Below are 55967 nucleotides of genomic sequence, written 5' to 3' on the forward strand. Positions count from 1 at the left end.
TCGCCGCCCGGAAAAAGCGCTCGTTCCGCTTTGCCGGGAAACGGGCGTGAAGCTCATCTGCTACGGCACGGTGGCGGGAGGCTTCCTGAGCGAAAAATGGCTCGGCGTCCCGCAGCCCGACATCACGAAGCTTGAAAACCGCTCGCTCGTCAAATATCTCCTCGTCATTGAGGATACGCTCGGCTGGGATGGCTACCAGGAGCTTCTCAGAATCCTTTCCCGCATGAAGGAGGAAACCGGCCTCTCGATCGCCGCGCTCTCGACCCTCTACATTCTCGGCGAACCGCAGGTCGCGGCGGCCGTGGTCGGCACCCGGAGCTCAAGACACGTCGCCGATACGCTCACACTCGCCGGACGCGAGCTTTCCGCGGACGCCCGCAGCGAACTCGACCAGTTCGTGCGGAAGTTCCCGCAGATCGCCGGCGACTGCTTCGACGCCGAGCGCGAGCCGGGCGGCAAGCACCGCAACATCATGCGCATGAACCTGATGGACAGCGTTACCGGGAAGTAATCGCCGGCGTTCTTTATCCGAAGAGCCATCACGCAAAAAGCCCGCAGTTCGAAAGCTGCGGGCTTTTTGCTGTTTTGCGGGATGAAGGGCGAACGACCGGTTACTTCCGTTCCGTCGTAATCGTCACCACCAGACCGCGGTCGCCCACTTCGACGGGCTGAGGCATTTCGCCTTCGAGATCTCCAGCCTGGGGCATGAAGTTCCCGGTCTTCGAAATGCGGGCGCCGACGATGACCGTCTTGGTGCTAGCGAGCGTCTCAGCGCCCATCGCCATGCGCATGGTTTCGTTGAGTTCGAAGTTGTAGGGAAGATCCTTCACCTTCACCTTCGTGAACGCAACGGGCATCTTGCTGCCGGTGGCCGGACGCGCATAGATGAAGACCGTATCTTCGGGCGAGGCAAGCGCCTTCATCTTGTCGTCGAGGATCACCGTGCCGGCAACGGCATGAAGCTGCGAGGGAGAAGCCGTGGCGGGAGCGGTCTTCGAGAGCTCATTGGCGGGCGAGGCTTCCTCAGCCTTCGCGCCGTCCGCGGCGTTTCTCTGGGAAGCAGTCGGCGAAACGGCCGAGATCGAGTCGTTCACGCCGCCCAGGCGCTTCGCTTCATTGATGTTCGCCTGAATCTGCTCGCGATCGGGGAAGTCGCTAGGAACAGACTTGAGGAGCCGCTCCCAGTAGTCCGCAGCCTGAGCATAGTGTTCGCGGTCCCAGGCGTGAATGGCGAGGAGCGCGAGCGCCTTCCACTGCGTCGGGTCAATCGAAAGAGCCTTCTGCAGGACCTTTTCGACATCAGGCGTAATGACCTTCCCGTTCGCAGCAGCCATCATGTCGGCCATGTCGGCCAGAATGTCGGCGTTGTTCGGCACGAGGGCATTCAGGCGCTTGAAGGCTTCCACCGATTCGTCGAAGCGGTTCATCGAGGCCGCGGTGCGCGCGAGCATGAACCAGCCGTTGGCGTTCCGGGGATCCTTCTCGAGGTTGGCCTTCAGGTCGTCGAGCATCTTCTGCATGTCGCGCTGCGAGTGACCGCGGCTGCCCGGCTGCTGAGCCTCCATCATGGCGATGAACTGCGGGTCCATCGCGGTATAGCGGCCGAGCGCGTAGTAGCCGAGAACCGTTGCGCACGGAATCACGACAAAGAGAATGACGGCGAGAATGCGGGGCATGCGGGAGGACTTGCCGGAGCGCACCTCCTCCTCATGCTTCGTTTCCTCGAGCACGCGGCGCTCAAGTTCGAGGCGCGATTCCTCGTATTCGTCCTGATCAATATGACCGGCAGCCTTCTCGGCTTCGAGGTCCTGAGACTGCTGCTGCAGAATCGCGAGAACCTGCGCGCGGCGGTCTGAGTCGGAGCGCGAGCGCCCGCCGAACCAAAGGGGAAGGCACACTGCAGCGACGGCGATGAGCGCCATCACGGTACAGAGAATGATGAATGTCGTCACTTCCCTTACTCCTTGCTGCCGCGAAGCAGTTCATCGGCAAGCGCCTTTTCCTGAGCGGAAAGGGGCTTCGTCGCCTCATTCACGAGGCGCTTTCTGCGGCGCAGATTGATGTAGAAGGCGATGATGCCCACGAGGAAGAGGCAGACGGGCCCGAGCCAGAGAATCGCCGTGGAGAGCTTGAAGGGCGGCCTGTAGAGCACGAAGTCGCCGTAGCGTTCGACCATGTAGTCGACGATTTCCTGGTTGGTCTTGCCGGCCTTCACCTGCTCGATCACCTGATTGCGGAGGTCCACCGCAAGCTCGGCGTTCGAGTCGGCAATCGACTGGTTCTGGCAAACGAGGCAGCGGAGCTGCTCGGACACTTCAACGACGCGCTTGTGCGCAACCGGGTCGAAGGCCGTGGGAGCGGCTTCGCGCGCTTCCGCCGTTCCCTCAATCACGGGGCCGGCAAGCAGGAGCGCGCAGAGGAGCGGAGCCAAAAGGTTCTTCATCATTTTTCGGCCTCCAGCTGATCCAGAAGGGGCTTGACCTGCTGATGCCAGAGGTCGTCGAGGATCGGATAGCTCACCTTGGCGCGGATGACGCCCTTCTTGTCGATCACGAAGGTTTCCGGCACGCCCGTAACGCCGAGATCGATGCCGATCTTGTTCTTCTCTTCGAAGATCACGACGTCGTAGGGATTGCCCGTGTCTTCAAGAACCTGACGGCCGGCGCCGACGGAGTCCTTGTAGAGGAAGCCCACGATCGGGGTCTTGAGGCCCGTGCGCTTCAGACCCACGAGATAGGGGTGCTCCTCCTTGCAGGGAAGGCACCAGCTCGCCCAGACGTTGAGCATCCAGACCTTGCCCTTCATGTCTTCGGTTTTGAACTTGACCGCGGGATCATAAAGGGTCGACATCTCGAAAGCCGGAAGCGGCTTATTGATGAGGACCGACGGGAGCATGCGCGGATCAAGATAGAGGCCCTTGAAGAGGAACCCCGCAAGAACCACAAAGATCGCGAAAGGAATGAGGAATTTTGCTTTCATCATTTGCGTAATCTCCCTTTTGATCAGGCTGCCTGAATGGCGGGCTTGCCGGCGCTCTCAGCCTTTTCCTTGCGGCGGCGGTAGCGGCGGTCGGAGGCAGCAATCAGGCCGCCGATGCTCATGAAGATGCAGCCGAACCAGATCCAGGTGACGTAGGGCTTCGAATAGACGCGGACAACCCAGCCGCCGTCAGAACTCGGCACGCCGAGGCTCACGTAGACGTCGCCCGTGATCGAATGGCGGATGGCGGCTTCCGTCATCGGCATCGAATTGGAGCTGAAGTACTTGCGCTTTTCAGGATAGAGGTGCTGCAGTTCCTTGCCGTCCCTGAGGAGCGTGAAGTCGCCGCGGTCGGCCGTGAAGTTGGCGCCGCGGGCGCTCGAGACGCCGTTGAAGACGAAGGTGTAGCCGGCAACCGAGACCGTGTCGCCCTCGAACATGCGCACGTCGCGTTCAGCCTGATAGCCCTTCACGAGCGCCACGCCGATGATGAAGACGGCAACGCCGAAGTGAGCGAGAAGCATGCCCCAGTAGGCGCGCGGCTGACGCAGGAGCCGTCCGAGGAAGCCCGTTCCTTCAGGCGCAAAGCGAAGCGCTCCGCGCAGATCCTCGATTTCGCCGAGAACCACGAAGGCAGCGAGCGCGCACCCCGTGAAGACCCAGTTGCTCCAGGCGCCCATGAGGAGCGGAATGGCCGCACCGATGATGATGGCGCCGATGAAGCACCAGGCAAGACGGCGGGCGAGCTGAACCGGGTTGGCATCCTTCCAGCGCGCGAGCGGGCCGACCGCCATGAGGAAGACCATCGGAAGCATCAGGGGACCGAAGACGGCGTCAAAGTACGGAGGCCCGACCGAGATCTTGCCGGCATTGAGCGCATCGAGGAAGAGCGGATAGAGAGTGCCGAGGAGCACGGCGCCCATCGCGACAACGAGCAGAACGTTGTTGACGAGGAGCATCGACTCGCGCGAAATCATCGCGAAGTTCCCGCCAAGCCCCACCGACGGCGCGCGCCATGCGAAGAGGAGGAAGGAAAGGCCAATCACGACGATGAGGAAGGCGAGGATGAAGAGGCCGCGTTCCGGATCGGTTGCGAAGGCATGGACCGACGTGAGGACGCCCGAGCGGACGAGGAAGGTGCCGAGAAGCGAAAGCGAGAAGGTGAGGATCGCGAGAAGCACCGTCCAGATGCGGAAGCACCCGCGCTTTTCCGTGACAGCGAGCGAGTGAATCAGCGCCGTGCCGGTAAGCCAGGGCATGAAGGACGAATTCTCAACCGGATCCCAGAACCACCAGCCGCCCCAGCCGAGTTCGTAGTAGGCCCAGTAGGAGCCGAGCGCAATGCCGAGCGTGAGGAGAATCCACGCGGCCGTGGTCCAGGGGCGCATCCAGCGGGCCCAGGCCGCGTCAAGGCGTCCTGAAAGGAGCGCCGCGATGGCAAAGGCGAAGGGAACGGAGAATCCGACGTAGCCGAGATAGAGAAGCGGCGGATGGAAGACCATCCCGGGGTCCTGCAGGAGCGGATTCAGGTCCGCGCCTTCAGCGGGCGCCGGGAAGATGCGCAGGAACGGGTTCGACGTGAAGAGCATGAAGAGGAGGAACCCCATGCCGACCAAACCCATGACGCCCGTCACGCGGGCCACCATGTCTTCAGGAAGGCGCTTTGCCGAGAAGGCAACCGCGGCGCCCCACCAGCCGAGCGTCACTGTCCAGAAGAGGATCGAGCCCTCGTGCGAACCCCAGCTTGCAGCCACCTTGTAGTACCAGGGCAGCATCGAGTTGGAGTTGTTGGCGACGTTGAGGACCGTAAAGTCCGAAAGATAGAAGGAATATGCAAGGCAGGCAAAGGCAATCGTGCCGAAGAGCGCGTTTGCAGCTGCAGCGGGCCTCGCTACGGCCATGAGCGCGCCGTTCCCGCGGGCGGCGCCGATAAGCGGCAGCACGCCCTGCACGATGCTGAGCGCAAGGCACAGGATCAATGCGAAGTGTCCGATCTCAGGAATCACTTGTATTCTCCGTTGATGAAAATCCGTTTGGGGAGAATTCCTCCTGGAACCCTTCCCGCCCGGGTGGTGAGCCTCTCTTCTTCAGGTTCTGCCGCCTGAGGCGCATCCGCCCCGGGACCGCGAACGAATCGCTGGTCTGACGGGGCGCAGATGCGTACTTAAGCGCAGAGCATCATTACGAAGAAAAGCCTTTGGGGGATTTTCTGATGACGTGCTTCAGCGCCGTCTTCCGAGCGACTGGAGCTGAAGCATTTGCGTCTTCTGAAAACTTGGCCCCCTGATTCTTTTTTAGGGTTTTTCAGTGCATTACGGGTGATTGGCCGGCATCGGATCGCCGCGCGCAATCGCCGCGTCGTGCGCAGCCTTGTCGTGAGCCTTCTTCACGCCGGCCTTGTGAGCGTCCTCAAGGGCCTTGGCGGCTTCAGGCGGCATGTAGTTTTCGTCATGCTTGGCGAGCACCTCGCTCGCGACGAAAATGCCCTGTTCGTTCAATTTGCCCTGAGCAACCACGCCCTGGTTTTCCGCAAAAAGGTCGGGAAGAATGCCCGTGTACTGCACGTTCACGCTCTTTGCCGTATCCGTAATCCGGAAGTTCACCGTAACGCCGTCCTTTTCGCGCGCAACCGAACCGCCCTCAACCACGCCGCCCAAGCGGAACGTGCGTCCGACCGGCGCTTCCTTCGCCGCTACCTGAGTGGGCGAGAAGAAGAAAACGAGGTTTTCATTGAAGGCCTGCAGCGCCATGAAGATGCCGGCGGCGAGAACCACCACGGCAGCGCCGATCAGTGCGAGCTTCTTGGTCTTTGAATTCATGCTGATCTCCTTTACTTGCTCGGGGGTCTCTTATTTTTCAAGCGTGATTTCCGCCGCGCGCGCTTCGCGCATGATCCGGCGGCAGATGGCGCGGCGGCGCGTGATGAGCGACCAGAGCTCGTAGATCACGCCGGCCGTGAAGGCGCCGTATGCGCACCAGACGTAGTAGCCGTGTCCATTCATGTGAATGAAATCGGCAAAGGAATTCCAGTTGCTCATAGCTTTCCCTCCAGAGCCGCCTTCTGCGCCCAGTCGCTGCGGCGTTCGCGTTCAAGAATCATGGTGCGGGCGCGGGAGAGCACAACGGCAACGCCGTAGATGGTGCCGGCCGCAAGCATGATGAAAATGGTGTAGAGCATCACGTCGGCAATCGAGGAGCCGCGCGAGGTGATCGAAGCGCCCTGGTGAAGGGTATTCCACCAGCGCACGGAGAAATAGATGATCGGCACGTTGACGGCGCCCACAATCGAAATCACCGATGCTGCCTGGTCGGCGCGGCGCTTGTCGTCAATCGCGGCATGCAGCGCAATGAAGCCGAGGTAGAGGAAGAAGAGAATCAGCATCGACGTGAGGCGCGCATCCCAGACCCAGTAGGTGCCCCAGGTCGGACGCCCCCAGAAGGCGCCCGAAAAGAGCGCGATGAAGCCCATGAGCGCACCGGTGGGCGCCATGGCCTGAGCCAGGATGAAGGCGAGCCGCGACTGCTTGAGGAGCCCCACGATGCTGCAGACCGCCATCAGGAGGTAGAGCGACATCGAGAGCCAGGCGGCCGGGATGTGGATGAAGATGATGCGGTACGAATTTCCCTGACGGGCTTCAATCGGGCACACGAAGAACCCGAGGTAGAAACCGATGATGAAGAGCACGAGCGCCGCGCCCATGCACCATGGGATGAAGCGTCCTGCCTTGCGGTAGAAGCCTTCTAATGTTGCTTCACTTGCCATTTGACCTTTATCTCCTGCGACTGGGGAAATTCTTTGGGGATGGGATTGTTGTCTCTCACAAACTTACTGCTCTGCAATCCGGAGCGCGGCGGCGACCGCCATCGGGGCGAGCGCAAGCGAGAAGAGCGCGAGGCCGCCCACGATCATGAAGTGCGACGAGGGCGAGAGGCTCATCGAAACCGCCTGCGCGGCGCCGGCGCCGAAAATCAGAACAGGAATATAGAGCGGAAGAACGAGAAGCGACGTGAGGACGCCTCCGGCGCGAAGCCCGAGCGTGAGCGCCGCGCCAACGCCGCCCACGAGCGAGAGGACCGGGGTGCCGAGAAGGAGGCTGCCGACCATGACGACCGTCACGTCGAGCTCAAGGTCGAACATGACGCCGAAAATCGTGGCGAAGATCGTCATCGGAACGCCCGTGACGAGCCAGTGGGCCGCCACCTTGGCAATGACGATGACGGGAAGGGGCTCGGCAGCGACGAGCATCTGCTCGAGCGTGCCGTCCTCATGGTCCGTCGCGAACATTCTCGGGAGCGAGAGGAGCGCAGCAAGAAGCGCCGCCACCCAGACAACGCCGGGGGCAATGGCGCGAAGGATGTTGGTTTCAGCGCCGACCCCGAGCGGAACGAGGGTCACGACGACGGCAAAGAAGAAGATCACCTGAGCGAGATCAGACTTTCTGCGCAGCGACAGCGTGAGGTCGCGGCGAAGAATCGTGAGGAAGAGATTAAGCATGATTCATTCCTCCCGCGTTCAGGCCCTGGCATTCATGGCGTTTTCCGCTTCCGCGGCAGCCGCATCGTCCATGGCGCGCTCAACGGCGGAACGGCGGCGGGGCGCCCAGCGTTCGGGCTCGACAATGTGGAGCTGCGACTTGTCGACGGGCACTTCCTGGTGCGTGACGAGCATCACGACGCCGCCTTCGCGCACGTGCTTCGAAATGAGGTCCGAGAGACGGGCAACAGCCTTCACGTCGAGCGCGGTAAAGGGTTCGTCGAGCACCCAGAGGACGACGGATTCGGAGAGCCAGAGGCGCGCGAGCGCAACGCGCCTGCGCTGCCCCTGCGAGAGCTGCCCGGCCGGAACATCCTCGTATTCAGCGAGACCCACTGCAGCGAGCGCCCTGCGGGCATCCTCGCGCGTCGCCTTGAGCGACGCCACGCGCGCATTGATGAGGACGTTCTCAATGACGGAAAGATCGTCCTTCACGCCATTTCTGTGGCCGATGTAGCAGAGCTCGCGCCAGAAATCCTGAGCCGCCTTGAGAATCGGCGTGCCGCGCCAGAGGATCTCGCCCTCGACGGGGCGCATGAGTCCGGTCATCAGCCTGAGGAGCGTCGTCTTGCCGGCGCCGTTGCTGCCGGCAATGCGCACGAGCGAACCGGCTTCAACAGCAAACGACATCCCCTGAAAGAGCGTGCGTTCGCCGCGTTCACAGGTGAGGCCGCGGACTTCAAGAATGGGCTGGGTCATGGATCCTCTGTCGGCCGGAAACCCTGGTCCGGGCTTCCGGCGATTCGAAAGAAAGTTTTCATTCCGGGAAGATCCGTTTGGGGCAAGTCGCCTCCGCGGACCTCTTCGGGATTATTGCGAGGCAGTTTAGGGAGAGTAAATTAAGAAAGGCTTACAGATCGATACACTCTCCATTGCATCTTATCTATTGAAATCATTGAGAAATTTTTGTGTCTTTCGGGGACTTTCCCGAAGCTTTTCTTAAGTACGGGGAGCGGGCCTTTTATAATGTTCCGCTCCACGTTCATCATGCCGATCGGACGGGATCTCCTGAGATCCCCGTTCTGCGGCCGCCACGTATTCAAAAAATGCGCACTTTCCTTCGCTCCGCTCTTCTTCTCTCGCTTTCTGCCGGCATCCTTTCCGGGTGCGCCGCTGTTAATGAAGAGCACCAGAACTTTGCCAACCGCAAGATTGATATCGTTCCGGTCGTCGGGAGCATCTGGCGCATTACCGCATCGTTTCCAGGCTACGAATCCTCCACCGGCATTGCCGACTACATTTACGAGCGCGCTCAGGCCTTCTGCGGCGAACGCGGCATGGGCATGATGCCTCAGACGGGGTCGAGCTCCGCTGCCGGCGCCGACGGCACGCCCGCCGAGGCCTGGCTTGAGTTCCGCTGCTCCGCTCCCGAAAAGGTTGACCGCGAATACCAGCCGATCAAGCTCCACTTCGATCTTGAGGACGAAGACGAAAAGAAGAAGCGCTGATCCGTTTTCCTGCAACAGCTGATGTCTTCTGAAGATCTGCCGCTTCCGGAGAAGCCCGCGGACGAAGGCGATTCCGCCTCCGTCCCGGAACCCGTCTTCGACGCCGCGGCCGAAGTCCGCACGCTTCCGCATCTCCCGGGGTGCTACCGCTATTTTGCGAAGGACGGCTCGTGCCTCTATGTCGGCAAGGCGCGCGACCTCAGGAACCGCGTTTCGTCCTACTTCAGGCGCACGGGGCTTTCGCCCCGCATTGCGCTGATGGTGGCGAAGATTGCGCGCCTCGAAACGACAGTGACCCGTTCGGAAGCCGAAGCGCTTCTGCTCGAAAACAACCTCATCAAAACGCTTCATCCGCGCTACAACATCCGTCTGCGCGACGATGCGAGCTACCCCTACATCCGGATCGGCGGCGAGGAGTTCCCGAGGCTCTCCTACTACCGCGGGGGCGTCGACCGCAAATCCCGCTTCTTCGGTCCCTACCCGAGCTCAAGCGCCGCACGCACGGCCATCGAAATGCTGCAGAAGGCGTTTCTCCTTCGCACCTGCGAGGAGTCGGGCTTCAGGAACCGCCAGAGGCCGTGCCTTCTCGGGCAGATCGGCCGATGCTCGGCCCCCTGCTGCGGCCGCATTTCGGTGGAAGACTACCGGGCGGACTGCCGGCGCGCCGAGGATTTCCTTCTCGGGCATTCCCGCGAAGTTTTGGACGAGCTCGAAAAGCGCATGTGGGCGGCTTCTGAGGCCTGGGAATTTGAAGAGGCGGCGAAATTGCGCGACCGCATTGCCTCGCTTACCCAGATGCGCCACCAGCAGGCGATTGAAACCACGGGCGGCGACATCGACGCCGACATTGCGGCTGCGGCCGTGCGCGACGGCGCAGCCGCCATCAACCTCGCCATGGTGCGGGGCGGCCGGCACCTCGGCGACCGGGCGATCTTCCCGAAAATCGGCACGCGCGAAGACGGCGCCTTCCCCTCGAAGGGAGAGCTGATCGAAGCCTTCGTGAGCCAGCATTATGCGGATCTGCCGATCCCGGCGCTTCTCATCATCGAGCCCGATCCTTCGGATCCGGAACTCCCGAAGCGCCTCTCGGAGCTTCTCTCCGAACTCGCGCACCGCCGCGTTCCCGTCGTGACGGAACCGCAGGAAACGCGCCGCCGGTGGCTGGAAATGTGCGTTCAGGGCGCAGAGATCGCCCTCATGAGGCACCTTCAGGAAGAAGGCACCCAGCTCGCGCGCCTCAAGGAGCTTATTGAAATCCTCGGGCCCGGGTTCGACCCCCCGAGCGGCGATCCGATGGATTTTTCCGCCGAATGCTTCGATATTTCGCATACCCAGGGCGAAGCGACCCAGGCTTCCTGCGTCGTCTTCCGCGAGGGCCGCATGCAGAGTTCGCTCTACCGGCGCTTCAACATTACCGGCATCGAACCCGGCGACGACTACGGCGCCATGAAGCAGGCGCTCGAGCGGCGCTATGCGCCCGTCGCCCGCGGAGAGGCCGAGCTCCCGACCCTCGTTCTCATCGACGGCGGCAAGGGGCAGGTAGAAATGGCGCGCGAGGTTTTTGCGGAATTCGGACTTGACCCGTCCGTCATCGTGGGCGTCGCCAAGGGCGAAGGACGAAAGACGGGTCTCGAGACCCTCGTCTTCCCGCTTATCGACGGCGAGCGTCGCGAACCGCTCACACTGGGCCTCATGTCAAAAGCACTAATGCTAACGGCGGAAATCCGCGACGAAGCCCATCGATTCGCCATTACCGGCATGCGTGCCAAAAGAGCAAAGACGCGCAATGCCTCGAAACTTGAGGATTTCGAGGGTATCGGCCCGAAGCGCCGCGCTAAACTACTTTCGCATTTCGGCGGCATGAAGCAGCTCAAGAACGCTTCGGCCGAGGACATCGCGCAGGTGCCGGGCATATCCCGCGCGCTCGCATCCAAAATCTACGCACAACTGCATCTGCAGCCGATTGACGCCGGCGGAGAGACCGCCTCCTAAATTTTTCTTGCCCGATGAAGCTCAAGCCCCCTTTCAAACTCAACGTGCCGATGGTGCTCACCTGGATCCGAATAGCACTCATCCCGGTCGTAATCGGAATCTTCTATCTCCCGGACTCCCTCGTTCCGGTTCATCTGCAGAACATCATCGCCTGCGTGGTCTTCGTCGTCGCCGCCGTCACGGACGCGCTCGACGGCTTCCTTGCCCGCCGCTACGAGGGCTGGGCCACGCGCATGGGGGCCTTCCTCGATCCCATTGCCGACAAGCTTCTCGTTGCGGCGGCTCTCGTTGCCCTCGTGGGGCTTGACCGCTGCGACATGGCGATCGCCATGATCATCATCGGCCGCGAAATCACCGTAACCGGCATCCGCGAATGGATGGCCAAGATCGGCGAATCAGGCCGCGTCAAGGTGAACTGGTACGGCAAATTCAAAACCATCGCGCAGATGACGGCCATTCCGTGCCTTCTCTGGTTTGATCCGTTCCTCGGCATTCCCGTCGCGCTCATCGGCGAATGGCTCATCATCATCGCCGCCGTACTCACCATTTATTCGATGTACGTTTACCTGCGCGCCGCCGCGCCCTTCTTTGAGGAAGCCCGCGCCCAGCGCGCCGCACTGAGAGCACAGAAGGCTCAGGCGCAGAGCCAGGGATCCTAGCTTGAAAAAAGCGCATTCCTGATCCACCGTTTTCCATTCAAGAGCGGCGCGCACTCTGGTTACTCCGAAGTGCCGTCGCTTTTTCGTTTCATGAGCGAACAGCAGCACAATCCTCTTTCGGACGAAAAGAAATCCTCTTTTTCGGATGAAGCACCCGGCCCGTCCGGGTCCTCTGCCGGGAACCTCAATCTGCTTGAGGCTCCTGCAAGGCCCGTGCACCTGCCGCCGCCGGGAAAGCCCGCGCTCCTTCCTCCCCCAGCGGAGGAAGAGCCCGCCGCCCCGATGCCTCAGGAAGCAGTCTCCCCTCAGAAAGTACCCGTAAAGGCCGAGAAAGAGGCCGGAATCGCGAACGAACCTCTACCGGCGCCCGCTGCAGCCGAAGAAAGCCGGAAGGCTCCCGAAGCGCCGCAGGCCGCCCCGGAAGCGTCCATTCCTCACGCTTCATTCGCCGGGCTCCTCGGCACGCTCGGGGGCCTCTCCCTCTCTGCTGCGCTCCTTCTTTTTGCAGCGGCCCACTTTCTCGGCTGGAGCCCCGCTGTCAGGCTTTCCTTTTTCGGAGGTCTTGCAGGCGCCGCTTTCCTGCCGCTTCTCCTCCTGCGGAATTCCGGGAAGCTCACCCGAGACATCTCCGCATCAGCGGGCGGCCTTCTTCTGGGACTTCTTCTCGTCGTCATCGGCCAGACCTGGCAGACGGGAGAGGGCGCGGCTTCCCTCATGCTCGCCTGGTCGGGGCTCCTCCTCCCGTGGCTTCTCTGCGTGAGGCGCCCCGTCATCTTCGCGCTCTGGTTCGTCGTCACGCTCACGGGGACTTATCTCCAGGGCTGGCAGATGGCGGAAAGCTTCAGGCTTCTCGAGAAGCTCCTCCCGGCAGCATTTCTCTCCTTTACTGCCGCGCTCGTCTTTTCCGTCATTCAATGGAAATCCGGCAGTTCCGCCATTCGCGCGGCCGGAATTCTCCCTGCAGCGTCCGCAGTGCTCCTTCTCGGCATTCTTCCGGCGCTCGATATTGAATATGGAACTTCCTCCGCCCCTTCGCTTCTCTCACTCGCCTACTTCATCGGAGCCCTGATTTTTTCGGCCGCCGCTTTCTTTTCGAAGCGCCCCGAACTGCGCTCCTTCGCGCTTCTCACGCTCCTCTCCTGGGCGAACGGATTCGCGGTTCGCTTTGCGCGGAGCGCTCATATTGCAAGCGACGAAGGGCTCCTTTACATATTGACGCTCCTGAACGGTCTCGTCTTTCTCGGCTGGATCCTTTTGCGCGCCAGACGAACACGCCTCCGGACGGTAGACGCCGGCGACTCTCCGATTTTTCTCGACTGGATCTGTCGCCGGATTCCTCAGACGGCCGGAGCCCTCATGGGCGCCGCGGCCGCGCTCCTTCTCGCCGCAACCATCTTCGCGCTCTTTTCGCTCTCCGGGACCGCTGCGGGAAGCATTCTCCTTGCCTCCGGCGCCCTCATTGAAATCGCGAGAAGAATTCAAAACTTCCGGCAGAAGACAGTCCCGAACCCCATGCAGTTTTCCGCTCTGCGGACGATTTCCTTTGCTCTTGCGGCTGCCGGCTGGGTCGTCCTTAGCGGAAGCCTTTCGAGCGCATCCGCCGCATGGATTCTCATTGCGCTCGCGCTCATTGGGGCGGTGCTTTTCCGATCCCGCATTGCGCTCGTTGCCGCTTTTCTGGTCGGAGCGCTCGTGCCCGACTTTCAGAATCCCTGGTTCGTGCACATCCCGACTGCGGCTTCCGCTGCCTGCGCGCTCATCATTGCCGTTCTGCTTTTCGCGCGTGAAAAGAGCCCGCTGCAGCGCGAAGCCCTCTGGTGGCTTCCGGCGCTTCTCCTCGCTCAGTGGCTTCTCCCTATTGCCGTTCAAACGAGCATCATCAACAGGGAAGCGCTCCCCCCTGAAGTCTCGCAATGGATTGGAGCGGCCGCGCTTCTCCTCACGGCTGCCGCTGCTCTTCTCAGAGAGAAGAAAAATGCTCTTCGCACGGTGCTCGTTTTTGCGGGAGCCGCTCTGGCAGGCGCCGCATTTTCCGCGAGCGCATCGCTTCTCCTCTGCCTTGCCGCTGCCGCAGCCTGCGCCAGAAAGCGCAGGCTTCAGCCCGGACTTCTTTTCCTCATTCTCTGCCTCGCTCTTCTCGAATGCGTCCGCGTCTACTGGCAAAGCCCCGAGAGCGGCGTCAACCTGCTCCTCAAAGGCGCCGTGATGCAGGGAACTGCGGGCGCGGGACTCCTCATTTCCTGCCTTGCGCTCACGCTTCAGCCTGAAAGGTCTGCAGCTCTGCGCGCTCAGCTTCAGCTGAAGCTTCTCCCGCTTCTCATCCTCATCCTGACGTGCGGAGCGCTCTTCTCCTCTATTGCGGCACGAACGGAAATCGCGGAGGCCGGCACCCGGTACGCCGCGGAACTGATTCCATCAGACCCGAGGGACATCGTGATGGGCGACTTCATGACGCTCAATTACGCGGCTGACGGCCGCGAGGCGCTCGAAGCCTATCGGAAGGAAGCTTCAACCCGGGATAGCGACGCGGATTCAGACGATCCGGTTCATTTCTGCGCTGCCGGGCAGGAAGGCGTTCTCACGATTCTCTCGGCTGCCGGGGATGGTGAAGCCTGTCCTGCGGGAACGACGCTCCGGCTTCCTGCCGACCGGAATTCAAGTTGGCGCATGACGCCGAAGCTTCCGCACCGCTGGTTCTTCCCCTCGGGCGATGCTCTGCGCTTTGAAGCTGCCCGCTTCGCTGAGCTCAGATGTCTCAGGGACCGCTGCCTCATCACGGGGCTCCTCGACGCTCAGAAAAATCCGATTTTGCCTTCCCAGAATTCTTCCGGACAGGAGGCGCCATGACTCAGTTTGAATCCACCGACATCTTCTGCCGCGTCATCGACAATTTCGGCGACGCAGGCGTCTGCTGGCGTCTTGCCCGGCGTTTTCTCGCGCTCGGCGTAAAGCGCATCCGCTTCATTACGGACCACCCGGAAGTGCTCGCAAAGCTCGCGCCGGATGCGGAGAAGCTTGCCCGGGTCATTCCCTGGGACTCCTTTGCGCTCGAGGCGGGGAAGCCTGACTTCGAGCCAGCGGACCTCGTGATTGAAACCTTCGGCTGCCGTCTCCCCGAAAGCTACGACGAGGCGCTTGCGGAAAAGCGCGCGCGTGCGATTGCCGCAGGACTCAAGCCCCCCTTCTACTTCAATCTCGACTACCTCTCCGCCGAAGACTGGGTGGAGGAGAGCCACAACATTACGGGGCTTCACCCGCGGCTCGACCTCCCGAAGCTCTGGTTCTTTCCGGGCTTTACGGAACGAACGGGCGGCCTCCTGATTGAGGACGACTATGAGGCGGCGCGGCAGAGCTTCATGCCCGGAAAGAAGGACTTCCTCGCATCTCTTAATGCAGACCCTGAGCGCGCAGCGCTTTTTGTCTTCTGCTACCCCGTGAACCGCGTTGAAACCCTGGCCGAAGGCCTCGCTCTTTCCGACAAACCCTGGAACGTTCTCATTGCTCCGGGAGAAGCGGGCGACAGGCTCGAAGGGCTTCTCAAAACGATCGGCGCTGAGGGGAATCGCATCCGCGCCGTGCGTACGCCCTTTCTTCCCCAGACCGAATTCGATCGTCTGCTCTGGGCGAGCGATGCCGGGATCATTCGCGGCGAAGACAGCTTTGTTCGCGCACAGCTTGCCGGACTTCCCTTCCTCTGGTCGACCTATCCCACCGAGGACCATGCACATCGCGTGAAGCTCGACGCCTGGCTCGACAAGTTCGTACCCGTACTGCCCGAATCGCTTGCTGATCGATATCGGAAAACGAGCGTCGAATGGCTCGAGGGCGAGCTTTCGCCCGAAGGCTTCAGGGATTTTTTAGAGTTTGCACCAACGCTCCGGCCTTCGCTCCTTGAGTGGCAGAAGAAGCTCCTGAGCCGCGGAGATCTCGCCCGGCACATGCTTCAACGCGCCCAAAGCGCGCTCTAAGGTGAATCTCCGGCGAGGCACTAAACGCATATCCCGTCAATTTGATAGAATTACGTGCTTAAAGTTTTTTCGTCCTTGCGCACTTACAGGCAGAAAGCGTCGGGGACTCGCTCGCAAACTCTGCATTAGAGGAATTTTTCTCAAATGAAAACCGCACAGGAACTGCGCGTCGGCAATGTCTTCATGGTCGGCAAGGATCCGATGGTCGTCGTTAAGGCTGAATACTCCAAGGGCGGCCGCGGCGCCTCCACCGTCAAGATGAAGATGAAGAATCTTCTGACGAACGCCACCACTGAAACCGTCTTCCGCGCCGACGACAAGTTCGAAGATCTCGTCCTTGACCGCAAGGAAGTGAACTACTCCTACTTCGCTGATCCGCACTATGTCTGGATGGACGGCGAATACAACCAGTACGAAGTCGACGCCGACGTGATGGCTGAAGCCCTCAAGTACCTTGAGGACAACATGCCCGCCGAATGCGTCTTCTACGAAGGCCGTCCGATCTCCATCGAACTCCCGACGATCCTCGTTCGCGAAGTCGTCTACACGGAACCCGCCGTCAAGGGCGATACGTCTGGCAAGGTCATGAAGCCCGCCAAGCTCGCCACCGGCTATGAGCTCCAGGTTCCGGCCTTCGTCAACACCGGCGACAAGATCGAAATCGATACCCGCACGGGCGAGTATCGCAACCGCGTCAAGTAATTTGACTGGTTGGGGAAGCACCTCGTCTTAAAGGCACCTTCCTTTGATCTGAAGCCCGATGTCTGAAAGAATTCAGCATCGGGCTTTTGCTTTCCTGGTCGGTTTGAAAAGTTCGTTGAAAACCTCTGGACTGCAACGTTGAGATTCCATCATCATCTCTCAGAACACGTGATGACTCATTCCGGTAGTGGTTACACAACAAAAAGTACATCCCAACATTTGTTAGAACAAAGTATTTATTATTTTTAATTCACTCAATGGAGGATTGATCTCATGGCCTTGCCCAACAACAATATTGCCTACGCCATTAAGTACGAAGGATTGTCGTATGGAATGCACGAGATCGATCTTGCCTCCCTTGGCGAATCGTTACAGGGATTTGCCAAAATCCTTGCTACTACAGGTCATTTCATCTCGACGGGACAGTACGTTAAACAGTACAGTGCTCAAGCTGTTCGTGTCACCACAAAGGCAGAACTCCAGCAAGGGAGCATCGAAATCTGGACAACGCTTCAGATACTCACAGAAAATCCTCTCTTTTCTGGTTCAGGTGGCGTACTGCTGGGCGTATTGATACAGTGGTTGTTCACTCGTAAGGACAAGCGTGAAATGGAACATTTAGCTGCTGCTCTGGATAAAGCGCTTGAACAGAACAAAGAGCTTGCCGAAAACTCTCAAAAAATGAACGCTCAGCTTCTGGATACAATCAACCGAATGGCTGATGGCCTTTCGGCAGCTGCGCGTCAGGCACTTGCACCTGTTGGCAAGTCGTGCAAGAGTATTTCAGTTTTAAATTCCGAACAAAAGATCATCAGCACCGCTAATGAAGAAACAAAATCGGGAATGACCGAAATTGAAAACACCTTCATTCCCACTAAAGAGTACGAAGGAAAGCTATCAGAACTCGACAAGGTTACCGGCGCCTGCAAGCTTACAATCGCCACTGGAGAACGTCTGCCAGGAGTGATCTCGGATCCAGCACTCACGTTGACCAGCAATGTTTACACAAAGGCATTTTATGAGGATTCGACCATCACCCTCATTGCAAAAGCGCAAATTGATAAAGATGGCAACATTGCCAAACTTTTCATTAGTGATGCCTCATTAAATGAAGACCTTGACGAATCCGCAGAAACGATCAGTGGCAAAAGTTAAAGCGCTACTTAATAGTGCAACAGCCCCGTCGTCATGAGTCAAAGCCCCTCAATTGCTGAGTGAAACAAATTTGAATCTTTTCTGATCAACTGATTTAGTCCGCATCAGCACTAATAACCGCCAGGAATTCCATGGATATCGTCAAGGACAATAAAATGTACATGCAGATCGCGCAGATTGCTGCTGAACGCAGCTATGCCAAGCGCCTGCGCGTAGGCTGCGTCATTGTGAAGAACCATTCCATCATTTCCTTCGGCTGGAACGGCATGCCGACCGGATACGACAACTGTTGCGAAATGGAAGTCGACGGCAAGCTCGTCACCCGTCCGGAAGTGCAGCATGCAGAGCTCAACGCCATTGCGAAGCTCGCCGAAAACGGATACTCCTCAAAGGGCGCGGCAATCTTCATTACGCATAGTCCCTGCATCCACTGTGCGCTCCTCATTCAGAAATGCGGCATTTCTCAGGTCTACTATCACGAGCTCTACCGGAGCCGCGAAGGGCTCGAATTTCTCGAACGCGCCGGCATCGAAGTTCACCAGCTGTGACTATTCCCGTCCAATCCTTGGGAGTGGACGGGAGTTAAGCGGAAATCCTTCGATCATCTCAAGAGATTTATCAACTTAGGAAAGCAGTAGACATCTAATGTGTTTGTCTCAACGAAGAGGCAGTTTTGTATATGCAAAATGCGTTGTACCCAGAAAAGTGGCACTTAGTGTACACAAAGCGTTTTGTATCTAGCAAAGTATGGTTTAGTTGAGACAAGGCCTTTTATCTCTACTGAAAAAAACGGAATCCCCTTTTTCTTCGGGAGATTCCGTTTTTTGTAGGGACCGTCAGAGCGGGCCTCCGTGAGCTGAAGCGACCTGAGCCTCGTCAGCCGAGGTGGCGCAGCACCATGTTTTCGAAAACATTGACGCCGAGCTTCAGAAGCGAATCATCGAAATGCATGGTCGCCGCATGGAGACCCGGCGTCGCGCCGACGCCGACGCCGAAGTAGGCGGCCTTCATCTGCGGGCGATGGAGCTTATAGAAGTGGAAGTCCTCGCCGCCGCCTCCGCAGTCGTGAGCGAGATTCTCTTCGCCCGCGGTCTGGCGGATCGCATCCGCGACCTCAGCCGTAAAGTCGTCGTCGTACCAGCAGGCCGGGCAGACGACATTGCGGATGAGCTTCCCCTTCGCACCGTAGGCTGCCGCGGTGCCGTTCACAACTTCTTCCATGCGCTTCAGAAGCGCGTCCATCAGGTCGTTCGTCTGCGCGCGCACGTCGAACGTAATGCGGGCCTTATCGGGAACAGTGTTGGTTGCCCCGGCGTCGGCATGAATCTGCGTGGCTTTCGACGACCACGACATCTTCGGATCAAGCCAGATCGCCTGGACGCCCTCGATCACGGCGCAGGAGACGTCGATCGCGTTGACGCCGAGATGGGGGCGCGAGGCATGCGCGCCGCGGCCCTCGATCTCAACGAAAACAGTGGTCGAAGCCGTATGGCGCACTGCCGGACAGATTTTCCCTGCGGGCACGTCCTGAATCGGACGAATATGAGCGCCGAGAATCATGTCCACGTCGTCGATGACGCCCGCCTTGATCATGGCGGGAGCGCCGTCGAGCGTTTCCTCTGCCGGCTGGAAGAGGAGCTTCAGCGTTCCGCGGCGGACCTTGTCCTTCAGGCGGCTCGCGGCTGCAAGGAGCATCGCCGTGTGGCCGTCGTGGCCGCAGGCATGAATGCAGCAGGGCTTGCCGTCGATTACGAAGGGAAGCGCATCCATATCCGCGCGGAGCATCATCACGGGACCGGGTTCCTTGCCGCGGATGATGCCGAGAACCCCGGTCGTTCCGCCCACATTGCGATGGGTCTCAATCCCGAGCGCTTCAAGCTTCTCTGCAACATAAGCGGCGGTCTTCTCTTCATGGAGCGCAAGTTCAGGCATCTCATGAAGTTCGCGGCGAAGCGCCTGGGGGTCATAAATCTCTGCCATAGGGAATACTCTGAAAGTAATAGCCGATGCACCTCAGGCGCATCATTCTCAAGCGGGAACGAGTGACTGCATAATCTCTCCTTCCCCGCGCCGCGGCGTTTCCCGCCTGCGGTCCGGTTTTCTTTATACGCTTTTTTTCCCGGTCAGATAAATGCCGAACGCTTCTACTCCCGCGGCGCGAGACAGAATGTCGCGCTTGAAAGACATCCCGAGACTTCGCGAGGAAGCGGAAACCATCCGCGTCATGACGGGCGAATACTGCGCGCACTTTCACGGCACGGACGGAAAGAACCTCTGTCCTGCCTGCAGGGAATTCCTTGCCTACGCCCTGAAGCGCCTCGCCTGCTGTCCCTACGGCGGCGAAAAGCCCGTCTGCGGCAAATGCAAAATCCACTGCTACAAGCCCGCTGAGCGCGAAACGGCAAGGCGCGTCATGCGCTGGGCAGGTCCCCGCCTCATGTGGACGCACCCGAAGATGGCCTTCATCCACCTGCTGGACCTGAGACGCGAAGCCCCGGAAAAGCCCCGCAACAAGGCGGCCAAACCCTGACCATCTCCTTTTTCGCCATGTTCCTGCTGATTCTTCCGATTCTCTCCCATGCGCTCATGACGGCGCACCTTCTCTTCAACGGCTTCGGCATCTGGTCCTTCGCGCCGCTCCTCGCGCTGATACCGCTCTTCATCCGGCGCCCCGCAATGATCTGGATAGAGAGCCTGCTCCTCATCCTCTGGGGCATTGAATGGCTTCGCGCGGACTATGCGCTCGTCATGCGCCGCATGGCCTGGGGCGATCCCTGGCTTACTGCCGCCCTCATTCTCGGCGGGGTCGCCTTCTTTTCCTTCCTCTCGGCCTTCGTCTTCAAGGCGCCCCGCCTTCAGCGCTTCTACAGAAAATAACCTTATTTTTCAATAAATAAGCGAAAGGTCTATCGTTTCTACCAAAGCCGGCTAATTGTCGACCAACTGTAACAATTTGTATCTTCGGTTTGACTCTAAGGACATCTATCTATAAAGTCTCGACAATTTGTGCTGAGGAAACGCAGTCATGCGTGCCCGGCTAACTCGTGAGGTTTTCTCCAATCAAAATCCCCCACTGGAAGGAGACAAGTCAATGTCCACGACTGACAACGCCCCTCTGACGATCCGCGACATGATCGAGCCCGCGATCAAGGCCGCCGGCGGCTGGGTCAACACCCATGCGCACGCCGACCGCGCCTACACCCTTTCGCCCGACGTGCTTGAGATGCGCCGCACCTGCACGCTGCAGCAGAAATGGGACGCCCTCGACCGTCTGAAGCGCGAATCGACGGAAGAAGATTTCTACCGCCGCTTCTCCATCTTCTTCGAAAATCAGATCGCTCAGGGCGTTACGGCGCTTGCGACCTTCGTCGACATTGACCCGCAGTCCGAAGACCGCGCCATCAAGGCCGGCATCCGCGCCCGCGAACACTACAAGGACCAGCTCACGGTCAAGTTCGCCAACCAGACGCTCAAGGGCGTGATCCATCCGGAAGCCCGCAAGTGGTTCGACATCGGCGCCGAACTCGTGGACATCATCGGCGCGCTTCCGAAGCGCGATGAACGCGACTACGGCAAGGGCGACGAAGCCTTCGACATCATCCTCTCGACGGCGAAGCGCCTCAACAAGATGGTCCACGTCCACGTCGACCAGTTCAACGAATCCCTCGAATACGAAACCGAACAGCTCTGTGAAAAGACGATCGAGCACGGCATGGAAGGCCGCGTCGTCGCCATTCACGGCATCTCGATCGGCGCGCACTCGAAGGCTTACCGTCAGCGCCTCTACGCCCTCATGAAGAAGGCGGGCGTCATGATGATCGCCTGCCCGACCGCCTGGATCGACACGCCGCGCTCCGAAGAGCTCGTTCCGATGCACAACTCCATGACCCCGGTCGACGAACTCGTTCCCGCCGGCATCACGGTCGCGCTCGGCACCGACAATGTCTGCGACGCCATGGTTCCCTGGAACGCCGGCGACATGTGGCACGAAATGACGACCCTCGCCACGGGCTGCCGCTTCGACTACTTCGATGAACTCGTGAAGATCGCTACGGTGAACGGCCGCAAAGTGATCGGCATCGAATAACACCCATCGCGACCTGGAGCCATAAAGAAAATGTACGTTTCACCCATCGCCAATGACATTCTCGCCGGCCACCTGATCAACTACGGTGCCGTTTCCTTCATGACGGATGCGCCGATGCGCCTCAAGTCGGGCCTCGTCACGCCGATCTACGTCGACAACCGCTCGCTCACGGGCCATCCGGACGCCTGGCGCGACATCATTGAGACCACGTGCTCTCGCATCGCGCAGCTCGGCCTCAAGTTCGACATCATCGCGGGCGTTGAAGGCGCGGGCGTCTCGCATGCCGCTGCTCTGGCCTATCGTCTCGGCAAGCCCTCGATCTTCGTGCGTCAGCGCGCGAAGACCTACGGCGACCACAGCCGCGTTGAAGGCACTTCCGTGAAGGGCAAGCGCGTCCTCATCATCGAAGACCACATCTCCACGGGCCTCTCGCTCCTCTCCGCCGTCGAAGGCCTCAAGGCCGAGGGCGCGATCGTCGAGGACTGCCTCGCCATCACGAGCTTCGGCATCGACGAAACGACGAAGCTCTTCGAGAAGGAAAACGTCACCTGCCACGAACTCCTCGACTTCACGCTCGTGCTCGAGAAGGCCGTGGAAATGGGCAAGATCGACTCTGAGAAGAAGCTCCTCCTCATCGACTGGCTGGCCAATCCCTGGACCTGGGCGGCCCGCAACGGCCTCACCCCGACGGGTAATGAAAACTGATAGAGACGCTTTCTAGCGTTCTTCTTTCTGTACCGCTGCCTGATTCCTCACGGAATCGGCGGCGGTTTTCTTTTGCGCATTCTTCAGGCTTAAAGTCGCAAAATGACTTTTCCGCACGCATTGGATGCGCTCCCGGCGCGTTAAAATTTTCTGTTGAGCCTCCTTCCCCTCAGGCATCGCTTTTTAACCCCTGAAAATTCATGAAGTACCTCATCGTTGACGACCACGCCCTCATTACGGGCGCACTTTCGCTGATGCTTGAAGACCGCGATCCGGAGGCGGAAGTCCACACTGCCGCTACTGCCCGCGAGGCGCTTGATCTCGTGAATCGCGAGGGCGATGCCGATCTCCTGATCCTTGACCTCTCGATGCCCGACGTCACCGGCACCGAACTCATGGAAGAGATCGTCCGCATGCAGCCGATGCTCAAAATTCTGGTGGTTTCGGGGCTTGCCGACCAGGAAAGCATCATGCGCGTGCTTCAGCTTGGGGCCGCTGGCTTCGTCCCGAAGTCGCTCGACACCGAAATGCTCGGAAACGCCATTGATTTCGTTCTCAAGGGCGGCGTCTTCATTCCGTCGAAGCTCCTCACGGAATCGCAGAGGGTCGGGTTCTTCACCCGCACGGCGGCGCACCTCAAGTCGAGCGCCGAAGAGCCCGTGCACCTCACCGAACGCCAGAAGGACGTACTTGCGCTTCTCGCACAGGGCGCTCCCATCAAGCGCATCTGCCGCGAACTTGATCTTTCCGAAGGCACCGTGAAGACCCATGTTGCGGCGATCTACCGCGCCTTCGGGGCTTCGAACCGCACCGAGGCGCTCCTCGCCGCGAGGCGCGCCGGGTTCGACATCGACCTTTGACCCCTCAAATCACGGGCGGCTCCCCGGCTGAAGAGCCCTCCTGAGAGCTCTCGCTCCGTGCGAGCGAAATCGCAGCGGGCTCCACTCTTGCCGCCGCTCGCGCAATGGCGGCATTCAAAGCCACGTCTGATGCGGGCTTCTGGAGGATCACGGGCATTTCCTTCGGCAGGGGCTTCCCCGACTGCTTTCTCTCGCGGAAATCCGCTTCAATCAGGTCTCTCGCGACCGCCGTGAGGAGTACCGTCGGGATTTCCGCGCCGAGTCCGGCTTCCAAAAGACCTGCTGCAGCGAGCCCCGTTACCTCGCCGTCGCCTAAGTTGTAGTCGGATAGAAGAATGAGCCTCCCTTTCCGGGCGCGCGCTTCCTTCACGCGTTCGAGGAGGTCTTCGCTCCACGCTTCCGCGGCAATCACTTCCGCTCCCCAGCTCGCGAGCTTCGCGGAAAGTGCTTCCTTGACGAAGGGATTGTCCTCGAGGAGGAACGCAGCGCCCTCGAGGCGCTCAACCAATTCGCTCGGCGGCGTTTCCTTCTCAAGGTACTTCACCTGCTCGCTCTCGTCGAGATTGAGTCCGAGCCTGAAAACGCTTCCGCGCCCCGGGTGCGAACCGATCGTGAGGTCGATGCCGAGCTGCCGGCAGATGCCCTTCACAATGGAAAGACCCAGCCCGAAGCCGTCGCCGGGATTGCGCTTTCCTGCGGCGCCCCGGTAGAAGGTTTCAAAAATCCGCTTCTTTTCCTCCGCCGTGAGCCCTGGGCCCGCATCGTAGACGCCGAGCGTGACGCGCGAGCGCCCGATCCGGCGGGCGGCGACCACCACTTCAGCGCCGGGCTTCTCGGTATAGCGGATGGCGTTCGTGATGAGGTTCTGGAGCGCCCTGCGCAGCATAAGTCTGTCCGTGGTGACGGTGGCGGGTATCGGCCGGACGCGGAGTTTGAGCCCCTTCTTTCTCGCCACGGGCCCGAATTCGCGCTCGATGTCGAAAAAGAGCTCGGGGATGGAAATCGCTTCCGGATGAAGCTCAAGCCGCCCGAATTCCATGCGCGTCACTTCAAGAACCTGTTCAACCAGCGTGGAAATGGAACTCGAGGTTCGCGTGATCTGTTCGATCACGGGCGCCGTCTGGGGCGTTGCCCGGCGCTTCAGAATATCGAGAAAGATCCCCATCGCCTGCAGGGGCTGCCTCAGATCATGGTTGGCGGCGGCAAAGAACTGCGCCCGGCGTTCGCTTTCCTGCTGCGTTTTCCTGCGCGCGGCTTCTGAGCGCGAAACCTCAACCTTGAGGCGCTGCACGAGCCGCTCGTTCTGGTCGTCGTTCAGAATGGCCGAGAGCATCATCTCGTTGAGCCTGCGCCCGGAATAGAGCACGAACCCCGTGACGACAAGAAGAATGAGCGCCATGATGGTCTGCGAGATGCCGTACTGGGCGGCGACGGAAACCGTCACGGGCGCAAGCGAGAGGAGCGTGAAGGCGGTGAGCGACGGCATCCAGCAGGAATAGACGGGCCAGCTCGCGAACGTGACGGCGACGATCACCGCCACCACCACGACCTGATAGATCCCCGACTGCGGGAGCATCAGGGCCGCGCCCGCGCCGCCCCAGATCAGTCCCGCGCTCGATGCGAGCATCGTCCAGCGGCGGATCCAGAGCCTCACGCGCTCGGCTTTCCTCGGATCGCGCCAGAAGGAGCGCACGAAGACGAGCGAAATCCAGAGTTCAAGAAGCCCGAAGACCGCCCAGATGATGAGCGCTGATCTCGGCGCGTCGGTCGACCAGAAAGCCGCGGCGATGCCCGCCATGCCGATGAACTGCGCGGCAAGCGCGACCGGATAGAGCTTGAGCGACGTGAGAAAAAGCTTCACGAGCGTGCGCGCGGTAATGCTCCGCGACGTCGGCAGGCTCATGAAGGCCTTCAGAAACCCGAATATGGAGCGGCGCGACGAGAAGGTCATGACGGCATTCTCCAGGTGAGCCTCGCGCGCCTGCCGTCGAGCGAAAGGGTTGCGGGAAGCCCCACAGGGAGCGTCGCCTTTCTGTCGATATGCCCGAACGGAAGCCCAGTCACCATCGGAATAGAGCCCGGCAGCCGCGAACGGATGTAGCCGAGCGTGCGTGCAAGCGTCTGGTCGCCCTCAAAGCGCACGGCGTCGTCCGCATTCGTGAAGGCGCCGAAGAGTATTGCCCTCTGTCGATGAAGGACCCCGGACTCAAGGAGCGAAAGGAGCATCCGTTCAACGCGGTACGCCGCTTCCCCCACGTCTTCCAGAAAAAGAATGCCGCTTCCCGTTTCCTCAAACGGAAACCACCGGGTTCCGAGAAGGCTCTCGATCAGGCAGAGATTTCCGCCCCAGAGCGTGCCCGTCCGTTCAAATTGCTTCGGCATTTCCCCAAGGAGCGCAGGTTCTGCTTCCCAGGCGAGCGGACCGGGATTTTCGCCGAAAACGACGCGGAAGCGCTCCGCCATAAAGGGATCGGGATCCGCAAAGCTCATCAGCATCGGCCCCTGCCAGGAATAGCGCCCGGTCATCGCGAGAAGCGCCAGATTGAAGGCGGTGAAGTCCGAGAACCCCACGACCGGAACCCGGGCTGCAGCTATTTTTTGCCAGTCAAGGAGATGAAGAAGCCGCGTCATGCCGTAGCCGCCGCGAAGCGGCATCACAAGGTCGGCATCTTCCGACAAGAGCGCCGTCTCAAAGTCGCGCGCCCGGACTTCGTCTGTTCCGGCAAACCGCGCCGTCTGCTCGAAAACGCCGCCCATGAGGGTCGGAATCATGCCGAGCGATTCGATGGAGGCAATCGCCTTCTCGCGCCGTTCGTGGTCGATCGCTCCCGTACGCGTAAGGACCTGGTACGAAGGCGCCGGGATGATCACGCGGCGGGGAGGATCAAAAGGCTTCAGGGCGTCTGAATCTGCTTCCTTCATCATGATTGGGTTTTCTCCTTTCTTCTGCGGGCAAAAAAGTCCCGCATGAGCGCTTCGCCTTCCTCGCCGAGAACGCCGCCTTCAATGACGGGCCGGTGATTGACGCCCGGGATGTCGAAAAGCCGGAAAGCACCGGCAAGCGCTCCCCGGCGCGGATCTCCCGCACCATAAACGATCCTCGCGCACCGTGCTTCCGAGATGGCCCCCGCGCACATCGGACAGGGTTCCAGGGTCACGTAGAGCGTCGTCTGCGTGAGCCGGTGGTTCCCGGCTGCAGAAGCTGCTCGCCTTAAGGCCAGCACCTCGGCGTGCGCCGTCGGGTCGCCCGTTCTGAGCGTTTCGTTGCCGGCTTTCCCGAGGACGCGGCCGTCCTCTACCACAACCGCGCCCACCGGGATTTCGCTTGCTTCTCCGGCCCTGCGGGCCTCTTCGAGCGCGAGCTTCATGAAGCGGACGTCTTCCTCCGGATTCCCGGAAAGTCGTTTCGGCGCATTCGCCTCGCGGTTCTTCTTCTGAAGGGTCTCCTTCATACGGGCGCGGCGCTCTTCCAGAATCACGCGCGCGGCTTCGAGATCATCAAGAAGCCTCGCGGCGGTGACGCCCGGGCGCGGCTCGAGCCGGATGTTCGCGGCGCCATCCTGCTCTTCAACGAACCCCTCCGCCTTCGCAGCATTGAGCAGTTCCTCAGGCGAAGCCTTAAGCCAATCGCCCGGGCCCGAAAGGAAGTCCCTGAGAGAGTCGAGGAGCGACCCGATGGAAGGATTTTTTCCAACCTCTCCCAGAAGCGCCGCACCCGCAACGATTCTGCGGTCTTTGGGATCTGCGGCAATGAGGGAACTCAAGGGTATGCCCCTGCGAATCGAAAGCTCCGTAAAGCGTTCGATGTCGCTGATGGAAAAGTCGGGATTGAAGAGCACGTACATCAGTGGCGTCTGGTTTCAAAAGTGGTTTTCCGTGCCGGCCATTTTACGTCCCCGGGCTCTATCGTCTCGGCGCAACTTTCGGGTTAATCCTCAGCGAGGATATCTCTGGGGTCGGCCCGTTTTCCCGGGCGTCCCGAAGAGGCGCCTCTCTTTTTCCGCCTTGCAATGCGTTAGTGTTGGGCTTTTCCCGTCCGGCCCTCAATGACGGAGCTCCGGGAAGGCATCACCGATCAACACAAGACAGAAAGAGGAGAAGCGCATGACGACCGATGAACATTCCGAACTCAGCAAGGAGCTTGAGGAATTTCAGTCGTCCATGCCCCATGCCGCCCTCTTTTCGGACCTCGAGGTCCTGCCGGGCGGCGAAGGCTTCCGCTTCATGGGCACGCGCATTCTCGGCGCACTTTCTCTGGAACCCGTGCCTCCCGCGGCCCCGCTTTCCTTCGTCAGCTGCGCGCTCGAAAACGACCGCTTCATCACGATTGCGGCATCGGAAAGCGACCGTGATTCTCCGGACTTCTTCCGGCTCGTCACATCTCTTCCTTTCGAACCCGATGAGTCGGACTTCGATTCATCCGATCCCGCGGAAGCGCTCGCGCTTCGCGCTGAACGCATCGACCGGCTCTCCAGATGCCTTGCGGCAGCGGAAGCGCTTTCCGACCGGCTTCCGCTTGATCTCCTTCAGGATGCGCGCTCGCGTCTTCTTCACGAAATCAGAACGCTCTGCGCTACTGACCATCTGAAGGCTCGTCTCTTTGGCGTCCCGGTCGCGAGCGTCTCCTTCGGACCGCGTTGCATCCGAGCTTCAAGCCTTCCTCAGGATGAGGCGGAAGGCCAGAGAGAGCCCATTCAATTCGTTTCGCCCTGCTTCTCGGGACTCGCAGAAGGCCGCCCCGTCATGCTCATCCGCACCACCATGAGCGACGAAAGAAAAACGCTTCTCTGGATCCGCGATGAAGAAGACTTCCATATGCTCTCGAGCCGCTTCATGGGCTGGAAGGAGGAAGAGCGCGAGGCCTGGTGCCGCGGCATGCGCTCCCGGCTTGAACAGGGAGCCCGCTCTCTGACGGCACCCCGTCAGGCGCCGCTCGAGAAGCTCGCGCTCCATCTTTGCGAGCATGCGGAAAGCCTCTTCGACCTGATGCCGGATGAAACTCAAGGCGGCTCCGGTTCGCAGCGGCTGATCCTCCGGGGCGAAGCCGCACCGGAAGCCTGGAGCGCTGCGCTCGACGGCGTCTTCACCCTCTTCGCGGCTGTGGACGAAACGGTCCGAAACAAACTTGAGGGTTGCGAAGAGCAGTCCTCCTCTTCGTCCGTCTGAGAAGCGCACTACACTCAGTCTCCCCAAACAGCTTCATTCAAAAAGGGAGATTCGCAGTGAGACGCGCTTCAACAGTTCTTACCCTGGCGCTCGTCGCATTCCTTGCCGCCGGCGCCGGCACTTCGCAAGCCTCTGAAGCGAGCGATGCGCTTGCCGACTGTCTCTACAAAAACACGTCCCAGACCGACCGCAATGCCTTCGTGCAGTGGGCCTTCGTCACCATCGGCAAGGCGGATGCCGCCAAAGCGGTGGCTGAAATCCCGCAGGCAAAGATTCGTCAGGTTGAAAAGAACGCTCAGACGGTCCTCACCCGCATCGTGCTGAAGAGCTGCTCCAAACCCGCGATGAATGTCCTCATGACGGACCCGAAGAAGGGACTCGAAAACACGCTCACAAGCCTCGCCTACAAGCTCGCAGCCGATGAGGTTGCAAAGCGCACTTCGCCCGTTCTCAACCTCACGATTACGGACCTCCTCAACTCGTCCGTCACGAATCTTCTGAAGCGTTGATGATTCCCGGATAGAGAATTCAGTAAAAAGAAGAGCTTCCCGCGTGAATTTCACAGGAAGCTCTTCCGTTCAGTGCTTTTAAGCGGCCCCCGGGCGCGACTCAGGAGCCGGCTCCGGGTTCTTCCGGCGCCTTATGCGCTTCATCCCAGGCAGCCTGCATTTCGATCCAGGGGGCGGATCCGGTGCCGAAAATGGTTCCGGCCGTCACGGCCATTTCGCGCGTCATGGGCGCCTTACCCTCAAGAACCGCGAGAAAGGCGTCCTTTGAGAGACCGAACCAGCCGGCGGCGGCAGAGAGCTCCGTATCCTCCAGAATCTGGGCGAGCACTTCGCCCGGATGCTGGATTTTCTGAGACTGTCCGCGCCCCCTGGGCGATTTTCCTCGACCGGCCATGCTTTATCGGGCTCCCTCGAGGATGGCTTCGACGTCTTCAGCGGCAAGAGGCTTCAGGTGCCCCACCGGTCCCTTTCTGCAGCAGTGGCGCGCAATGGCGTCGATCGGGCATTCCGCGGCTCCCAACGCAGCAAGCGTCGTCGGCATGCGCATGAGCTGGAGCCATCCGATGAATTTCGCAATGCCGAGTTCAATCGTTGCCCGGTCATCCGCCTGAGGCTCAACGCCCATCACTCGGACGGCGAAGGAAACAAAGCGCTCCGGAGCGATCGGCGACACATAGCGCATCCAGGCCGGGATCACCACCGCAAGACCGCAACCGTGCGTGATGTTTTCGTTCCAGCCCGAAATTTCATGCTCAATTGCGTGGCAGGCCCAGTCTTCCTCGCGCCCGAGACCAAAGTAGCCGTTGTGAGCAAAGGTACCCGCGAGACCGATCTGGCACCAGGAATCGTAGTCGTCGGGCTTTTCGAGCACCTTCGGACCGAATTCCATAATGGTGCGAAGAGCCGCCTCAGCCTGACCGTCCGTGTATTCCGTATGCGTCGTGTTGGAGAAATAGCGCTCGAGAATGTGCGAGAACATGTCGACGACGCCGGCCCCGATCTGAAGGGCGGGGAGCGTCTTGAAGCGGTCGGGATTGATGAAGGCGGCGGCCGGGCGCAGGCACTCTGCGCCGATGCCCGCCTTCGTGCCGTGATGCGTGATCACGCAGCGGATCGACTGCTCCGACCCCGCAGCGGGGATCGTGAGGACGGCGAGAACCGGGAGCGCCTTCTGCGGCACTGCGCGGCCTTCAAAGAGCTCCCAGCAGTCGCCCTCGTATTCAATGCCCGCGGCAACGGCCTTCGCCGTATCGATCACGGAACCGCCGCCCACGGCAACGATCGCGCGGATGCCCTGATCGCGCACCCAGTCAATCGTGTCGCGCACGAAGCCCATGCGGGGATTGGGCTGCACGCCGCCCTTTTCGATCACGCAGAAGCCCGCGTCCTCGAGGCTCTTTTCGACCGCGTCGAGAATCCCCGTGCGGCGAGCGGAACCGCCGCCGAAAAGAACAAGGACCTTGGCTTTTCCGCCGAGAACGGCAAGCGCCTGAGCGCCGACCTGAAGTTCAGCATCGCGTCCGAAAACGAGACGCGTGGGATTGGAGTAGGAGAAGTTCAGCATATTGGCCTGCCTTCCTTGTGATGGGGGTTAAGTTGCTCGAATCGGAAAAGAAGCCTTCAATCATGAAGGTCCATTCATTACCGGGCTGATGGGGTGCCGGCGCCTCTCAAGAGACGCCGTCGACTGGAATCAAAAAGACAAACTGCGGCAGCCGCCGCGACATTGAGCGATTCGACGCCATCGGCAATGGGAATCCAATAGCGTTCATCCGTCGCCGCGAGCGCTTCATCGGAGAGTCCCGGCCCTTCGGCGCCCATCATCCAGCAGACGGGACCGCGGGCCGTATAGTCGGAGGCGAGGAAGAGATTTTCTCCGCCCCGGGCGTCGGCAGCGAGGAGTCTGCCGGCATAGCGTTCGCGAAGCTGCCTTACCGGACAGCCCTCAATGATCATTACCGAAAAGTGCGCACCCATGCCGGCGCGAAGGACCTTGGGCGTCCAGAGGCAGGCCGCCCCCGGACTCGTGATCACGACCCGCACGCCGGCCGCGGCTGCGGACCGGATCAGCGTGCCGGCGTTTCCCGAATCCTGCACGCCGTCGAGGTAAAGCGCATCGAGACTGCGCCACGCGTCGTCCGGAGGCACTTCCGGAATCGCGACTTCGCACATGATGCCGACCCCGTTCTCGACCGGGGAGATGCTGTCGTAGAGACGGTCGGAGAGCACATACACCTTTGCTTCCTTCGCGTCCGCGAGCTTGTCGGCAAGACCCGCCGCCTCGTTGGTCGAGCGACCGGCCGACAATATGACGGCAGAAACCTTCACGTCCGGGTGCTCAAGCACGACCTCTGCGAGATGAATGCCTTCAATCAGAAGCGCTCCCTCGCGGCGCAGAAACCGGGCATCCGCGGCGAGCCGCTTCCAGCGCTTCACGCGCGGATTGGCATCGCTTTCGATTAAGAGATGAGTCATGCGAAAAATCCTTCCGGCATCAAATTTATTTTGAATAGGCTATTTGGTTTTTGCGCTCTTGGCAATGATGGACTTTACGGGTTCGAAGCTTCTCCGGTGGCAGGGGAGCACGCCGTACTTCTCAATCGCCTCGATGTGCGCCCTCGTTCCGTAACCCGCATGCTGCCCGAAACCATATTCCGGATGTTCGAGGCCGATCCGGGCCATCAGATGGTCTCGTTCCGTTTTGGCAAGAATCGAAGCCGCGGAGATGGCAGCCACCTTTGCGTCGCCCTTCACGATGGTTTCAAAGGGGACGGTGAGGTGCTTCGGCGCCCGGTTGCCGTCGATGAGAATGAGCTCGGGCTTTTTCGAGAGCGCCGCGAGCGCTCTTTCCATCGCTAGGAACGTCGCTTCGAGAATGTTCACGCTGTCGATTTCCTCGACGGAGGCCCAGCCGACGCCCCAGGCGAGCGCGCGCTCGCGAATGAGGGGAGCAAGCGCCTCGCGCTTTTTGGCGGAGAGCTTCTTGGAATCGTTGAGCCCCTCAATCGGATTCTCCGGATCGAGGATCACTGCGGCGGCGCACACCGGCCCGGCGAGCGGCCCGCGGCCCGCTTCATCGACCCCTGCCGTAAGAAGCGGCAGCTGATCAAAGCCCCCGGAGAGAAAGAGGCTCTCACCAAAGTCTGCTTCTTCAGGCGCCTCAGTTGTCTTCGTTCTGCTCTTTGCCATGCTTCGAAGCACATTCCCCAAAAAATCAAAACGGCGTGCCGGGCCCGGCAACCGGGTTCGACACGCCTATCGGAAAAATAACCTGCAGCGCCTTACCAGCGGCGAAGCGCGCGCTTTTCGAGCACGTCCGCAACAAGCGCGCTCGTATCGCGCTTCAAAGCCTCATGAAGCTTCGTGAAGCGCTCAGCGAGCTCCTTCTTCTTCGCGTCATTTTCAAGCGCATCCTCAAGCGCCCAGGAGATCTGGTCGGCGCGGCAGTAATACTGCAGGAACTCCGGCACCACGCTCTCGCCCATCAGAATGTTGGGGAGCGACACGTGGCGAATCAAGGCCTTCTTCTGCATGATCATGCCGGTGAGCGCCGGCATGCTGTAGCCCACGACCATCGGCTTCTTGTAGAGCGCGCACTCGAGCGTGGCGGTGCCGGAGGCAACGAGCACGGCGTCGGCCGCTTCAATCATGCGGTGGCTTTCGCCGATCCGGACGATCATGCGCTGCGCAAGACGCGCGTACTGGCCGACAATGAAGATGATGCGCTCGCGCGCTTCCTCGTCGGCAGCGGGAATCAGCACATGCATGTCGCCGTAGCGGTGAAGGAGCTTTTCCACGGCGCCGAAGAAGGCCGGGGCGCATCCCTTCACTTCGTCGAGCCTCGAGCCCGGCATGATCGTGACGACCGGGAGCGTGTCTTCCGTGAGGCCGTAGTCGCGGCGCGCTCCAATGGTATCGGGCTCCATCGGAATGACGGAGGCGAGCGGGTGCCCCACATAGGTCGCGTCGATCCCGGCGCGGCGGTAGATCTCTTCCTCAAAGGGGAAGACGAGGAGCATGTGGTCGACCGCACGACGGATCTGGTGAATCCGCTCGGGGCGCCAGGCCCAGATGGAGGGGCTCACGTAATGCACGGTCGGGATGCCGCGGCGGCGAAGCTGCTGCTCGATCCCGAGATTGAAGTCCGGGGCATCGACGCCCACGAAGACGCGCGGATTCGAGGCGGCGAACTTCTTCACGAGTTCAGAGCGAAGCCTCAGAAGACGCGGCAGGTGAGAAAGAACCTCAACGTAGCCTCTGACGGAGAGTTCGCGGATGTCGTGCCAGGCATGAAACCCTGCCGCACGCATGCGCGGGCCGCCCACGCCGTACTGCGCGGAGTCCTCGAAGCGCTTCTCGACCTCAGGGAGGGCGAGGCTCGCGATGTAGTCGCCGCTCGCTTCGCCCGCAAGCCAGATGATGCCGTTGGTTTCAAGAGTCGGATTCGGACGATGAGTGCCCATGTTTTTGGTCTCCTGCCAGTTTTGTTGTATCGGGGTCGGGGAGAATTCTTTTCGCCTTCAGAATCAGCGGATGACGCCGCGCGGACTCGTCGTAACGAAGGTAAGGAAGTGATCGAGCTCATTGACGGCGCCGGGGAAGTCCGCCTTGAGGGCCTCAATCTTCACGGCCGCCTCCTTCACCGTGAGATTCTCGCGGTAGAAGTGGCCGTAGGCCTTTCTGAGCGCCCGGATCTGCTCATCGGTGAAGCCCGCACGCCTCAGGCCCACAATGTTGAGGCCCGCGACGCGGCAGGGATTCAGGTGCGAAATCACATAGGGAGGCACATCCTGGAGAACCCCCGAGGCGCCCCCGACCATGGCGTAGGCGCCGACGCGGCAGAACTGGTGCACGGCCGCCTGGCCGCCGAGAATAGCGTGATCGTCGACGCGCACGTGGCCGCCAAGAGCGACATTGTTGGCGAGGATCACGTCGTTGCCGACATGGCAGTCGTGCGCCACGTGGGCGTTCGCCATGAAGAGGTTGCGGCTTCCGACCGTGGTGAGGCCTTCATCCTGCGTCGTACCGATCGACATCGTGCAGTTTTCGCGGATCACGTTGTCGTCGCCCACAACGAGGCGCGTGTCTTCGCCGCGGTACTTCTTGTCCTGCGGGTGACAGCCGATGCTTGCGCCTGCATAGACCACATTGCGCTCGCCGAGAACGGTGCTGCCCTCAACCACGACGTGGCTGCGAAGCACTGTGCCGGCGCCGATCTTCACTTTGGGCCCGACAAGGCAGAAGGGGCCGATGACGACGTCGTCGGCGATTTCAGCTTCGGGAGCAACAATGGCGCTGGGATGAATCTGTGTCATTTCTATAGAAGTTCCTTTGGAGCCATGCTGCAATTGTCTCAGCCGGAAATTTGGATGAGCTTAATTACTGCTCTCCCCGCGGTCCGCGACAAAAGCGCATGCGCCGATAAGAGGACGGCGCATTTCGAGCGCAATCCCCTCCGAGCTTGCCTGAGGGATTTTATACGTCCCGGCGCAGGGCGTTTCGGAATGGAAGCAAAAGGCTAAATCTGAGAGACAAAAGAAAAGGCGGAAGGAGCTATGCGCTTAAGACGCATATTCCCGTTCCGCCTTCTGTCCCGGGCTGTCCGTCCTTTCAAAGGACCTCAAGCCGCCTCGTCCGGAGGTTGAAAGTTATTCCGCTGCCGGAGCAGTCTGCTGAGGAGCAGGACGGTAGGCGCACATCATGCTCGCCGAGGCCGCAACCTTACCGTCCACGCGGGCGACGGCTTCGAAAATGCCCATCCCGAGCTTCGCCTTCAGGAACTTCCCTTCGATCACGAGCTGGTCGCCCGGCTGAACGATGCGCTTGAAGCGGGCGTTGTCGATGCCGGCAAAGTAGAAGAGGCACTTCTTCGGATCCACATCCTTCGGGAGGCGCGCAAGCGCGATGATGGCGCAGGCCTGGGCCATCGCTTCAATGATGAGAACGCCCGGCATCACCGGAGCCTGGGGGAAGTGTCCGGTGAACTGCGGCTCGTTCATCGTGACGTTCTTGATCGCCACGACGCGGTCGAGTTCATCGGAGAGCTCGACAACGCGGTCAATCAGGAGAAACGGATACCGGTGGGGCAGCTGCTCCATGATGTCCAGAATGTTGAGGCTCTTCGGCATGGCTCTGACTTGTCTCTCAGTTGGGGTTGCTTTAAGGGAAAAAGCCGCAGGCAGATCGGATTGGAACCAGATAGCCTGCGGCGGAATGGAATTGTCGCTCGAATCAGCTTTCCTGCGCTTCTTCCTTTCGGATTAGCGCGCGCAGGCTTTCAACTTCCTTTTCAAGGCGCTTCAGTTCCCTGCGCATTTCAGGAAGCCGCGCCGTAATCGCCGCGGCCATCGTGAATTCGCGCTTTGTGAGGGCCGGGAAGAAGCCCGTGAGCTGCGTGGGTTCCGTCCCCCAGCCGGTAATGGCGGTGGCGGGCCCGATGCCGGAGCCGGACGGGATTTCGATGTGGCCGTTGATCATCGCCGCGCCGCCGATCATGACGTGGTCGCCCACCTTGGTGGAGCCTGCAATGCCGACGCAGGAGGCCATCACGCAGTGGCGGCCGATGCGGTCGTTGTGGCCGATCTGAATCTGGTTGTCGAGCTTCGTGCCTTCGCCGATGACCGTGTCCTCGAGCGCGCCGCGGTCGACCGTCGTATTGGCGCCGATCTCGACATCATTGCCGAGCACCGTACGGCCGCGCTGCGGGATCTTCACCCATTCGCCGCGGAAGGGCGCGAAGCCGAAGCCGTCGCCGCCGAGAACAGCGCCCGACTGAATGCAGCCGCCGTCGCCCACGACAGTGCCTTCATAAAGAACGGCATTGGGGTAGATGATGGTGTCGGCGCCGACCGATGCGTTTTCTCCCACGACGACGCCCGACGAAATGAGGGCGCGCGGGCCGATCTTCGCGCCCTTTTTGATGACGGCGAAAACCTCGACCGTCGCCGTCGGATCCACCTCAGCGCCCTCCTCGACGTAAGCGCGCGGATGAATGCCGGGATTGCGCTTCACGGGATAAAAGATCTGAGACGCATAGGCAAAGAAGGCATACGGATCGTCGCAGATGAGAATCGTGCGGGCGGGGAGCTCATCGCCGAAAATCGCCTTTGAATCCTTTTCGCGAAGAACGAGCGCTCCGGCGCGGCTTTCCTTCATCTCGGCCGCATAGCGCGGGTCGGTAAGGAAGCTGAGGTCCTCCTCGTGCGCGTCCCTGGGCGGCATGAAGCGGCCCACCTTCACGTCGGCGCCCGAAATGCGCATGGAAAGACGCCCCTTCGACAGCGTACCGACTTTTTCAATCAGTTCGGCGAGGCTGATAGGCTGATTCTGTGACATGACTTGTCCTTACAAAAATTAGTGTCCCTGCGGGAGCGCTCTTCAGTTCCGGGAGGCTTACTTCTTTGCCGTCTTTCCGGCAGTAATGTCCCGGTCAAGCGCTTCGATCACGCGGCTTGTGAGATCGACGCGGTCGCTCGCATAAAAGAATTCATAGAGCACGAGATCGAACTGCTCCTTCTTCGCGAGGTCCTGGACCACGCGGCCCGCTCGGTTCTGCAGAAGCAGCACCTCTTCGTTGCGGCGCTGATTGAATTCCTCGCGCGCCTCGCGGCTTCTGCGCGTCACGTCGCGCTCCATTTCAGCGAGCGACCGGCGCTCCTGCACGCGCTCGGATTCCGTCATGGAGGGGGCATCCTTTTCAAAGCGCTCGAGCCGGGCCTTGAAGCGCCGGCTGATCCCCTCGATTTCCTCCTGCCGGCGCTGCCCTTCGGCATTGAGGCGATCGCTCGCCTCGATGGCCGTTTTGGATTCGCGAAGAATGCGCTCCATATTGACGACGCCGATCCTGAGGTCGGCAGCCGTTGCGGCGCCGGCCGCAAGGAGCGTGGCAGCCGAGAGGGCTGCAAAGCAGACGCGAAGTGAGCGCATGACGATTCCTTTTATCTCACAGGAAAAAAGTGTTTGAAGCTCTGCCGCCATAAATCCGCTTTCAATATTGAGCGGCAGGACAGGCTCATGAAAACGGATTTTAGCAACGCTTTTCGCCGCTCCCGAAAAGAAACGCTCCGAAGCGCCGGAGAGACGATTCGGAGCGTTTGGGTGGCTGCTGCGGTTTCCGGGGAAGCGCTCTCCCGAGCGCTTCCGCCGGGAATCACCCCGATCAGGCGAGCTTCGGAAGCATGGGAGCGGCTTCGCCGGCAACGCCCACCATTGCGAGCGTCACGAGGGTGGCGAGCTGCGGACCCTTTTCCATCTCGGTTGAATCGAAGAATTCCTTGAGGCTGTGCTCGTTGTGGGTAACGCCGCCCGTGCCGATGCAGACCGACGGAACGCCGATCGAGATCGGCTTATTGGCATCGGTCGAGGAGGAGCGGCACTGCTTCACTTCGAGGCCCATCTTCTGCATGGCGCAGAGGGCCGCCTGCACGACGGGGGAGTCGTCGGGCTGCTGGCCCGCCGGACGGTTGCCGATCTGGGTCTTCACGAGGCGCAGCTGATGCTCGGCATCGGCCTTGGGCCAGCGGGCGTTTTCAAGCTCAACGCCCTTTTCGAAGGCGGCAAGAACGCGCGCCTCGAGGTCCTCGAGCTCCTTGAGGTCAACGGAGCGCATGTCGACGTCCACCTCGCAGCGCGCGGCAATCGTATTGACGGTCGTGCCGCCCTTGATCGTGCCGATCGTGAAGGTGGTCTTCGGATTTTCGGGCGGATCGAAGTCAGCGATGATATTGCCCGCGCGGCACATGGCGTGAATGGCGGAAGGCACCTTCGCGTAGTCGATGTAGGAGTGGCCGCCCTGGCCCTCGATCGCGATGCGCCAGCGGTGCGCGCCGGTGGCGCCGTTCTGCACAGTGTAGACGTCGGCCATGTCGAGCGCCATGAAGCCGTCGATCTTCCTTGAGCCGTCAAAAAGGGCCTTGGCGCCGCGGATGTCGCCGTTGCCTTCTTCGCCGACGGTGCCGACAAAGAGAATGTCGCCCGCCGTTTCAATCTTCGCGCCTTCGAGCGCGCGCAGGACCTGGAGCATCGAACGCAGACCCGAAGCGTTGTCGCCGATGCCGGGACCACGGTAGATCGGGCCCTCCTTCGTCACCTTGAGGTTGGTGCCGGCCGGGAAGACCGTATCGAGGTGCGCGGCAATCGCGAGCACCGGACCATTGTCCTTCCCCGGACGACGGCCGACGACGTTCCCCGAGGGATCCATCACGACGTCCTTCAGGCCATAGGCCTTCATGAGCTCCATGATCGCTTCGCCGCGAACCTTTTCCGCAAAGGTCGGGGATTCGATTTCGGAAATGCGGACCTGTTCGGCCATGGCGCGCTCGACTTCTTGAGCGCAGATGTCGAAAGCCGCCTTGACGGCAGGCATCGACGAGAGCTTCTCGATCTGCTCGATCATCTTGGGTTCAAGTTGAGGCACACGATCTTTGGTTGCCATGGGGGCATGCTCCTGAAAATAAAGTTGGCCGTTCCTGCGCGCAGAGCCTGATTGGCTCCGCAGACAGGATCCGCTTGAATTTGCATTCAGCCGGAGAAGAGCCGATCGGCCGCCTCTCCGGCGCATAGGGATCATAGCGCGGCTAAGATGTTTTAATTAGTTGCCGCTTTCACTGAGATTTTCAACATCGCAGAGCTCTCCGGGCTCGACAAGGGTGTTGAGCCTAAGCAGTCAAAATGCCATTACTTCTGCTTGGCTGCGAAAAAAACGTTGCTGCGCTTTTCGAAGCAAGCCTCTCCGCTGCAAATTTCCCGAAGATTGAACTGAAGCACGGACTTCATGCTTTCCTCTGGTTTAGCTTTTTCCTTATCGCCAAACGGATTTTTTGTACTGATAAAAGATTTTATCTTTGTAATTTTTCCATTATCAATAATGTCAACAGAGGAAATATCTCCCTTCAGAGTAACAGGAAAGTAGGTTGTTGGTATATGCAATATGACCTTGTTTTCCTTATGTGACAGAAGTTCTTTTTCCTTAGCGACCTTCTTGAAGCTCACCAAATAACTCTTGCCATCTTCCGATAAATTCTGCTCAGTAGCTTCAAAATGCTGTCCTTCGATATCGATTGTGGCTTTATTTTGACTATCGGCATCAAAAGCCCATCGATAGGGCAAAGACAATGTCAGACCATCTTCTCCATAAAGACTATGATCAACCGACAGCTGAATATTATTAATTTCCGGAATGAAGCGTGTAATGAATTTTTCCTGAGGCTTAAATCTGCTCATTAAGTAGAGAATCTCTTGATTTGATGCAGATTCTTTATTGAGCACATCTTCAAGCATCTTCGTCAACTCACTTTCATTTTTTCTCCCGTCAAGGATTCCCGCCAATAAAGTCCGGGATATAATTTCAAGCTGCCCGAGGTCGATATTAAGTTGAAGAAGCCTGGCCGCCCTGTCGAAATCACCATACTGTATAGCCGTCAACCCGCCGAAAAGTATTTTCGTCGGCTCATCCGGGTATACCTGCAGAATTTCATCCACTAATCGCATCGCCTCAGCCTCGGGAAGTTCACCAGAGGTGATTCGATACATCTTCAGTTCCGCTTCAAACGGATCGATTCTTAAAAATCCTTTGAAAAAGGAATACTGCTCAAGACAGTATTTAATATCGTCAGCCAAATCCTTGTCTTTCTTTGCCTGCCATAAGGCAAAAGCAGCACTGCCGCGATAAGACCAGTACTCCGGGATAAACTGCAGTCTGCTCTCATTCAGCCTTAGTCTTTGATACCGAGCAATCATGACGCTTTCCGAAGCTGTTTCCAAAAGCAGATCCAGATCTTTTTGAGTGACGCGATATGAATCGCTTAAATCAGAAGACCTAAGAAGATTCCAATATTTTTCCAGAAAACTTTTGCTCAGCTCATTGATTTTCTGGAGCTCCTCTCGTGCAATGTTATATTCCCCTTCCTTTGCGCGAGAATCTGCCGCAAGCACATTATTATACGATTCAACCGTATCAAAAACTTGTCCTGCTAAAGACATGATATTGCCGCTTGATGAAGGATTTAATAAAGTAGCTCCCCCAGTACCTATAGCCAATACTGTCTGGCTCCCTATTTTAAGGGTATTAAACATGGCAATTTGCTTTTTCTCCAACGCATCTTGACGAAGTAAATCCTTTTCCATTTCGTTCAAACGAAAAGCCGTCAATCCGTCAAGAACCTGCTGAATAACATTAATCGTTTCATTATCAGGTATATTTTTTAGATTTATATTATTTATAATTTCATCATACTGATTATCAAGCAGTACTCTATTCCTGTAATGCTGAATAACAGAAAGCGAATACGAACAATAGTTCATTGCCACCATGCTTCTCATAGATGAGTCGTCGAGCTCATTAAAAGGAAGAGAAGCATTCGTGGAAGAGGAGATCAGGGCTGCGGCAATTGCAAAATATAATTTATTCATTTCTATTTCTTGGATAATCAATTATTAAATGAATAATTCAATTTGATTCATCACACAACAAAGGATTGCATTAAAGGGGTATTTTTCAGCGCTTTCCCCTAAAATTCCTCGAGAGAACATTGTGCTTCGCAAATTTGACTTCGAGGCTGCATTACTTTAAGTGCCTCAACGTCATAAAATATCGCAAAACGAACTATAACGAAAGCTGCAGATTGCTCAAAAACAACATTTGTTTTCTAGATAAACCGGGGCGAGATGTCTTTCATTCATTACGAGCAAATCTCAACCTGCAGCGCAAAACGTCTTTTCAGGAATCTTCAAAGGAAAACGGCATCCTTCCGGGTTATCTTGCACTCGCATTCGCCTGACGATTAACACCTTGCATTGAAGAAAGAACAGCACTGGATCTACAGCGTCACAACCCGCCACCATGCTCATCCCTTTTCTTACGCAGAGGCTTTGAATCCTCCGGCGTTCAAGCGAAGAAGGACACCCAAGGACCGCAGACCTAATGACGAGCCGTGCAAGATTGCTTTCTCCAATTTTTCAGTCGGATTTAAGGGCAGTCTGACAAGCTTTAGCCTCAAATCATTGCGCCCAGCGCGCGCATCCAAACCCCCGCGCCCCGCAGATCCCTTGAAATATTTCGGAGACCAGAATTGAAAGCAATTTCCTCCAAAGTGCTCCGGCAGACGCTCCTTGCCTCGGCCGTTCTTTCCTCGTTCACCCTTGCGGATCTCGCGCTCGCGGCTGAAATGACTCCGATGAAGCCGGGCGTCTACACGCAGAAGGTCGTTGCCCACAACGGCTTTATGGAGGTTGAGGTCAAGCTTTCCGCCGACCGCATTGAAGCGGTGAAGATCGTGAAGAGCGATGAAACGCCCTACATCGTCGACGAACCGATGAAGCAGGTGATCAGCAAGGTGCTGAAGGACCAGACGCTGCGCGTGGATACCGTCTCGGGCGCCACCCGTTCAACGGGCGCGCTCCTTCGCGCCATCGGCGAAGCGGTTGAAGCCGCGGGGGGCGTAAGCTCCGAATGGACGCCTGATCCCGTCGTCATCGATCCGGCGAAGCTCCCGCTCGCCGATGCTCCGAAGGCTGACGTCGTCGTGATCGGCGCGGGCGCCTCGGGCCTTGCCGCAGCGGCCGCTGCCGCTGAAGCGGGCGCGAAGGTCGTCGTGCTCGAAAAAGCGCCTCAGGCGGGCGGCTCCCTTGCGCTTTCGAACGGCGTCCTTGCCGCTGCCGGCACGGACATCCAGAAGGCCTCCGGCACCCCGGCTGATCCCGCCGGTCTCGCCAAGCTCTGGCTCGAGGACCAGAAGCGCTCCGTGAGAGGCGGCGTCCCGGGCTATCCCGACAAGGCGCGCGTTGAAGCGCTCGTGAAGCAGAGCGCCGACACGGTCGCCTGGCTCACGAAAAACGTCGGCCTTAAGTTCTCCGCCAACCCGGTCGCCGCGGACGGCATCGGCGCCTATGCGCTCATTCCGGCCGCCTCTGAAGCCGGCAAGCCCGCCGGTGCAGCGCAGGCGGAAGCCCTTCTCAGCTACGTCGAAAAGAAGGGCGGCAAGGTTCTCACCTCCACCTCTGCCTGGAAGCTCATTACGGATAAGAACGGCTCCATCGCCGGCGTTTCCGCTGCCGACGGCAAGAACCGCTTTGAATTCCATGCCCGCGCCGTCGTTCTCGCGACGGGCGGCTTCGGCGCCGACCTTCTGAAGATCACGCAGCGCCAGCCCCGCTGGGCCGCCTTCACGGAAATCTCGAAGGCCGCGAAGACCGATACCGGCGACGGTCTTGCCCTCGCTGAATCCGTGGGCGCCCGCGAAGTCAACGACAGCTGGCTGATCGGCGTCGGCATTGCCCCCGCCTATGCCCCGATGACGCCCGCCATGCTCGGTCCCCGCGGCTGGAAGGGCATCACGCTCGTCAACGAAAAGGGCGAACGCTTCGTGAAGGAAGACCTGCCGGTCCTCGCTGACGCCGTTTCCGAGCAGCGCGACGCCTGGCTTGTGCTTGACAGCACCGAGCACGACAAGGCCAACCGCCTCATGGCGTACTTCGGCTACGAAACGGTCGTGAACGCCAACAACTGGGAAGAGCTCGCCCGGCGCATCGGCGCGCCTCAGGCGAAGCTGCGCGCGACGATGGATAAGTACAACGCCGATGCGAAGCTCGGCAAGGACACCGTCATGGGGCGCGACCCCGAGAACTTCGCGCCCCTCACGAAGGCTCCCTTCTATGCTGTCAAGGTGAAGCCCGTGATCGGCGGCACCATGGGAGGCGTCCTTACCGACCGTTCGTGGCGAGTGCTGAATGCGAAGAAGGCTCCGGTGAAGGGCCTCTGGGCCACGGGCGAAATGGCCAACCGCGCCTTCTACAACCGCGTCTATGAACCGGGCACCGGCCTTCTCATTGCCTATGAGTCCGGCCGCGAAGCGGGCACTGCGGCTGCGAAGGAAGCCCTCAGGAAGTAATCCTCCGGCCTCAAAGACTTCTTAAAGCTTTAAGAGACGGGCGCGGGATTGAGAATCCGCGCCCGTTTTCTTTGCCCAAAGCCCGCCTGGAATTTTTCCACAAGCCTGCGACAACTTATGCACAGAGTTGTTCACAAAAAGTTGTCCTCAGTTTTCTTCACATTCTGAGTGGAGAAAGTTGTGGATAAGTTCTTCTTTCCTTGTGCCTCAGCGAAATATTGATTGCCTAAATTTTAGGCAACTCCATTTCTCCCTGTGCATAACCCTGAAAGCTTCATGACCCTGGGGACAACATGGAAAGAAGAGCTTCTCCCCAGACGCGGACCAGATCCTCGAGGCGCCAGCGTGCATTTGCGGGGCTCGTTGACGGCATCCTGAGCGCCCGGATCGATGCTCTTTGAGATTCGTTGATCTGAGGAAGCGCAAATGTCCGCCACATCTTCTCGCTCATGCTGCCGTTGAGGCAGACAAGTCTGATGCCGGAATGGGCGGCCAGGAAGTCCCCGAGGGGATTCACTTCCGGCTGCAGAATGGCCGAGTCGAGGCTTCCCGTGCGTTCGCAGCTCCCGATAGTGTCCCAGAGCGCAATGCGGTGGTCCTTGAGCGCCTGGATCCGTTCCGCATAAGGGAGCTCCGGCGCGAAGCCGAGGAGCTCGCCCATCACCGGCCAGAAGCGGTTTCTCGGGTGCGCATAGTAGGCGCCGGCTCTGAGCGACGCTTCGCTCGGCATGCTGCCGAGGATGAGGACGCGCGCATTCGCATCTGATGCAGGCGGGAATCCATAAAGTCTCCGGCCCGCTTCCGGCACGGAAGGCCCGGTGGAAATGGTCATCCGAAAAACGCTCCTCTTAAAAAAAACAAATCCCGGAAAGCCAGTCCGACTTTCCGGGCGGAATATTGAGGTTCCTTGATTCGCTGAGGAAATCCCTCAAGTTTCAGGGAAGGAGCATATCGGTGCCCACTTCGCAGACGCCGCCGATGCACCAGCCCATCCCCATCAGGACCACGGCCAGAAGAATCAGGAAAAGAACAAAGAGAATGAGGGTTCCCCACGGTCTCGGACCATGGCCGCCTGTATTCGTCGCATTCGTTGTCATGATGAAATCCCCCTCATCAAAGAGTACCGGCAATCCGGGTTGAAATACGGAATCAACTTTCATCTCTATCTATTCATGTTTTAACACAAATCGGCGAGACGTGACCAAATATTTCCACGGTCTTCAGCAAGCATGTGCGTAAAGCGCACCATATCCGGGCAGACAGGACGATATGATGGCGGATTCCCTCCATTCGACATTTTTCCCCGGGTCGTTTTCCCATGAAGAAAGCGTTTCTTGAACTCCATCTCTCCGTCCTCCTTGCCGGCTGGACAGGCATTTTCGGAAAGCTCATTTCCCTTTCGCCCGGCCTCATCGTCTTCTGGCGCATCGTGATCGCGGGCGCGCTTCTCTGGGGCTGGCTCGCCTTGCGCAAAAAAATGGAATTCGTCCCGACGAAGGACCGCATCGGGATTGCGCTCGTGGGGGCTCTTCTCATGCTGCAGTGGACGCTTTTCTACGCGTCGATCAAGGCTTCGAACGTCTCGATCGCGATCGTCGCCTTCGCGTCGATCGGGTTCTTCACCGCCATCATTGAGCCCATTCTCACGCGCTCGAGGATATCCTTGAAGGAAATCGCCTTCTCGGTCGTGACGCTCGTCGGCATCTCCTTCATCTTCCACTTCGACACCCAGTACCGGCTCGGCATCATTCTCGGCATCATCTCTGCCGCCGCAGCTGCCGCGCTCGCCGTCTTCTTCAGAAAGTACAAGGCAAAGTACCGTGCGGACACCGTCATGAGCTGGCAGCTCGCAGGAGGCTTTGCCGCCTGCCTCATTCTCATGCCCTTCTACCGCCATTTCGGTCCCGCGGAGAATTTTCTCCCCTCCGGGATCGACTGGCTCTATCTTTCGATCTTCGCCTCTTTCTGCACGCTCGGCATGTACCTCCTGCAGATCCAGGCGCTCGAAAAGATTTCGGCCTTTACGGTGAACCTCACCTACAACCTTGAACCCGTCTATTCGATCATCCTCGCGATGATCATCTTCCAGGAAGGACGAGATCTCGGTCCCTCCTTCTACTTCGGGCTCTTCTGCATCGGTCTTTCGGTGCTCCTTCAGACGATGTCCGTGGTGAGGCTGCAGAAAAAGGTCGCGCGGCTTGAAAGCGACCGCAGGGCTCCAGGCGCCTCGGAAGCAGAGCGCCCGCGCGAAATGAAGCTCTGACCGGACGTCTTTCAGTCAAAAATCATGAGGCCTCCATTGGCAATGCGCCAGGGAGGCCTCTTTTTCATTCCCCGCCCGTCGAGCGGTTCCAGTTGTGGATGAAGCGCTTCGCGGTGCCGAGGGCGAACCCGAGCTGATAGAAGCTCCGTCCCATGGAGGCAATGATGCCTTCCACGTCGACGATCGGGAGCTTGTCGAGGATGTAGCCCTCAAGCTCGTCGCGCAGCACGTCCTGGGGAGAGCGGTTTCTCATCTCAGCCACCGCCCGGAGCGTCCTCATGGCTTCGGGCGAGAGCCCGTGAAAAATGCGTGCGAGCGCCTCTTCCTTCAGGCGCGCCTCAATCTGAGCCTGGGCCTCGTTTCTGAGCTCTCCTCCCATCAGGCCTCCTCTTCGGCGAGCGCGCCCGCAAAAAGGTTGGCCCAGCGCGCGGCCAGAATCACAGCGGGCTCGATTTCCGCCGCGCTCGATGCGGGATACCCTGCCTCAAGCGCCGCCGTCAGAATGCCTTCGCCCTCGCGCACGAAGAGCCGTCCGGCCTCGGCAATCACCTCTTCGTCCGTCATTGTGGGAAGAACGGAAATCTGCCGGCCGAAAATGCGCATGAGCTCCTCGGCGAGCCCTTCCGGATGCCAGGGGTCGACGATGTCGAAATGACGGCTTCTTCCGGAAAAGACGGCGCCGAGCCAGAGGACGAGCTTTTCATTCGCGGCATTCAATTCGTCGCCCGTCATTTCGCCCGCGCTCACGGCCGCGAGGCGCTTGGCGAGGTTTCTCAGCGCCTGACGGAAGATCCCGTCCACAATGTCGATGGCTCCGAGGCTCGGAAGCTGCTCCGAGCGGGAGGAAAAGTCGCTGCAGCAGCCTCTTCCCGGGCGGCAGGTACCGCACTTCATCGCGCTTCTCCTTCGTCCGTCCTTGAGGGGGCTTCGCCGAGCGAGTCGCCTAAGAACCTTTCCGCCCAGACGGCCGCCACGCGGTCGATGCGGATCCTGAGCGACTCGACCGAAAGCTCGTCGCCCTCTTTGGCGGCGCTCCGGATCATGGAATAAATTTCCCTGAGGAACACTCTCGCCGCATGCACCATGAGCGCACGGGGGTTCCCCGCATCCGTTCCCTCCGGAAGATCGCGGAAAAGCGCGGGGAGGTTTCTCTTGATTTCATCGACGAGTTCTGGTCCGGGCTTCGGGCCGCAGCCCTTCAGATCCAGATGGATCTTCTCATGCTCGTCCATCAGGATCTGCGCGAGCGTGCGCACGGTGGCGTCGTCCAGTTCCGACGCCTCCTCGGGCTTCAGCTTCCCGCTTCTCACATCAAGGACGTGCTCGAGAACGCCCGTCACGATGCCCGCAAGAAACGTTCTGAATTCTTCCGCGCCGATTGCGGCCTTTTCCCCTTTGAGCTGTGAGCGGGCCTGAGCCGCCACCTCGTTGGCATTTCCTGACATAACTTTTTTCCTTTAGCCGAGTATCCGTTTTGCCCAGCCGAGCATCCAGTCGTGAATGACGGAGGAAGCGAGAAAATCGTGAAGCGCCTCCTCATTCATCACGCCGCCCTTCAGTTCAAGCCAGGCGTCAGCCCTGACAAGAAGCTCCTCGAAGAAGGCATTGACGGCAAGCGTCACGACTGCGGCGTCATCCTCGAATATTGCCCTATCCTCGGGCTCCATGGCGTTGAGGCGCTTCGAAAGAAAGGGTTTCAGGCGCTTCGCGGCGCCGGCAATCGTAAATCCGGCAGGAAGCTCCACGATTCCGCTCTTTTCCTCAAAAAGCGCGGCAAGTCCGAAAACGATCTGCGACACGCGCTCCTCGGTATCTGCGGACCGGGAGAAGTAGATCGCATGAAGAAAGTCGGAGGCGGCGCAGCTGAAAAGCTCCGCCGCCGCTGAAGGATCAGAAAGACTCGGGCGCACCTGCAGCGCACCCTCAGAAAGTTGTTCGGTCATCGGGAATCGTACCGGTAGAAAACAGGGGCTTAAAGCCCGCGGCAGCCTAGTGCCCGCGGGTTCTTTCACGCATTATAGGAAGGCGCGGCGGAGCCACATCCGGGCGGCTGCGCGAAAAGGACCTCCTTTATGCAAAACCGCCTCCCTGCGCCTTAAGTCGGCTATCCTCTGTGAGGTCTCCCGCCCGCTCTCTCTAATGCCCGATGCGTCCTCGCCTCCCCATCCTCATATTCGCTGCAGCGGTTCTTGCGCTCGCCGGCATTGCGCATGCCGAACCCCGGGAAAGCGTCCATTTCGGCCTTCTCAACATTGAGCAGGAAGCGACCTACGGCGACCGGCGCGACAACGTGCAGGAGAGAACGATCGATTATCTCCGGGAAGCCTGTCCCGGGATCGACTTCTCCGTCGAGGTCTACGACATCCTCGGCCTCCAGGCTGCCGTCAGGGAGGGGCGCGTCGACGCCTTCCTCTCGAGTTCCGGATTTTTCGTCGAACTTTGGCACCAGGGCGTGAAGGACCTTGCGACGCTCGTTTCCAACGACTTTCCCGATCCCAACCGCTGCGTGGGCGGAAGCTTCATCGTGCGCGCCGAAGAGCCTCAGGATCTCACGCTCGACGATCTTCATGGAAGAAGCGCCGCAGCGCCCAATCCGCAGAACTTCATGGCTTATCAGATCGGCATGGCAGAAATTGCCCGCCGCGGCTACGACCCCGGCCGATTCTTCTCGCGCCTCGACTTCACCGGGAACGACCTGCCTGAAGTGCTCCGCCGGGTGGCTTCGGGCGACGCCGATGTCGGGCTGGTGCGCGCCTGCATTCTGGAAAGTCTTCTGAAGAAAATGCCGGAGCTCCGTGGGCGTCTCAAAGTGGTCGAACCCGTGAAGGATGCCCCGATCAGCTGCGCCGTTTCAACGCCGCTCTATCCCGGATGGACGGTTGCCGCCACGACGTCGCTTCACCCAGCCTCGGCAGAAGCCATTTCACGGGCGCTTCTCACGCAGCCGCCCTCGGGCGCCGGAGGCTACCGTTGGTCCGTTGCCACCGACTTCAAGTCCGTGAACGACGTCTTCCGGCTCCTCAAAACCGGCCCCTACGCCTATCTCGACGAATGGACCCTCAAGGGGTTCTTCCTTCATTACTGGCCCTGGTTTGCCCTTGCTCTGACGGCACTCTTCTTCTGGGTCCTTCACTGGCTGAGCGTCGAAAAGCTCGTCAAGAAGCGCACGGCGGAACTCCAGGCGGCGCTCGGGCGCGAGGCGCTCCTTCACAGGAAGGCGCTCGGCGCCGCAGAACAATCTGAAAAGCTTCTTCAGCTCGGGGTCGTGAACGAACTCTCCTGCATCTATGCGCACGAGATGGCGCAGCCCCTCACGAGCATCGGATATCTTGCGAGGACGCTCAAAACGCTCTCGGGAAAGGAAGCCCTCAACCGCGACCTCATCCGGCGGTGCTCGGAAAAGATCGCCGAGGATCTTTCGCTCGCCGAAGCAATTCTCACGCGCGTGAGGCGCTACGCCAAGTCGCCGATCCGGCGCAATTCTGAGGTCGACCTCTCGGGGCTCCTCAGCGAAGTTGCGGACTCCGTGAGGCGCCTCAACCCGGGGACAGAACTCGTCCTTGACGCACCACCCGCCGTCGTCGTCCGGGGGGATCAGCTTGAACTTTCGATCCTCATTCTGAACCTTCTCAAGAACGCCGCTTCCGCTGCGCTCGACCGCCGGGTTACGGCCTCTCTTAAAGCCGACGGCGACGATGCGGTGATTGAGGTCAAAAACCTCGGTAAAAGCATCCAGGGATCCCCCTTTGCCGACCGCGTCCTCATCCGCAAGGCTCAATCCTCCCTCGGCGAAGCTCCTCAGGAAGGTACGCCGGGGCAGCCCCGGCCCGACGGCCTTGGACTCGGGCTCCTCATCGTGCAGTCGATCGTGCATGCGCACGGCGGCGTCTTCTCGTGGGAGAGCGGAAAATGCGGCGCATCAGAGAAGGCGGCGGGCGGGGAACCCGGCAAAGCGCATGAAGGATCCGAAGGCGCGAGCGTCATCGTCATGCGCGTAAAGCTTCCCGTGAACGGTCCCGACCCGGGCTCTCCTTCCGCCCCTTTGACTTCAACCCATCCTTAACGAGGCTATTCGAAGCGCGATGATCCCCGAAAACATCGAAGCACTCCAGAAAGAGTCCCTGATCCGCATTGTCGACGACGATGCGGAAATCCGCGAAACGCTTTCCCTCATGCTCGAAATCGAAGGCTGGCGGACGCGTGCCTACCCGGGCGCGCAGGAATTCCTCGTGAACGACCAGCCGTCCATGCCGGGCGTGCTGCTCCTTGACATCGAAATGGGCGGCATGAACGGACTCGACCTTCAGATCGAAATGATGGAACGAGGCTATTCGCTTCCCGTCATCTTCATTACCGGGCACGCGAGCGTCGACGCGGCGGTCGACGCCATGCGGCGGGGCGCGAGGGACTTTCTGCAGAAGCCCGTAAATCCGGACCGGCTCCTCTCATCCCTCACTGCGGCCGCACGGGAAAGCGTGCTTGAGGCTTCTCATGCGCCCGGAACCGAGGAAATCCGGAAGGCGCTCTCGGAACTCACCGACCGGCAAAAAGAAGTGCTCCTCCATCTTCTTGACGAGGAGCACGTGAGAAAGATTGCCGAACGGCTTCAGATCAGTCTGAGAACGGTGCAGGGACACCGCGTGACGATCTACCGGAAGTTCGGCATTCACAGCTTCCGGCAGCTCAAGGATCTGCGCGGAGACATCCGCGCGATCCTTGAGGTGTGAAGGCTAAAAGAAGATCACCTTACGGGCGGAAGCGGCATGATGCTCCGCTCAAAGGCCCACGGATCCGAAACCTCGCCGCACTCGGCATCAAAGCGCATGGCCTTGCGCTCATGGAAGTCGAAGCGCGTCCAGCCCGGGTTCCCCGTCTTTGCAAATCTCACCCACGCGCCGTGGATGAAGCCGGAGAGCGCCTCGGGAGGATTTTGCCCAAGCGACTGCACCGAGCGCGGCGCCTTCAGAGTCTTAAAGACAAAAGGCACGTCGTTCGAATGCGCCGCGCCGATCGGCTCGCCCGTCTTTCCCTTCACCGGGCTCTTCCAGTCGAAGCTGCAGGACCAGACCTGGGCGCCGCCTGCAGCCAAAGCTTCGGTAAGGCGAAGCGCCGGCATCCGGAAGATGATGTCGCTTTGAATCTGCGCGAAGCGGTCGCCGGGCTTCTCGCCCCTGCCGGCATCCTTATAGAGCCGGCTCAGATCCTTCGGCAGATTGGCGCCTTCGAGGAGCTTCTCAACCGCCTTTTCATTCACCTTCGAAATCTGTCCGTTCGGGACGATGTAGTGGCGCCATTCGGACGCCATCGAGCCCGCAATGACGTGAAGTCCCTGCGCGGCGCCGCGCCGGAGCGCCTCGATCGGGCGCATCGGCATCTGGTCGCCGTCCACCCAGCCCTTGAAGAGCGAGGTGTTCCCGTCCGTCATCTGCGCCCATTCGCGGTCGCCCGCGAGCTTTCCGGCAAGGGGCCCGAAGGCGGCAAGGTCTTCAAACGGAACCTTCATCATCGATTCGCGCGTGGGCTCTGCGCCGACGGCATCCGCCACGAGCTTCGCCGCCCGGTCGGCCTGACGGTCGTTCGTCCACTGCGCAATCGCGGACGGGCTCTGAATGATTGCGCCCGCAAGAAGCCCCTTTGCGAGAGGCGACGCAATGACGTCAACGAGGTGCGTGCCGCCCGCAGACTGCCCGAAGGCAATGATTTTCGCGGGGTCGCCGCCGAAGGCGCTGATGTTCTTCTTCACCCACTCGAGCCCCGCGATGATGTCGCGGTTTCCGAGGTTCGAGTCTCCTCCCTCGAGCCTGAGGAAGCCGTCCACATTGACGCGGTAGGCGATCGTGACGAGCACGACGCCGTCTTCGGCAAAGGCCGTTCCGTCAAAGCGCGGATCGTTGGGATTGCAGCGGATCGATCCGCCGCCCGGCACCCAGACCATCACGGGGTGGTTGGTCCCCTCCTTCGGCGCCCAGATGTTGAGCGTAAGGGGGCCGTCGCCCCCGACCATCTTCGGGCCTTTTCCCGGCGTCCCCGGCTGAAGCGGAATGGAGCCCGGACGGAAGCAGTCCGTAATGCCGGGGAGCTTCTCCATGGGTTCGGGCTTCAGGAACCGGCGCACGGGTTCATAGGGATTTTTGATGAAGGGAATGCCGCGGTAGACCCGTACGGCAGGCGACTCCTGCGGGATGTAGCCGCGGAAGGTTCCGGCGGGAGCAGCAGCGAGGCTTGAAACGGAAGCCCCTTCCGGGAGTCCGGCGGGCGCCTTTTCCTCCACCTTCGCCGCACAGCCGGCGAGCCCTCCGGCAGAAACGACTGCTGCGCTCAGGGCGGCCTTTTGAATGAAATTCCTTCTTTGCATCTTTCTCCTCCTTTCGGCGTATCAGCTTCCCTCCCATGGTCGGGCGGCAGGGAAGCGTTCTTCGGTTGATTCATCCTACGAAGAGCGGCGATTCCATGCGCCTCAGAATGAAGGAATTTTGAGATCGATAAACATACGCGCGCATGTTGGGGAAGCATCATTCAGGGCATCAGAAAAGTTCCTCGGGAACTAGACCAAAAGAAGGAGAAAAAAAGATGACCGCGAACTTCAATCGCCGCAGCATTCTTCGCATGGCCGGTGCCGGTACGGCGCTCGCCGCAGCAGCCGGCTTTGCCCGTGCTGAATCGTCCGAAGGCGTCAAGTGGGATGAGACCCACGAAGTCGTCGTGATCGGTTCGGGCGGCGCCGGCATGGCGGCTGCCGTCAAGGCCGCGCAGACGGGCGCGAAGGACATCGTCGTCTTTGAAAAGCTCGCCTTCACGGGCGGCAACACCCTGATCGCCCAGGGCTTCATGAATGCCGCCGACCCGGTGCGCCAGCCGCGCCAGGGCATCAAGGATTCTCCTGAAAACCACATGAAGCAGACGCTGGCTGCAGGCGACTTCCGCGGCGACCCTGAACGCGTGCGCGTCCTTTGCGAAAACGCCTACGGCGCCGTCACCTGGCTCGAAAGCCTCGGGATGAAGTTCAAGGACAACGTCATTCAGATCTTCGGCGCTCTTTATCCGCGCTCCCACATCCCCGCTCTTCCGAAGGGCCAGGGCTACGGCACCGTCCTTTCGAAGGCCGCCAAGGACCTCGGCATCAAGGTTGAGACGGGCGTAGCGATGACGGAAGTCATCCGCGAAAAGGCCTTCGACGGCCCCGTTCTCGGCGTGAAGATCGTCCGCAAGGGCAAGCCCGTCTACGTCCGCGCCTCCCGTGCGGTCGTTCTCGCCGCAGGCGGGTTCTCCGGCAACAAGTACCTGCGCGAACTCCATGATCCGCGCGTGAAGGGTCTCGGCACCGACAACCTCCCGGGCTCCACGGGCGAAGTCGCAATGGCCGCCGTCCGCGTTGGCGGGTATCTGGTCGGCATGGACTTCATCCAGTCCACCCCGGGCGCTCCCGCCGGCAAGAAGATGAAGCTCCTTCTCAACTTCAACGTGAACGGCTCCATCTACGTCGACAAGCGCGGCAACCGCATCGTGAACGAAGGCGCCCGCCGCGACGTGATCCGCGACGCGGTCCTCGGCACGCCTGAACGCTATGCCTACACGGTCTGCGACAACGAAAACTTCATGAGCTACGACGAAGTGAACCGCAAGGCCATTCATGAAGGCATCAAGATCAACGAGGCCTGGACCGCCCCGACGATCCGCGAACTCGCTGAAAAGATGGGCGTCGACCCGACCGGTCTCGAAAAGACGATCAACCGCTACAACGATGAATTCGTGAAGAACGGCGTTGATCCCGACTTCGGCAAGACCGCCGTCAACCTCACGAAGCGCATCGAAAAGGGTCCCTTCTGGGCGTGCTACACCGGCATGACCGTTCACCACACCATGGGCGGCCTCAATACCAACACGAAGGCTCAGGTTCTCGACTGGCAGGGCAACGCCATCCCGCGCCTCTACGCTGCAGGCGAAATCACGGGCGGCATCCACGGCACGAACCGCGTGGGCGGCAACGCCGTTCTCGACTGCTTCGTCTTCGGTCAGATCGCCGGCGAAAACGCCGCGCGCGAGAAGATCGCGTAACCGTCTCTCCCCTTCGGGCCGCGGATGTCCGCAGAAAATGCCCTCATCCGCGGCCTGAAGTCCTGACTTTTCTCCGGGAAGTTCTCCCGAAGAGATGAAGGAGCGTTTCCCCGTTCAAAGCGGGCGAAGCGCTCTTTTGCTTTTCAGGGCAGGAGAGCCGCTCCCAACGCAAAACTTCGACAATTTGGGATTATGATCCTAAAAAAGTTGAACATTTTGGGATTACAATCCCAAAAAAGAAAACTTTTTTAGGTGAATATCATGCCCGCATTGTTCGACTGGCCGTATATTCCGCGCGAACTCGAGGCGCCGCTCAGCGAACCGGGTCCTGCCGGCAGAGCCGAAGTCATCATCGGTCCCAGACAAGTCGGCAAGAGCACGATGCTTCAGAAGCTCGTAGAAGGCAGGCGCCACATCATCCTCACCGGAGAAGATGAGGACGATCTCGCCATCCTGTCGGATCCCAGATCCTATTTGAAGCTCACAGAAGAGTATCCGTACCTCATCATTGATGAGGCTCAGTTCATTCCCGGCATCGGACGCGTCATCAAGCGCATCGTGGACAACAATCGGTCGGGAAGTCGAATATTCGTTACCGGATCGAGTTCTCTCGATCTCGCCGGCGGCCTCAAGGAATCGGCTGCCGGCCGCTTCAACAGCTACCAGCTGTGGCCTTTCTCGCTCCAGGAACTCGCACGCAACTCTTCCTGGATTGAAGTGAAGCGCAGCATGAATGAACGCCTCATCTACGGATCCATGCCCGCCGTCGTGAATGATCCGCGACATGCCGAAGAATATCTTCTCGACATCTCTGACGCCGTGCTCTACAAGGACATCTTCAAACTTGCCGAAATGCGCCGGCCGACTGAACTTACGAAGCTCGTGAAGTACCTGGCGTACAACATCGGCTCCGAAGTTAAGTATGGAACGATGGCGAGCGAACTTGGGATTCAGAACAAAACCATTGAACGCTACATTGATCTCCTCGAGGCATGCTGCATTCTCCGTGTTGTTCCCTCTCTCTCCCGGAATCCTCAGTCGGAAATAAAGCTCGGCAAAAAGATCTACTTCTACGACAACGGCATCCGCAACGCGCTTATCCGGAATTTCTCGCCGCTCCCCGCACGGACGGATTCCGGCGCGCTCTGGGAAAACTTATTCTTCACGGAACGCCTGAAGCTTCATGCCTTCAGACGCGACGGAACGGAAATCTTCTTCTGGCGCACGCGCGCTCAGCACGAAGTTGATTTTCTGGAAGTGCAGAACGGAAAAGTCGCCGCGTTTGAATGCAAAAGCAGTCCCAAGACCAAAACGACTTCCATTCGCGCCTTTGAGCGCGCGTACCCGGATACGCCGGTCACCATCGCCACGCCCGGAAACGTGGAAGAACTCTTTGATTGAAATCGTTCTCAGAGCGCCAGCCGGCAGCCGACGCCCGCTTCCGTGAGAAGCCACTTCGGCCGGGCGGGATCGGCTTCGAGCTTGCTTCGGAGTCTGCCCATGTAGATTCTCAGGTAATGCGGCCGATCGACGTATGCGGGTCCCCAGACGCGCGAGAGGAGCTGGCGCTGTGTGAGCACCTTGCCGCGCGATTCGATGAGGGTCTGGAGAAGCCGGTACTCGAGCTTCGTCAGGTGCACTTCTTCGCCCGCGCGCGTCACGACGCGGGCCGCAAGATCAACCTTCACTTCGCCTATTTCAACGACTGTTCCCGGGTTCCCCGGCTGAACGAGCGCCTGACGCCGAAGCTGTGCGCGCACGCGCGCCTTGAGCTCTCCCATGCCGAAGGGCTTTACGAGATAGTCGTCCGCCCCGAGGTCGAGCGCCTGGATCTTCTGCTTTTCATCGGTCCTCGCGGAGAGGACGATCATCGGAAGCGCCGTCTTCGCTCGTACGGCGCCGATGAGGTCGAGCCCGTCCCCGTCAGGGAGCCCGAGGTCGACGATGAGAAGGTCGGGCTGGCGGGTGAAGGCTGCCGTGAGCCCGCCCTTCATCGTGCCCTCGATGAAGGTGGTGAAGCCTTCATCCTGAAGCGCCGCAGCGATGAAGCGGGCAATGGTCGATTCATCCTCAATGATCAGAACGCGCGGAGAGGAAATTTCTGCACTCATCGTCTTTTCAAGCCTTGTTTGGTTGGGAATTCAGGGAATCTGCCGCTGCATCCGGGGATGCCGCCTCAGCCTTCCCGTCAGGAGCCTTCGGAAGCGCTTCCGCGTCATCCTCATGCTGCGCGAGCACCTTCTCCTCGTCGTCCATCTCCGGCACCGGCACGAGGGGGAGCATGAGCGTGAAGGCGGCGCCGCCCGCGGGCGAGTCGCCCGCAATGATTTCCGCATCGTGCGCGCGCGCAATCGTGCGGCAGATGGCGAGCCCGAGACCCACGCCCGAAACCGCATTCTCGCGCCGGCCGCGTCTGAAGGGATCAAAAAGCCGCTGAGGGTTCCCGGCAGGGAGCCCCGGACCGTTGTCCGAAACGCTTGCCGCCACCCTGTCGCCGCGGCGCCTTGCCGCCATCGTAATCACCGACCCCTTCGGGCAGTACTTGGCCGCATTGTCGAGCAGGTTCGTCATGACGCGAAGCAGGAGCACTTCGTCGCCGTAGAGAAGCGGACAGTCGTCGGCAATCCTGATGTCGACGCGATAGTCCCTGAGGCGCTCTCCCATTTCCGCAATCGCCATGCCGAAGAGTTCGTCGGCCGGGATCCAGGATTTCGAAAGCTTGATGCCGCCCGTCTGAAGACGCGCCATTTCGAGGAGATTGATGACGAGCCGCTCCATCCGTTCGGTCGATTCGAGAAGCTTTCCGGCATCCGTCCGGGCAGCCGCAAGGTCGCCTTTCGAGAGGCGCGCGAGAAGCCCTTCGGCAGACATTCTGAGCATCGTCACGGGCGTGCGCAGATCATGCGAAAGCGACTGAATGAGCGTATGGCGAAGCCTTTCGCCCTCCATCGCAATGAGGGCCTGCCGCGCGTCCTGAGCGGCGTCAATGCGCTGTAGCG

General features: G+C 59.8%; 55 protein-coding genes (2 of these 55 cut by a window edge). 22 read left to right on the top strand and 33 right to left on the bottom strand.

The features are described 5' to 3' along the window. On the top strand, window positions 1-511 hold the final stretch of the coding sequence (locus Q0106_RS10060; protein WP_297612365.1) for an aldo/keto reductase. The gene continues 557 nt to the left of window position 1, outside the view; the window shows 511 of its 1068 coding nt (coding positions 558-1068); its start codon lies off the left edge, out of view; it ends in the stop codon at window positions 509-511. A gap of 100 nt (window positions 512-611) precedes the next feature. On the opposite strand, the gene ccmI is transcribed toward Q0106_RS10060, so the two are convergent. From ccmI to ccmA, 9 genes are all read right to left on the bottom strand, one after another. Beyond that, window positions 612-1952: a c-type cytochrome biogenesis protein CcmI gene (gene ccmI, locus Q0106_RS10065; protein ID WP_297612367.1), complete on the bottom strand. Its 1341-nt coding sequence runs from the start codon at window positions 1950-1952 to the stop codon at window positions 612-614. Between the two features lie 5 nt (window positions 1953-1957). Further along, window positions 1958-2443 carry a cytochrome c-type biogenesis protein gene (locus Q0106_RS10070; RefSeq protein WP_193222582.1) on the bottom strand — a complete coding sequence of 162 codons (486 nt, stop codon included), beginning with the start codon at window positions 2441-2443 and terminating at the stop codon, window positions 1958-1960. Beyond that, window positions 2443-2982 (bottom strand): DsbE family thiol:disulfide interchange protein, encoded by a 540-nt coding sequence (locus tag Q0106_RS10075; protein ID WP_139687611.1) that lies wholly within the window; start codon window positions 2980-2982, stop codon window positions 2443-2445. The genes Q0106_RS10070 and Q0106_RS10075 overlap by 1 nt, the downstream gene beginning before the upstream one ends. A gap of 20 nt (window positions 2983-3002) precedes the next feature. Beyond that, window positions 3003-4985: a heme lyase CcmF/NrfE family subunit gene (locus Q0106_RS10080; RefSeq protein ID WP_297612371.1), complete on the bottom strand. Its 1983-nt coding sequence runs from the start codon at window positions 4983-4985 to the stop codon at window positions 3003-3005. A 306-nt stretch (window positions 4986-5291) separates the two neighbouring features. Beyond that, window positions 5292-5798, bottom strand: a complete 507-nt coding sequence (gene ccmE / locus Q0106_RS10085) for a cytochrome c maturation protein CcmE (protein WP_297612373.1) — start codon at window positions 5796-5798, stop codon at window positions 5292-5294. A 30-nt stretch (window positions 5799-5828) separates the two neighbouring features. Then, window positions 5829-6017, bottom strand: a complete 189-nt coding sequence (ccmD, locus tag Q0106_RS10090; protein WP_152158114.1) for a heme exporter protein CcmD — start codon at window positions 6015-6017, stop codon at window positions 5829-5831. Continuing rightward, window positions 6014-6742, bottom strand: coding sequence for a heme ABC transporter permease (locus Q0106_RS10095; protein ID WP_139687615.1), 729 nt, complete (start codon window positions 6740-6742; stop codon window positions 6014-6016). Before Q0106_RS10095 ends, ccmD begins: the two co-directional genes overlap by 4 nt. A gap of 63 nt (window positions 6743-6805) precedes the next feature. Beyond that, the gene (gene ccmB, locus Q0106_RS10100; protein WP_152158115.1) at window positions 6806-7474 is read right to left on the bottom strand and encodes a heme exporter protein CcmB; all 669 of its coding nucleotides are present in this window, start codon (window positions 7472-7474) and stop codon (window positions 6806-6808) included. Between the two features lie 18 nt (window positions 7475-7492). Further along, on the bottom strand, window positions 7493-8212 hold the full coding sequence (gene ccmA, locus Q0106_RS10105; protein ID WP_297612377.1) for a cytochrome c biogenesis heme-transporting ATPase CcmA: 720 nt from the start codon (window positions 8210-8212) through the stop codon (window positions 7493-7495). Between the two features lie 347 nt (window positions 8213-8559). On the opposite strand from ccmA, the gene Q0106_RS10110 reads away from it, so the two are divergent. The 8 genes from Q0106_RS10110 (at window position 8560) to Q0106_RS10145 (ending at window position 17985) form a co-directional block, all read left to right on the top strand. Further along, complete coding sequence (locus Q0106_RS10110) at window positions 8560-8961, top strand: hypothetical protein (protein WP_152158117.1); 402 nt, start codon at window positions 8560-8562, stop codon at window positions 8959-8961. Between the two features lie 21 nt (window positions 8962-8982). Continuing rightward, window positions 8983-10953 (top strand): excinuclease ABC subunit UvrC, encoded by a 1971-nt coding sequence (uvrC, locus tag Q0106_RS10115; protein ID WP_297612380.1) that lies wholly within the window; start codon window positions 8983-8985, stop codon window positions 10951-10953. Between the two features lie 14 nt (window positions 10954-10967). Continuing rightward, entirely contained in the window at window positions 10968-11612 is a 645-nt protein-coding gene (pgsA, locus tag Q0106_RS10120; protein ID WP_297612383.1) for a CDP-diacylglycerol--glycerol-3-phosphate 3-phosphatidyltransferase, read from the top strand. A gap of 90 nt (window positions 11613-11702) precedes the next feature. Then, window positions 11703-14459, top strand: coding sequence for a GDYXXLXY domain-containing protein (locus tag Q0106_RS10125; protein WP_297612386.1), 2757 nt, complete (start codon window positions 11703-11705; stop codon window positions 14457-14459). Next, window positions 14456-15580, top strand: coding sequence for an elongation factor P maturation arginine rhamnosyltransferase EarP (earP, locus tag Q0106_RS10130; protein ID WP_297612389.1), 1125 nt, complete (start codon window positions 14456-14458; stop codon window positions 15578-15580). Before Q0106_RS10125 ends, earP begins: the two co-directional genes overlap by 4 nt. A gap of 144 nt (window positions 15581-15724) precedes the next feature. Continuing rightward, the gene (gene efp, locus Q0106_RS10135; protein WP_152158122.1) at window positions 15725-16282 is read left to right on the top strand and encodes an elongation factor P; all 558 of its coding nucleotides are present in this window, start codon (window positions 15725-15727) and stop codon (window positions 16280-16282) included. Window positions 16283-16555: 273 nt separating this feature from the next. Continuing rightward, the gene (locus tag Q0106_RS10140) at window positions 16556-17437 is read left to right on the top strand and encodes a hypothetical protein (RefSeq protein WP_297612391.1); all 882 of its coding nucleotides are present in this window, start codon (window positions 16556-16558) and stop codon (window positions 17435-17437) included. A 155-nt stretch (window positions 17438-17592) separates the two neighbouring features. Continuing rightward, window positions 17593-17985, top strand: coding sequence for a deaminase (locus Q0106_RS10145; RefSeq protein ID WP_297612394.1), 393 nt, complete (start codon window positions 17593-17595; stop codon window positions 17983-17985). A 328-nt stretch (window positions 17986-18313) separates the two neighbouring features. Here Q0106_RS10145 and Q0106_RS10150 read toward each other — a convergent pair whose 3' ends face one another. After that, window positions 18314-19417, bottom strand: a complete 1104-nt coding sequence (locus Q0106_RS10150) for an amidohydrolase (protein WP_297612397.1) — start codon at window positions 19415-19417, stop codon at window positions 18314-18316. A 187-nt stretch (window positions 19418-19604) separates the two neighbouring features. Between Q0106_RS10150 and Q0106_RS10155 the strand changes: the two genes are divergently transcribed. From Q0106_RS10155 to Q0106_RS10175, 5 genes are all read left to right on the top strand, one after another. Next, the gene (locus tag Q0106_RS10155; RefSeq protein ID WP_297612400.1) at window positions 19605-19967 is read left to right on the top strand and encodes a nitrous oxide-stimulated promoter family protein; all 363 of its coding nucleotides are present in this window, start codon (window positions 19605-19607) and stop codon (window positions 19965-19967) included. Between the two features lie 17 nt (window positions 19968-19984). Then, window positions 19985-20314, top strand: coding sequence for a hypothetical protein (locus Q0106_RS10160; protein ID WP_297612404.1), 330 nt, complete (start codon window positions 19985-19987; stop codon window positions 20312-20314). Between the two features lie 214 nt (window positions 20315-20528). Beyond that, on the top strand, window positions 20529-21524 hold the full coding sequence (locus Q0106_RS10165) for an amidohydrolase family protein (protein ID WP_297612407.1): 996 nt from the start codon (window positions 20529-20531) through the stop codon (window positions 21522-21524). 30 nt (window positions 21525-21554) lie between these two features. Beyond that, the gene (locus Q0106_RS10170) at window positions 21555-22229 is read left to right on the top strand and encodes a phosphoribosyltransferase family protein (RefSeq protein WP_297612410.1); all 675 of its coding nucleotides are present in this window, start codon (window positions 21555-21557) and stop codon (window positions 22227-22229) included. Between the two features lie 200 nt (window positions 22230-22429). Then, on the top strand, window positions 22430-23089 hold the full coding sequence (locus Q0106_RS10175) for a response regulator transcription factor (protein WP_139687630.1): 660 nt from the start codon (window positions 22430-22432) through the stop codon (window positions 23087-23089). A gap of 4 nt (window positions 23090-23093) precedes the next feature. Here the strand turns inward: Q0106_RS10175 and Q0106_RS10180 are convergent, their stop codons facing one another. From Q0106_RS10180 to tadA, 3 genes are read right to left on the bottom strand one after another with little or no spacing between them, the layout of a single operon-like run. Further along, complete coding sequence (locus tag Q0106_RS10180; RefSeq protein ID WP_297612413.1) at window positions 23094-25040, bottom strand: HAMP domain-containing sensor histidine kinase; 1947 nt, start codon at window positions 25038-25040, stop codon at window positions 23094-23096. Next, window positions 25037-26014, bottom strand: coding sequence for an LD-carboxypeptidase (locus tag Q0106_RS10185; protein WP_297612416.1), 978 nt, complete (start codon window positions 26012-26014; stop codon window positions 25037-25039). Before Q0106_RS10185 ends, Q0106_RS10180 begins: the two co-directional genes overlap by 4 nt. Beyond that, complete coding sequence (gene tadA, locus Q0106_RS10190; RefSeq protein WP_297612419.1) at window positions 26011-26934, bottom strand: tRNA adenosine(34) deaminase TadA; 924 nt, start codon at window positions 26932-26934, stop codon at window positions 26011-26013. The genes Q0106_RS10185 and tadA overlap by 4 nt, the downstream gene beginning before the upstream one ends. 259 nt (window positions 26935-27193) lie before the next feature. Between tadA and Q0106_RS10195 the strand changes: the two genes are divergently transcribed. Then, window positions 27194-28255, top strand: a complete 1062-nt coding sequence (locus Q0106_RS10195; protein ID WP_297612422.1) for a hypothetical protein — start codon at window positions 27194-27196, stop codon at window positions 28253-28255. A gap of 56 nt (window positions 28256-28311) precedes the next feature. Beyond that, a complete protein-coding gene (locus tag Q0106_RS10200; RefSeq protein WP_297612425.1) occupies window positions 28312-28764 on the top strand; it encodes a hypothetical protein in 453 nt (150 codons plus the stop codon). Window positions 28765-28864: 100 nt separating this feature from the next. Here the strand turns inward: Q0106_RS10200 and Q0106_RS10205 are convergent, their stop codons facing one another. From Q0106_RS10205 to Q0106_RS10255, 11 genes are all read right to left on the bottom strand, one after another. Continuing rightward, the gene (locus Q0106_RS10205; protein WP_295491482.1) at window positions 28865-29158 is read right to left on the bottom strand and encodes a hypothetical protein; all 294 of its coding nucleotides are present in this window, start codon (window positions 29156-29158) and stop codon (window positions 28865-28867) included. A gap of 3 nt (window positions 29159-29161) precedes the next feature. Next, the gene (locus tag Q0106_RS10210) at window positions 29162-30328 is read right to left on the bottom strand and encodes an iron-containing alcohol dehydrogenase (RefSeq protein ID WP_297612428.1); all 1167 of its coding nucleotides are present in this window, start codon (window positions 30326-30328) and stop codon (window positions 29162-29164) included. A gap of 77 nt (window positions 30329-30405) precedes the next feature. Then, a complete protein-coding gene (locus Q0106_RS10215; RefSeq protein ID WP_297612431.1) occupies window positions 30406-31239 on the bottom strand; it encodes an RNA methyltransferase in 834 nt (277 codons plus the stop codon). A 39-nt stretch (window positions 31240-31278) separates the two neighbouring features. Further along, window positions 31279-31953, bottom strand: a complete 675-nt coding sequence (gene rnhB / locus Q0106_RS10220; RefSeq protein ID WP_297612434.1) for a ribonuclease HII — start codon at window positions 31951-31953, stop codon at window positions 31279-31281. Window positions 31954-32045: 92 nt separating this feature from the next. Further along, entirely contained in the window at window positions 32046-33227 is a 1182-nt protein-coding gene (gene lpxB / locus Q0106_RS10225) for a lipid-A-disaccharide synthase (RefSeq protein WP_297612437.1), read from the bottom strand. A gap of 63 nt (window positions 33228-33290) precedes the next feature. Continuing rightward, the gene (gene lpxA, locus Q0106_RS10230; protein ID WP_297612440.1) at window positions 33291-34079 is read right to left on the bottom strand and encodes an acyl-ACP--UDP-N-acetylglucosamine O-acyltransferase; all 789 of its coding nucleotides are present in this window, start codon (window positions 34077-34079) and stop codon (window positions 33291-33293) included. Window positions 34080-34412: 333 nt separating this feature from the next. After that, window positions 34413-34892, bottom strand: a complete 480-nt coding sequence (gene fabZ, locus Q0106_RS10235) for a 3-hydroxyacyl-ACP dehydratase FabZ (RefSeq protein WP_152158964.1) — start codon at window positions 34890-34892, stop codon at window positions 34413-34415. Window positions 34893-34995: 103 nt separating this feature from the next. Next, window positions 34996-36099, bottom strand: a complete 1104-nt coding sequence (gene lpxD / locus Q0106_RS10240; RefSeq protein WP_297612444.1) for a UDP-3-O-(3-hydroxymyristoyl)glucosamine N-acyltransferase — start codon at window positions 36097-36099, stop codon at window positions 34996-34998. Between the two features lie 57 nt (window positions 36100-36156). Then, window positions 36157-36690, bottom strand: coding sequence for an OmpH family outer membrane protein (locus Q0106_RS10245; RefSeq protein WP_297612447.1), 534 nt, complete (start codon window positions 36688-36690; stop codon window positions 36157-36159). A 232-nt stretch (window positions 36691-36922) separates the two neighbouring features. After that, entirely contained in the window at window positions 36923-38197 is a 1275-nt protein-coding gene (locus tag Q0106_RS10250; protein ID WP_152158967.1) for a M20/M25/M40 family metallo-hydrolase, read from the bottom strand. A gap of 242 nt (window positions 38198-38439) precedes the next feature. Next, on the bottom strand, window positions 38440-40173 hold the full coding sequence (locus Q0106_RS10255) for a hypothetical protein (protein WP_297612450.1): 1734 nt from the start codon (window positions 40171-40173) through the stop codon (window positions 38440-38442). Between the two features lie 659 nt (window positions 40174-40832). On the opposite strand from Q0106_RS10255, the gene Q0106_RS10260 reads away from it, so the two are divergent. After that, window positions 40833-42650 (top strand): FAD-dependent oxidoreductase, encoded by a 1818-nt coding sequence (locus tag Q0106_RS10260; RefSeq protein ID WP_297612452.1) that lies wholly within the window; start codon window positions 40833-40835, stop codon window positions 42648-42650. Window positions 42651-42924: 274 nt separating this feature from the next. Here Q0106_RS10260 and Q0106_RS10265 read toward each other — a convergent pair whose 3' ends face one another. Beyond that, window positions 42925-43482 (bottom strand): DNA-deoxyinosine glycosylase, encoded by a 558-nt coding sequence (locus tag Q0106_RS10265; protein ID WP_297612455.1) that lies wholly within the window; start codon window positions 43480-43482, stop codon window positions 42925-42927. Between the two features lie 103 nt (window positions 43483-43585). Next, window positions 43586-43747 carry a hypothetical protein gene (locus Q0106_RS10270; protein ID WP_297612457.1) on the bottom strand — a complete coding sequence of 54 codons (162 nt, stop codon included), beginning with the start codon at window positions 43745-43747 and terminating at the stop codon, window positions 43586-43588. A gap of 221 nt (window positions 43748-43968) precedes the next feature. Here Q0106_RS10270 and Q0106_RS10275 point away from each other — a divergent pair, with 221 nt between their 5' ends. Continuing rightward, entirely contained in the window at window positions 43969-44913 is a 945-nt protein-coding gene (locus tag Q0106_RS10275; RefSeq protein ID WP_297612460.1) for a DMT family transporter, read from the top strand. Between the two features lie 64 nt (window positions 44914-44977). Here the strand turns inward: Q0106_RS10275 and Q0106_RS10280 are convergent, their stop codons facing one another. From Q0106_RS10280 to Q0106_RS10295, 4 genes are read right to left on the bottom strand one after another with little or no spacing between them, the layout of a single operon-like run. Continuing rightward, complete coding sequence (locus Q0106_RS10280) at window positions 44978-45292, bottom strand: hypothetical protein (RefSeq protein WP_152158234.1); 315 nt, start codon at window positions 45290-45292, stop codon at window positions 44978-44980. Beyond that, window positions 45292-45807: a hypothetical protein gene (locus tag Q0106_RS10285; RefSeq protein ID WP_297612464.1), complete on the bottom strand. Its 516-nt coding sequence runs from the start codon at window positions 45805-45807 to the stop codon at window positions 45292-45294. The genes Q0106_RS10280 and Q0106_RS10285 overlap by 1 nt, the downstream gene beginning before the upstream one ends. Continuing rightward, complete coding sequence (locus tag Q0106_RS10290) at window positions 45804-46358, bottom strand: hypothetical protein (RefSeq protein ID WP_297612467.1); 555 nt, start codon at window positions 46356-46358, stop codon at window positions 45804-45806. Before Q0106_RS10290 ends, Q0106_RS10285 begins: the two co-directional genes overlap by 4 nt. A 12-nt stretch (window positions 46359-46370) precedes the next feature. After that, window positions 46371-46856, bottom strand: coding sequence for a hypothetical protein (locus tag Q0106_RS10295; protein ID WP_297612471.1), 486 nt, complete (start codon window positions 46854-46856; stop codon window positions 46371-46373). A 203-nt stretch (window positions 46857-47059) separates the two neighbouring features. Here Q0106_RS10295 and Q0106_RS10300 point away from each other — a divergent pair, with 203 nt between their 5' ends. After that, a complete protein-coding gene (locus Q0106_RS10300; protein WP_297612473.1) occupies window positions 47060-48976 on the top strand; it encodes a sensor histidine kinase in 1917 nt (638 codons plus the stop codon). 19 nt (window positions 48977-48995) lie between these two features. Then, entirely contained in the window at window positions 48996-49640 is a 645-nt protein-coding gene (locus Q0106_RS10305) for a response regulator (protein ID WP_297612475.1), read from the top strand. A gap of 14 nt (window positions 49641-49654) precedes the next feature. On the opposite strand, the gene Q0106_RS10310 is transcribed toward Q0106_RS10305, so the two are convergent. Beyond that, complete coding sequence (locus tag Q0106_RS10310; RefSeq protein ID WP_297612478.1) at window positions 49655-51268, bottom strand: carboxylesterase family protein; 1614 nt, start codon at window positions 51266-51268, stop codon at window positions 49655-49657. Between the two features lie 215 nt (window positions 51269-51483). Between Q0106_RS10310 and Q0106_RS10315 the strand changes: the two genes are divergently transcribed. Together Q0106_RS10315 and Q0106_RS10320 are read left to right on the top strand one after the other, a co-directional pair. Continuing rightward, window positions 51484-52968, top strand: coding sequence for a flavocytochrome c (locus Q0106_RS10315; RefSeq protein WP_297612481.1), 1485 nt, complete (start codon window positions 51484-51486; stop codon window positions 52966-52968). Between the two features lie 261 nt (window positions 52969-53229). Then, the gene (locus Q0106_RS10320; protein ID WP_297612484.1) at window positions 53230-54369 is read left to right on the top strand and encodes an ATP-binding protein; all 1140 of its coding nucleotides are present in this window, start codon (window positions 53230-53232) and stop codon (window positions 54367-54369) included. An 8-nt stretch (window positions 54370-54377) separates the two neighbouring features. On the opposite strand, the gene Q0106_RS10325 is transcribed toward Q0106_RS10320, so the two are convergent. Further along, entirely contained in the window at window positions 54378-55079 is a 702-nt protein-coding gene (locus tag Q0106_RS10325; protein ID WP_297612488.1) for a response regulator, read from the bottom strand. Window positions 55080-55086: 7 nt separating this feature from the next. Beyond that, window positions 55087-55967, bottom strand: partial view of a sensor histidine kinase KdpD gene (locus Q0106_RS10330; protein WP_297612491.1) — the 3' portion only. The gene runs 1927 nt beyond the window's last position; the window shows 881 of its 2808 coding nt (coding positions 1928-2808); its start codon lies off the right edge, out of view; its stop codon occupies window positions 55087-55089.

The organism is uncultured Sutterella sp. (assembly GCF_937923675.1).
Taxonomy (GTDB): Bacteria; Pseudomonadota; Gammaproteobacteria; order Burkholderiales; family Burkholderiaceae_F; genus Sutterella.

Coding starts and splice junctions, on each gene's coding strand:
- Q0106_RS10070 (WP_193222582.1), bottom strand. CDS start 2,443: ATGAAGAACCTTTTGGCTCCGCTCCTCTGCGCGCTCCTGCTTGCCGGC.
- Q0106_RS10075 (WP_139687611.1), bottom strand. CDS start 2,982: ATGATGAAAGCAAAATTCCTCATTCCTTTCGCGATCTTTGTGGTTCTT.
- ccmE (WP_297612373.1), bottom strand. CDS start 5,798: ATGAATTCAAAGACCAAGAAGCTCGCACTGATCGGCGCTGCCGTGGTG.
- ccmD (WP_152158114.1), bottom strand. CDS start 6,017: ATGAGCAACTGGAATTCCTTTGCCGATTTCATTCACATGAATGGACAC.
- Q0106_RS10095 (WP_139687615.1), bottom strand. CDS start 6,742: ATGGCAAGTGAAGCAACATTAGAAGGCTTCTACCGCAAGGCAGGACGC.
- ccmB (WP_152158115.1), bottom strand. CDS start 7,474: ATGCTTAATCTCTTCCTCACGATTCTTCGCCGCGACCTCACGCTGTCG.
- ccmA (WP_297612377.1), bottom strand. CDS start 8,212: ATGACCCAGCCCATTCTTGAAGTCCGCGGCCTCACCTGTGAACGCGGC.
- Q0106_RS10110 (WP_152158117.1), top strand. CDS start 8,560: ATGCGCACTTTCCTTCGCTCCGCTCTTCTTCTCTCGCTTTCTGCCGGC.
- uvrC (WP_297612380.1), top strand. CDS start 8,983: ATGTCTTCTGAAGATCTGCCGCTTCCGGAGAAGCCCGCGGACGAAGGC.
- pgsA (WP_297612383.1), top strand. CDS start 10,968: ATGAAGCTCAAGCCCCCTTTCAAACTCAACGTGCCGATGGTGCTCACC.
- Q0106_RS10125 (WP_297612386.1), top strand. CDS start 11,703: ATGAGCGAACAGCAGCACAATCCTCTTTCGGACGAAAAGAAATCCTCT.
- earP (WP_297612389.1), top strand. CDS start 14,456: ATGACTCAGTTTGAATCCACCGACATCTTCTGCCGCGTCATCGACAAT.
- efp (WP_152158122.1), top strand. CDS start 15,725: ATGAAAACCGCACAGGAACTGCGCGTCGGCAATGTCTTCATGGTCGGC.
- Q0106_RS10140 (WP_297612391.1), top strand. CDS start 16,556: ATGGCCTTGCCCAACAACAATATTGCCTACGCCATTAAGTACGAAGGA.
- Q0106_RS10145 (WP_297612394.1), top strand. CDS start 17,593: ATGTACATGCAGATCGCGCAGATTGCTGCTGAACGCAGCTATGCCAAG.
- Q0106_RS10150 (WP_297612397.1), bottom strand. CDS start 19,417: ATGGCAGAGATTTATGACCCCCAGGCGCTTCGCCGCGAACTTCATGAG.
- Q0106_RS10155 (WP_297612400.1), top strand. CDS start 19,605: ATGTCGCGCTTGAAAGACATCCCGAGACTTCGCGAGGAAGCGGAAACC.
- Q0106_RS10160 (WP_297612404.1), top strand. CDS start 19,985: ATGTTCCTGCTGATTCTTCCGATTCTCTCCCATGCGCTCATGACGGCG.
- Q0106_RS10165 (WP_297612407.1), top strand. CDS start 20,529: ATGTCCACGACTGACAACGCCCCTCTGACGATCCGCGACATGATCGAG.
- Q0106_RS10170 (WP_297612410.1), top strand. CDS start 21,555: ATGTACGTTTCACCCATCGCCAATGACATTCTCGCCGGCCACCTGATC.
- Q0106_RS10175 (WP_139687630.1), top strand. CDS start 22,430: ATGAAGTACCTCATCGTTGACGACCACGCCCTCATTACGGGCGCACTT.
- Q0106_RS10180 (WP_297612413.1), bottom strand. CDS start 25,040: ATGACCTTCTCGTCGCGCCGCTCCATATTCGGGTTTCTGAAGGCCTTC.
- Q0106_RS10185 (WP_297612416.1), bottom strand. CDS start 26,014: ATGATGAAGGAAGCAGATTCAGACGCCCTGAAGCCTTTTGATCCTCCC.
- tadA (WP_297612419.1), bottom strand. CDS start 26,934: ATGTACGTGCTCTTCAATCCCGACTTTTCCATCAGCGACATCGAACGC.
- Q0106_RS10195 (WP_297612422.1), top strand. CDS start 27,194: ATGACGACCGATGAACATTCCGAACTCAGCAAGGAGCTTGAGGAATTT.
- Q0106_RS10205 (WP_295491482.1), bottom strand. CDS start 29,158: ATGGCCGGTCGAGGAAAATCGCCCAGGGGGCGCGGACAGTCTCAGAAA.
- Q0106_RS10210 (WP_297612428.1), bottom strand. CDS start 30,328: ATGCTGAACTTCTCCTACTCCAATCCCACGCGTCTCGTTTTCGGACGC.
- Q0106_RS10215 (WP_297612431.1), bottom strand. CDS start 31,239: ATGACTCATCTCTTAATCGAAAGCGATGCCAATCCGCGCGTGAAGCGC.
- rnhB (WP_297612434.1), bottom strand. CDS start 31,953: ATGGCAAAGAGCAGAACGAAGACAACTGAGGCGCCTGAAGAAGCAGAC.
- lpxB (WP_297612437.1), bottom strand. CDS start 33,227: ATGGGCACTCATCGTCCGAATCCGACTCTTGAAACCAACGGCATCATC.
- lpxA (WP_297612440.1), bottom strand. CDS start 34,079: ATGACACAGATTCATCCCAGCGCCATTGTTGCTCCCGAAGCTGAAATC.
- fabZ (WP_152158964.1), bottom strand. CDS start 34,892: ATGCCGAAGAGCCTCAACATTCTGGACATCATGGAGCAGCTGCCCCAC.
- lpxD (WP_297612444.1), bottom strand. CDS start 36,099: ATGTCACAGAATCAGCCTATCAGCCTCGCCGAACTGATTGAAAAAGTC.
- Q0106_RS10245 (WP_297612447.1), bottom strand. CDS start 36,690: ATGCGCTCACTTCGCGTCTGCTTTGCAGCCCTCTCGGCTGCCACGCTC.
- Q0106_RS10250 (WP_152158967.1), bottom strand. CDS start 38,197: ATGGCAACCAAAGATCGTGTGCCTCAACTTGAACCCAAGATGATCGAG.
- Q0106_RS10255 (WP_297612450.1), bottom strand. CDS start 40,173: ATGAATAAATTATATTTTGCAATTGCCGCAGCCCTGATCTCCTCTTCC.
- Q0106_RS10265 (WP_297612455.1), bottom strand. CDS start 43,482: ATGACCATTTCCACCGGGCCTTCCGTGCCGGAAGCGGGCCGGAGACTT.
- Q0106_RS10270 (WP_297612457.1), bottom strand. CDS start 43,747: ATGACAACGAATGCGACGAATACAGGCGGCCATGGTCCGAGACCGTGG.
- Q0106_RS10275 (WP_297612460.1), top strand. CDS start 43,969: ATGAAGAAAGCGTTTCTTGAACTCCATCTCTCCGTCCTCCTTGCCGGC.
- Q0106_RS10280 (WP_152158234.1), bottom strand. CDS start 45,292: ATGGGAGGAGAGCTCAGAAACGAGGCCCAGGCTCAGATTGAGGCGCGC.
- Q0106_RS10285 (WP_297612464.1), bottom strand. CDS start 45,807: ATGAAGTGCGGTACCTGCCGCCCGGGAAGAGGCTGCTGCAGCGACTTT.
- Q0106_RS10290 (WP_297612467.1), bottom strand. CDS start 46,358: ATGTCAGGAAATGCCAACGAGGTGGCGGCTCAGGCCCGCTCACAGCTC.
- Q0106_RS10295 (WP_297612471.1), bottom strand. CDS start 46,856: ATGACCGAACAACTTTCTGAGGGTGCGCTGCAGGTGCGCCCGAGTCTT.
- Q0106_RS10300 (WP_297612473.1), top strand. CDS start 47,060: ATGCGTCCTCGCCTCCCCATCCTCATATTCGCTGCAGCGGTTCTTGCG.
- Q0106_RS10305 (WP_297612475.1), top strand. CDS start 48,996: ATGATCCCCGAAAACATCGAAGCACTCCAGAAAGAGTCCCTGATCCGC.
- Q0106_RS10310 (WP_297612478.1), bottom strand. CDS start 51,268: ATGCAAAGAAGGAATTTCATTCAAAAGGCCGCCCTGAGCGCAGCAGTC.
- Q0106_RS10315 (WP_297612481.1), top strand. CDS start 51,484: ATGACCGCGAACTTCAATCGCCGCAGCATTCTTCGCATGGCCGGTGCC.
- Q0106_RS10320 (WP_297612484.1), top strand. CDS start 53,230: ATGCCCGCATTGTTCGACTGGCCGTATATTCCGCGCGAACTCGAGGCG.
- Q0106_RS10325 (WP_297612488.1), bottom strand. CDS start 55,079: ATGAGTGCAGAAATTTCCTCTCCGCGCGTTCTGATCATTGAGGATGAA.